The organism is Yoonia sp. (assembly GCF_017854415.1).
Taxonomy (GTDB): domain Bacteria; phylum Pseudomonadota; class Alphaproteobacteria; order Rhodobacterales; family Rhodobacteraceae; genus Yoonia.
On record NZ_JAFMHR010000001.1, the window covers coordinates 1 to 55468 of the forward strand.

Annotated in this window: 59 protein-coding genes (1 of these 59 cut by a window edge); 32 read left to right on the forward strand and 27 right to left on the reverse strand. The window is 56.3% G+C overall.

Annotation, left to right across the window (positions count from 1 at the left end; translation table 11 throughout):
* Positions 1-22: 22 nt before the first annotated feature.
* Positions 23-1105, reverse strand: coding sequence for an isocitrate/isopropylmalate family dehydrogenase (locus tag QZ197_RS00005; protein WP_296429153.1), 1083 nt, complete (start codon positions 1103-1105; stop codon positions 23-25).
* A 150-nt stretch (positions 1106-1255) separates the two neighbouring features.
* Here QZ197_RS00005 and QZ197_RS00010 point away from each other — a divergent pair, with 150 nt between their 5' ends.
* Genes QZ197_RS00010 through otnC form a run of 4 tightly spaced genes read left to right on the forward strand, consistent with a single transcriptional unit; the run spans position 1256 to position 4186 of the window.
* A complete protein-coding gene (locus tag QZ197_RS00010; RefSeq protein WP_296429154.1) occupies positions 1256-1546 on the forward strand; it encodes a putative quinol monooxygenase in 291 nt (96 codons plus the stop codon).
* Entirely contained in the window at positions 1543-2328 is a 786-nt protein-coding gene (locus QZ197_RS00015; protein WP_296429155.1) for an N-acyl homoserine lactonase family protein, read from the forward strand. The genes QZ197_RS00010 and QZ197_RS00015 overlap by 4 nt, the downstream gene beginning before the upstream one ends.
* Positions 2325-3542, forward strand: a complete 1218-nt coding sequence (gene otnK / locus QZ197_RS00020) for a 3-oxo-tetronate kinase (protein WP_296429156.1) — start codon at positions 2325-2327, stop codon at positions 3540-3542. Before QZ197_RS00015 ends, otnK begins: the two co-directional genes overlap by 4 nt.
* Positions 3539-4186, forward strand: a complete 648-nt coding sequence (gene otnC / locus QZ197_RS00025; protein WP_296429157.1) for a 3-oxo-tetronate 4-phosphate decarboxylase — start codon at positions 3539-3541, stop codon at positions 4184-4186. Before otnK ends, otnC begins: the two co-directional genes overlap by 4 nt.
* Here the strand turns inward: otnC and QZ197_RS00030 are convergent, their stop codons facing one another.
* Positions 4187-4867, reverse strand: coding sequence for an OmpA family protein (locus tag QZ197_RS00030; RefSeq protein WP_296429158.1), 681 nt, complete (start codon positions 4865-4867; stop codon positions 4187-4189).
* 201 nt (positions 4868-5068) lie between these two features.
* Between QZ197_RS00030 and QZ197_RS00035 the strand changes: the two genes are divergently transcribed.
* Genes QZ197_RS00035 through QZ197_RS00050 form a run of 4 tightly spaced genes read left to right on the forward strand, consistent with a single transcriptional unit; the run spans position 5069 to position 8260 of the window.
* Entirely contained in the window at positions 5069-5803 is a 735-nt protein-coding gene (locus QZ197_RS00035) for a carboxyltransferase domain-containing protein (RefSeq protein ID WP_296429159.1), read from the forward strand.
* Positions 5803-6822 carry a biotin-dependent carboxyltransferase family protein gene (locus QZ197_RS00040; RefSeq protein ID WP_296429160.1) on the forward strand — a complete coding sequence of 340 codons (1020 nt, stop codon included), beginning with the start codon at positions 5803-5805 and terminating at the stop codon, positions 6820-6822. The genes QZ197_RS00035 and QZ197_RS00040 overlap by 1 nt, the downstream gene beginning before the upstream one ends.
* Before the next feature lies 1 nt (position 6823).
* Complete coding sequence (locus tag QZ197_RS00045; protein WP_296429161.1) at positions 6824-7582, forward strand: 5-oxoprolinase subunit PxpA; 759 nt, start codon at positions 6824-6826, stop codon at positions 7580-7582.
* Positions 7583-7591: 9 nt separating this feature from the next.
* Positions 7592-8260 (forward strand): cupin domain-containing protein, encoded by a 669-nt coding sequence (locus tag QZ197_RS00050; RefSeq protein ID WP_296429162.1) that lies wholly within the window; start codon positions 7592-7594, stop codon positions 8258-8260.
* Positions 8261-8278: 18 nt separating this feature from the next.
* On the opposite strand, the gene QZ197_RS00055 is transcribed toward QZ197_RS00050, so the two are convergent.
* Positions 8279-9283 carry an FAD-dependent oxidoreductase gene (locus tag QZ197_RS00055; RefSeq protein WP_296429163.1) on the reverse strand — a complete coding sequence of 335 codons (1005 nt, stop codon included), beginning with the start codon at positions 9281-9283 and terminating at the stop codon, positions 8279-8281.
* 47 nt (positions 9284-9330) lie between these two features.
* Here QZ197_RS00055 and mnmD point away from each other — a divergent pair, with 47 nt between their 5' ends.
* Together mnmD and QZ197_RS00065 are read left to right on the forward strand one after the other, a co-directional pair.
* A complete protein-coding gene (gene mnmD, locus QZ197_RS00060) occupies positions 9331-10011 on the forward strand; it encodes a tRNA (5-methylaminomethyl-2-thiouridine)(34)-methyltransferase MnmD (protein ID WP_296429164.1) in 681 nt (226 codons plus the stop codon).
* A complete protein-coding gene (locus tag QZ197_RS00065; RefSeq protein WP_296429165.1) occupies positions 10001-10864 on the forward strand; it encodes a DMT family transporter in 864 nt (287 codons plus the stop codon). Before mnmD ends, QZ197_RS00065 begins: the two co-directional genes overlap by 11 nt.
* Here the strand turns inward: QZ197_RS00065 and QZ197_RS00070 are convergent.
* Positions 10861-12864 carry a lytic transglycosylase domain-containing protein gene (locus QZ197_RS00070; RefSeq protein WP_296429166.1) on the reverse strand — a complete coding sequence of 668 codons (2004 nt, stop codon included), beginning with the start codon at positions 12862-12864 and terminating at the stop codon, positions 10861-10863. The genes QZ197_RS00065 and QZ197_RS00070 overlap by 4 nt on opposite strands.
* A 194-nt stretch (positions 12865-13058) precedes the next feature.
* Here QZ197_RS00070 and dapA point away from each other — a divergent pair, with 194 nt between their 5' ends.
* Positions 13059-13931: a 4-hydroxy-tetrahydrodipicolinate synthase gene (gene dapA, locus QZ197_RS00075; RefSeq protein WP_296429167.1), complete on the forward strand. Its 873-nt coding sequence runs from the start codon at positions 13059-13061 to the stop codon at positions 13929-13931.
* 23 nt (positions 13932-13954) lie between these two features.
* On the opposite strand, the gene QZ197_RS00080 is transcribed toward dapA, so the two are convergent.
* Together QZ197_RS00080 and QZ197_RS00085 are read right to left on the reverse strand one after the other, a co-directional pair.
* Positions 13955-15142 carry a crosslink repair DNA glycosylase YcaQ family protein gene (locus QZ197_RS00080; protein ID WP_296429168.1) on the reverse strand — a complete coding sequence of 396 codons (1188 nt, stop codon included), beginning with the start codon at positions 15140-15142 and terminating at the stop codon, positions 13955-13957.
* The gene (locus QZ197_RS00085; RefSeq protein WP_296429169.1) at positions 15139-15582 is read right to left on the reverse strand and encodes an ion channel; all 444 of its coding nucleotides are present in this window, start codon (positions 15580-15582) and stop codon (positions 15139-15141) included. The genes QZ197_RS00080 and QZ197_RS00085 overlap by 4 nt, the downstream gene beginning before the upstream one ends.
* Before the next feature lie 72 nt (positions 15583-15654).
* Here QZ197_RS00085 and smpB point away from each other — a divergent pair, with 72 nt between their 5' ends.
* From smpB to QZ197_RS00120, 7 genes are all read left to right on the forward strand, one after another.
* Positions 15655-16128: an SsrA-binding protein SmpB gene (smpB, locus tag QZ197_RS00090; protein WP_296429170.1), complete on the forward strand. Its 474-nt coding sequence runs from the start codon at positions 15655-15657 to the stop codon at positions 16126-16128.
* Positions 16129-16286: 158 nt separating this feature from the next.
* Positions 16287-16565 (forward strand): hypothetical protein, encoded by a 279-nt coding sequence (locus QZ197_RS00095; RefSeq protein ID WP_296429171.1) that lies wholly within the window; start codon positions 16287-16289, stop codon positions 16563-16565.
* A 143-nt stretch (positions 16566-16708) separates the two neighbouring features.
* Positions 16709-17572 carry a 3-mercaptopyruvate sulfurtransferase gene (sseA, locus tag QZ197_RS00100; RefSeq protein ID WP_296429172.1) on the forward strand — a complete coding sequence of 288 codons (864 nt, stop codon included), beginning with the start codon at positions 16709-16711 and terminating at the stop codon, positions 17570-17572.
* 3 nt (positions 17573-17575) lie between these two features.
* Positions 17576-18760 (forward strand): amino acid aminotransferase, encoded by a 1185-nt coding sequence (locus QZ197_RS00105; RefSeq protein WP_296429173.1) that lies wholly within the window; start codon positions 17576-17578, stop codon positions 18758-18760.
* Between the two features lie 137 nt (positions 18761-18897).
* Entirely contained in the window at positions 18898-19854 is a 957-nt protein-coding gene (locus QZ197_RS00110) for an L-malyl-CoA/beta-methylmalyl-CoA lyase (RefSeq protein WP_296429174.1), read from the forward strand.
* An 80-nt stretch (positions 19855-19934) separates the two neighbouring features.
* Positions 19935-20897, forward strand: coding sequence for an acetyl-CoA carboxylase carboxyltransferase subunit alpha (locus tag QZ197_RS00115; protein WP_296429175.1), 963 nt, complete (start codon positions 19935-19937; stop codon positions 20895-20897).
* Positions 20898-20899: 2 nt separating this feature from the next.
* Positions 20900-21571, forward strand: a complete 672-nt coding sequence (locus QZ197_RS00120; protein WP_296429176.1) for a M50 family metallopeptidase — start codon at positions 20900-20902, stop codon at positions 21569-21571.
* On the opposite strand, the gene QZ197_RS00125 is transcribed toward QZ197_RS00120, so the two are convergent.
* Genes QZ197_RS00125 through QZ197_RS00140 form a run of 4 tightly spaced genes read right to left on the reverse strand, consistent with a single transcriptional unit; the run spans position 21572 to position 24462 of the window.
* On the reverse strand, positions 21572-22180 hold the full coding sequence (locus QZ197_RS00125; protein WP_296429177.1) for a pyridoxamine 5'-phosphate oxidase family protein: 609 nt from the start codon (positions 22178-22180) through the stop codon (positions 21572-21574).
* Positions 22173-22901 carry a lysophospholipid acyltransferase family protein gene (locus QZ197_RS00130; RefSeq protein ID WP_296429178.1) on the reverse strand — a complete coding sequence of 243 codons (729 nt, stop codon included), beginning with the start codon at positions 22899-22901 and terminating at the stop codon, positions 22173-22175. The genes QZ197_RS00125 and QZ197_RS00130 overlap by 8 nt, the downstream gene beginning before the upstream one ends.
* A complete protein-coding gene (locus QZ197_RS00135) occupies positions 22898-23791 on the reverse strand; it encodes an FtsX-like permease family protein (protein WP_296429179.1) in 894 nt (297 codons plus the stop codon). The genes QZ197_RS00130 and QZ197_RS00135 overlap by 4 nt, the downstream gene beginning before the upstream one ends.
* Entirely contained in the window at positions 23788-24462 is a 675-nt protein-coding gene (locus QZ197_RS00140) for an ATP-binding cassette domain-containing protein (protein WP_296429180.1), read from the reverse strand. Before QZ197_RS00140 ends, QZ197_RS00135 begins: the two co-directional genes overlap by 4 nt.
* Before the next feature lie 162 nt (positions 24463-24624).
* On the opposite strand from QZ197_RS00140, the gene QZ197_RS00145 reads away from it, so the two are divergent.
* The gene (locus QZ197_RS00145) at positions 24625-25431 is read left to right on the forward strand and encodes a zinc-ribbon domain-containing protein (protein ID WP_296429181.1); all 807 of its coding nucleotides are present in this window, start codon (positions 24625-24627) and stop codon (positions 25429-25431) included.
* Positions 25432-25446: 15 nt separating this feature from the next.
* Here QZ197_RS00145 and QZ197_RS00150 read toward each other — a convergent pair whose 3' ends face one another.
* From QZ197_RS00150 to argH, 5 genes are all read right to left on the reverse strand, one after another.
* Positions 25447-28065 (reverse strand): TIGR02302 family protein, encoded by a 2619-nt coding sequence (locus tag QZ197_RS00150; protein WP_296429182.1) that lies wholly within the window; start codon positions 28063-28065, stop codon positions 25447-25449.
* A 61-nt stretch (positions 28066-28126) separates the two neighbouring features.
* Positions 28127-29395, reverse strand: a complete 1269-nt coding sequence (lysA, locus tag QZ197_RS00155; protein WP_296429183.1) for a diaminopimelate decarboxylase — start codon at positions 29393-29395, stop codon at positions 28127-28129.
* Positions 29396-29471: 76 nt separating this feature from the next.
* Positions 29472-29810 (reverse strand): DUF2834 domain-containing protein, encoded by a 339-nt coding sequence (locus QZ197_RS00160; protein WP_296429184.1) that lies wholly within the window; start codon positions 29808-29810, stop codon positions 29472-29474.
* Positions 29810-29983 carry a hypothetical protein gene (locus tag QZ197_RS00165; RefSeq protein ID WP_296429185.1) on the reverse strand — a complete coding sequence of 58 codons (174 nt, stop codon included), beginning with the start codon at positions 29981-29983 and terminating at the stop codon, positions 29810-29812. Before QZ197_RS00165 ends, QZ197_RS00160 begins: the two co-directional genes overlap by 1 nt.
* Positions 29980-31368: an argininosuccinate lyase gene (gene argH, locus QZ197_RS00170; protein WP_296429186.1), complete on the reverse strand. Its 1389-nt coding sequence runs from the start codon at positions 31366-31368 to the stop codon at positions 29980-29982. Before argH ends, QZ197_RS00165 begins: the two co-directional genes overlap by 4 nt.
* A 14-nt stretch (positions 31369-31382) precedes the next feature.
* Here argH and QZ197_RS00175 point away from each other — a divergent pair, with 14 nt between their 5' ends.
* On the forward strand, positions 31383-31943 hold the full coding sequence (locus QZ197_RS00175; RefSeq protein WP_296429187.1) for a TlpA disulfide reductase family protein: 561 nt from the start codon (positions 31383-31385) through the stop codon (positions 31941-31943).
* On the opposite strand, the gene QZ197_RS00180 is transcribed toward QZ197_RS00175, so the two are convergent.
* Positions 31940-32509, reverse strand: a complete 570-nt coding sequence (locus tag QZ197_RS00180) for a YqgE/AlgH family protein (protein ID WP_296429188.1) — start codon at positions 32507-32509, stop codon at positions 31940-31942. The genes QZ197_RS00175 and QZ197_RS00180 overlap by 4 nt on opposite strands.
* Before the next feature lie 103 nt (positions 32510-32612).
* Here QZ197_RS00180 and QZ197_RS00185 point away from each other — a divergent pair, with 103 nt between their 5' ends.
* Positions 32613-33413 (forward strand): protein-disulfide reductase DsbD domain-containing protein, encoded by an 801-nt coding sequence (locus QZ197_RS00185; protein WP_296429189.1) that lies wholly within the window; start codon positions 32613-32615, stop codon positions 33411-33413.
* On the opposite strand, the gene QZ197_RS00190 is transcribed toward QZ197_RS00185, so the two are convergent.
* The 5 genes from QZ197_RS00190 to QZ197_RS00210 form a co-directional block, all read right to left on the reverse strand.
* Positions 33410-36805 carry an efflux RND transporter permease subunit gene (locus QZ197_RS00190; RefSeq protein ID WP_296429190.1) on the reverse strand — a complete coding sequence of 1132 codons (3396 nt, stop codon included), beginning with the start codon at positions 36803-36805 and terminating at the stop codon, positions 33410-33412. The genes QZ197_RS00185 and QZ197_RS00190 overlap by 4 nt on opposite strands.
* Positions 36805-38259, reverse strand: coding sequence for an HlyD family efflux transporter periplasmic adaptor subunit (locus QZ197_RS00195; RefSeq protein WP_296429191.1), 1455 nt, complete (start codon positions 38257-38259; stop codon positions 36805-36807). Before QZ197_RS00195 ends, QZ197_RS00190 begins: the two co-directional genes overlap by 1 nt.
* 73 nt (positions 38260-38332) lie before the next feature.
* Positions 38333-38875, reverse strand: coding sequence for a molybdenum cofactor biosynthesis protein B (moaB, locus tag QZ197_RS00200; protein WP_296429193.1), 543 nt, complete (start codon positions 38873-38875; stop codon positions 38333-38335).
* 7 nt (positions 38876-38882) lie between these two features.
* Positions 38883-39437 (reverse strand): hypothetical protein, encoded by a 555-nt coding sequence (locus QZ197_RS00205; protein ID WP_296429194.1) that lies wholly within the window; start codon positions 39435-39437, stop codon positions 38883-38885.
* Positions 39438-39441: 4 nt separating this feature from the next.
* A complete protein-coding gene (locus tag QZ197_RS00210; RefSeq protein WP_296429196.1) occupies positions 39442-40263 on the reverse strand; it encodes a uracil-DNA glycosylase in 822 nt (273 codons plus the stop codon).
* A 104-nt stretch (positions 40264-40367) separates the two neighbouring features.
* Between QZ197_RS00210 and QZ197_RS00215 the strand changes: the two genes are divergently transcribed.
* Genes QZ197_RS00215 through plsY form a run of 4 tightly spaced genes read left to right on the forward strand, consistent with a single transcriptional unit; the run spans position 40368 to position 43777 of the window.
* Complete coding sequence (locus QZ197_RS00215; protein WP_296429198.1) at positions 40368-41318, forward strand: aspartate carbamoyltransferase catalytic subunit; 951 nt, start codon at positions 40368-40370, stop codon at positions 41316-41318.
* Positions 41315-41839, forward strand: coding sequence for a hypothetical protein (locus tag QZ197_RS00220; protein ID WP_296429200.1), 525 nt, complete (start codon positions 41315-41317; stop codon positions 41837-41839). Before QZ197_RS00215 ends, QZ197_RS00220 begins: the two co-directional genes overlap by 4 nt.
* Positions 41840-41879: 40 nt before the next feature.
* Positions 41880-43163, forward strand: a complete 1284-nt coding sequence (gene pyrC / locus QZ197_RS00225) for a dihydroorotase (RefSeq protein ID WP_296429201.1) — start codon at positions 41880-41882, stop codon at positions 43161-43163.
* Positions 43148-43777: a glycerol-3-phosphate 1-O-acyltransferase PlsY gene (plsY, locus tag QZ197_RS00230; RefSeq protein ID WP_296429203.1), complete on the forward strand. Its 630-nt coding sequence runs from the start codon at positions 43148-43150 to the stop codon at positions 43775-43777. The genes pyrC and plsY overlap by 16 nt, the downstream gene beginning before the upstream one ends.
* Here plsY and QZ197_RS00235 read toward each other — a convergent pair.
* The 3 genes from QZ197_RS00235 to QZ197_RS00245 are packed head-to-tail and all read right to left on the reverse strand — an operon-like array spanning position 43774 to position 46447.
* Complete coding sequence (locus QZ197_RS00235) at positions 43774-45144, reverse strand: glutamate--cysteine ligase (RefSeq protein WP_296429205.1); 1371 nt, start codon at positions 45142-45144, stop codon at positions 43774-43776. The two genes, plsY and QZ197_RS00235, sit on opposite strands and share 4 nt — an antisense overlap.
* A gap of 60 nt (positions 45145-45204) precedes the next feature.
* Positions 45205-45723, reverse strand: a complete 519-nt coding sequence (locus tag QZ197_RS00240; protein WP_296429207.1) for a hypothetical protein — start codon at positions 45721-45723, stop codon at positions 45205-45207.
* A complete protein-coding gene (locus tag QZ197_RS00245) occupies positions 45716-46447 on the reverse strand; it encodes a 16S rRNA (uracil(1498)-N(3))-methyltransferase (protein ID WP_296429208.1) in 732 nt (243 codons plus the stop codon). The genes QZ197_RS00240 and QZ197_RS00245 overlap by 8 nt, the downstream gene beginning before the upstream one ends.
* Positions 46448-46459: 12 nt before the next feature.
* Between QZ197_RS00245 and ubiA the strand changes: the two genes are divergently transcribed.
* The 3 genes from ubiA to QZ197_RS00260 all read left to right on the forward strand — a co-directional run bounded on the left by ubiA (position 46460) and on the right by QZ197_RS00260 (position 49730).
* Entirely contained in the window at positions 46460-47425 is a 966-nt protein-coding gene (gene ubiA, locus QZ197_RS00250; RefSeq protein ID WP_296429209.1) for a 4-hydroxybenzoate octaprenyltransferase, read from the forward strand.
* 67 nt (positions 47426-47492) lie between these two features.
* Positions 47493-49394 (forward strand): OmpA family protein, encoded by a 1902-nt coding sequence (locus tag QZ197_RS00255; RefSeq protein ID WP_363157871.1) that lies wholly within the window; start codon positions 47493-47495, stop codon positions 49392-49394.
* A 9-nt stretch (positions 49395-49403) separates the two neighbouring features.
* A complete protein-coding gene (locus tag QZ197_RS00260) occupies positions 49404-49730 on the forward strand; it encodes a hypothetical protein (protein WP_296429211.1) in 327 nt (108 codons plus the stop codon).
* An 11-nt stretch (positions 49731-49741) separates the two neighbouring features.
* Here the strand turns inward: QZ197_RS00260 and QZ197_RS00265 are convergent, their stop codons facing one another.
* Complete coding sequence (locus QZ197_RS00265; protein WP_296429212.1) at positions 49742-50692, reverse strand: L-threonylcarbamoyladenylate synthase; 951 nt, start codon at positions 50690-50692, stop codon at positions 49742-49744.
* 114 nt (positions 50693-50806) lie between these two features.
* Here QZ197_RS00265 and QZ197_RS00270 point away from each other — a divergent pair, with 114 nt between their 5' ends.
* Together QZ197_RS00270 and QZ197_RS00275 are read left to right on the forward strand one after the other, a co-directional pair.
* Positions 50807-52510 (forward strand): acyl-CoA dehydrogenase, encoded by a 1704-nt coding sequence (locus QZ197_RS00270; protein ID WP_296429213.1) that lies wholly within the window; start codon positions 50807-50809, stop codon positions 52508-52510.
* Positions 52510-53547, forward strand: coding sequence for an MBL fold metallo-hydrolase (locus tag QZ197_RS00275; RefSeq protein WP_296429214.1), 1038 nt, complete (start codon positions 52510-52512; stop codon positions 53545-53547). The genes QZ197_RS00270 and QZ197_RS00275 overlap by 1 nt, the downstream gene beginning before the upstream one ends.
* On the opposite strand, the gene QZ197_RS00280 is transcribed toward QZ197_RS00275, so the two are convergent.
* Entirely contained in the window at positions 53544-54317 is a 774-nt protein-coding gene (locus QZ197_RS00280) for a class II glutamine amidotransferase (RefSeq protein WP_272146050.1), read from the reverse strand. The genes QZ197_RS00275 and QZ197_RS00280 overlap by 4 nt on opposite strands.
* 1 nt (position 54318) lies before the next feature.
* On the reverse strand, positions 54319-54558 hold the full coding sequence (locus QZ197_RS00285) for a DUF6356 family protein (RefSeq protein WP_272146052.1): 240 nt from the start codon (positions 54556-54558) through the stop codon (positions 54319-54321).
* A 105-nt stretch (positions 54559-54663) separates the two neighbouring features.
* Here QZ197_RS00285 and QZ197_RS00290 point away from each other — a divergent pair, with 105 nt between their 5' ends.
* Positions 54664-55125: an Lrp/AsnC family transcriptional regulator gene (locus QZ197_RS00290; protein ID WP_272146054.1), complete on the forward strand. Its 462-nt coding sequence runs from the start codon at positions 54664-54666 to the stop codon at positions 55123-55125.
* Positions 55122-55468, forward strand: partial view of a DUF6173 family protein gene (locus tag QZ197_RS00295; protein WP_272146056.1) — the 5' portion only. 133 nt of this gene lie beyond the right edge of the window; 347 of the gene's 480 nt are visible here — the first part of the coding sequence; it begins with the start codon at positions 55122-55124; the stop codon falls past the right edge of the window. Before QZ197_RS00290 ends, QZ197_RS00295 begins: the two co-directional genes overlap by 4 nt.

The following is a 55468-nucleotide window of genomic DNA, read 5'->3' on the forward strand; positions in this document are numbered from 1 at the left end:
CATGCGACCCGCAACCCCATGGTTAAAGTGCCGCCAGCACAGCGTCACCCGCTTGCTGGGTGCTTGCAGTACCGCCCAGATCAGCCGTCAGGATTTGGCCCGCATCAATGACGCTTTCAACTGCCGTGCGCAGCCTTTGACCATCGGCCGCAAGCGCCGCAATATCGTGCCGCAGCCCTAGCCATTCCAACATCATCGCACCGGACAAGATCATCGCCAAAGGGTTCGCCTTGCCCTGCCCTGCGATATCAGGTGCAGAACCATGACAGGGTTGGAATACAGCTTGATCCAGCCCGATGTCTGCCGAAGGTGCGACGCCCAAACCACCCATCAAGCCAGCGCCAAGGTCGGACAGGATATCGCCAAACATATTTTCGGTGACCATGACGTCAAAGTCCCATGGCTTTTGCACCATCCAAAGCGCTGTCGCATCCACATAGGCATGATCCGCGATCAAATCCGGAAATGCCTTGGCTTCTTCGTCGAAAATGCCGCGAAAATATGCAAATGCGCGAAACACATTGGCTTTGTCCACACAAGTCACGCGGCCTGGGCCGCGCCCTTGAGCCTTGCGATCTCTGGCCAATGCGAATGCAAAGCGGAACAGTTTCTCGCTGACTTCGCGCGTTATGCGCAGTGTCTCTTCGGCATAATCGTCCGTTACGGTGCCAGTCCCTTGGGTGTGAAACAACCCTTCGGTGCTTTCGCGGATTAACACGAAATCAATCTCGCGGCCTTGCGGGATTTTCAGTGGTGACAATGGCCCCGGCCCCACGCGCACAGGGCGTACTCCCGCAAATAAGTTGAATGCTTTGCGCAGGTCAATTTGCGGCGAAATTTCAGTTCCGTCGGCATAGCGCACGTCAGGCAGACCCATAGCGGATAGCAATATGGCATCAGCCGCACCAGCAGCATCTAACGAGGATTTGGGCAAGCTATCACCCGTCTTGGCATAGTGTGCGGCCCCCGCCGGATGTGCCGTAAATGTCAGGGTATAGTCCCCATTCGCCTCCGCGATTTTGCGCAAGATTGCCAATGTTGGCGCCATAATCTCTGGGCCAATACCATCACCTTCGAAGACAGCAATATCCAAGTTTCGTGTCATGTTACCCTCACCCGCCAAATCAATTCTTGACAACGTATACATTAATGTATGCATAAATCCAGTGTGAAATTGGGCGCGTAGTACCGCTAAGATCATTGCGCACCAAGCTTTGATCGGTCACGCTAAGCGCGGGAAAGCAGAGGTTCAGCTATGTATGCAGTCTGTGTGAAATTCGACCTCAAAGACGGGAAAACCGCCGGTTTTATGCCGCTGATGCGCGACAATGCGCAGGCGTCTTTGCGCACCGAAGAAGGTTGCTTGCAATTTGATGTGTTGTCTGACCCGTCCAAGCCGGACAGTGTTTTTCTATACGAGATTTATGCAGATCGCGCTGCGTTCGACTTTCATTTGGCGAGCGACCATTTCCAGAGCTTTGATGCGGCAACTGCGGATATGATTGCCGCCAAAGACATCCAAACATGGACCGAGGTTGCACAATGAACGCATGGGAAGTTCACGCCGTTAAATACGCAGATCGCAACGCCCGAACGCGCGCTGACAGCTTTCTGTTTGACGACAATCACGACGCACCACACGCGATGGATTACTTCATGTGGGTGCTGCGTCGCGGGGCCGAAGTTATCTTGGTGGACACGGGTTATGACGACGCAGAGGCGGCATCGCGCGACAGACCCATCCGCCTCAATCCGCACGAAGCACTCGCACCGCTCGGCCTGAAACCAGAAGATATCACGACGCTGATCGTCACCCATCTTCACTATGATCATGCAGGCGGGATGCATCTATTTCCCAATGCCACGCTTCATATGCAGGCGGCAGAAATGGCTTTTGCCACAGGGCCTTGTATGTGCCACGACGCGTTGCGGATGCCCTTCACGGCAGGCCATGTTTGCGAAGCCGTCAAGCGGCTCTATGCGGGCAAACTGGTATTCCATGATGGTGATGGTGAAATAGCAGAAGGCGTCACGGTGCACTGCATCGGTGGGCATTCGCGCGGTCTGCAATGCGTGCGCGTGCGGACGGCGGCGGGCTGGATGGTGTTGGCGTCAGATGCGGCGCATTACTATGAGAATTTCGAGGCACGCAAACCGTTTCCGATCGTGGTGGACTTGCAGAACATGCTTGATGGATACGACACGCTTTATCGGCTGGCATCGGCGCCTGACCTCATTATTCCGGGCCATGATCCACTTGTAACGCAGTATTTCCCCCAAGACATCGCACCACACATCACCCGATTGGATCAGGGGCGCAAAACATGAAAATTGGCGTGATCGCAGATGATTTCACGGGCGCATCCGACATTGCTCTGACACTTGCCGAAGGGGGCATGCGGACCGCGCAATTCGTCGGCATCCCAGAAGTATCCGTTGGTGTGGATGCAGGAATTGTCGCGCTTAAATCCCGCACAATCCCTGTTTCAGAGGCGATTTCCCAAAGCCTAGCTGCCTGTGATTGGCTCCTTGCCCAAGGCGCGGAGCAAATCATTTTCAAGGTATGTTCCACATTTGATAGCACCGATGCGGGCAATATTGGGCAGGTCGCCCAAGCGCTTGCCGAACATATGGGTACGACACATGTGATGGTTTGCCCCGCATTCCCCGCCAATGGGCGCAGCGTTTATATGGGGCATCTGTTTGTGGGTGATGTGTTGCTCAACGAAAGTGGTATGCAAGATCATCCACTGACGCCAATGAAAGACGCGGATTTAAGGCGTGTTTTAGGGCGGCAAACGACTTGGCCCGTTGGACATATTGACCGCGCGACAGTCGCTAAAGGGGCGGCCGACATCCTGTCCGCCTTGCCGACAGGCAACGCCATGATGATCGTCGATGCGATCACAGAAGATGATTTACACACCATCGGGGCGGCGGCAAAAGGCCAGAAACTACTGACAGGTGGGTCAGGCATCGCACTTGGCTTGCCTGCAAATTTCGGGGCCACACCCGCGACACCTGCTTGGGTTGGGATCACAGGGCCGGGGGTCGTGCTTTCGGGGTCATGCAGCCGCGCCACACGCGAGCAAGTTGCCAAATACAAAGCCACCACCCCGTCACGCGAAATCACTGCTGAGGCCGTCATGGTAGGCGACATAAACGCCGATGAATTGGCCGATTGGGTGATGGCCCAAAACACACCGCCGTTGGTTTATTCTTCGGCCGATCCCGCAATCGTGGCCAAGGCACAGACTGATTTCGGCGCTGGCGTAATCGCAGAAATGATTGAAAGCCTCTTTGCCGACCTAGCTGAAAAACTCGCCCAGCGCGGCGTGAAACGGATGGTTGTCGCGGGGGGTGAAACCTCTGGGGCTGTCGTGACCGGATTGCGTGCGCAAACGCTGTTGATCGGACCAAAGCTGGCCAATGGCGTGCCAGCTTTGCGGCATGGCGACATGGCGCTTGCGTTAAAATCCGGCAACTTTGGCGGGCCGGACTTCTTCACAACCGCCCTATGCGACATGGAACGCACTACATGAGTGAAGAAACCAAAGCCCGCGAGGATATCACCCGCTTTGCCAAATCGATCTTTGACCGTGGACTGACGTGTGGTTCATCCGGCAATATCTCGATGCGCCTGTCTGATGATACGCTTTTGGTCACGCCCACAGGCAGTTCGATGGGGTTTTTAGACCCTGCGCAGATCAGTCGGTTGGATGCGACAGGTCAGCTGTTATCAGGTGATGCGCCGACCAAAGAAGTCGCACTTCACACAGCTTTCTATGACACGCGCGCCGCAACAGGTGCCGTTGTGCATCTGCATCCGACCCACTCGGTCGCTTTGTCGATGCTGCCCGACGTTGACCCTGACAATGTGCTGCCACCGCTTACGCCCTATACGATCATGCGGTTGGGCAAGGTGAAACTACTGCCCTTTTTCATGCCCGGTGATCCGGCAATGGGCGAAGCTGTGCGCGGGCTTGCAGGCAAACGCAGTGCTGTTCTTTTGGCCAATCACGGCCCTGTCGTAGCGGGCAAAACACTCGACGCTGCAGTCTATGCGATGGAAGAGTTGGAAGAGACCGCAAAACTTGCCATTCTGACACGTAGCCTTGATGCAATCGGGTTGTCTGACGCCCAAGTTTCCCAGGTCGTCAGACGGTTCAATGTGGACTACGACTGACTAGCCTTCGTCAGGCAGTGTAAATTCCACACGGCGGTTTTGCGCGCGGCCTTCGGGATTGTCTGCACCGTCGTCGGTCAGGTTCGGGGCGATTGGATCGACTTCGCCCACACCACGTGCGGTTACGACGTCAGCGGCAAGGTCAGTGTTCGCCACAAGCCAATCACGGACAGCATCAGCGCGACGTTGACCAAGGGCTACGTTAAACGCTTCATCACCGATTGCGTCCGTATGTCCGGTGATTTCAATCGATGCTACACCGTCCAGCTTGTCTGCAACGCCGCGCAGCGTATCCAAGGCGGAGGCTTGCAATGATGCATCGCCAAAACCGAACAGAACGTCCGACAGCATTACCATCGCATCAACTTCGCCAGCTTCGTTGGTTGTGACTCCAAGGTTCGGGTCCGAAGCGGCGATATCCTCGAGGCTTGGTGCATCATCAGCCATCGCATCGTCTGTCATTGCATCATCAGCCATCGCATCGTCTGTCATTGCGTCGTCAGTCATCGCATCGTCTGTCATTGCGTCGTCGGTCATCGCATCGTCGGCCATCGCATCGTCTGCGATCTCTTCCATGACTTCTTCTGACATTGCCTCGGCGTTGGTCGTGTCTTCTTGGGCAATGGCCGGACCAGCGGTCGCTGCCATCAGGCACAAAAGGGTAAGGAACGGTGTGCGCATTTGGGGGTTCTCCGTGAAAAATTCTGCGTTGCATCCCTGCTATGTCAATGCGCCCTGCAAGGTAAAATAAACACTCATCATATCGGCGTCATGGATTGTTGCAGTCCAACTTGGGGTATTGCGCCACGCAAGATGCGCAAGATCGCAAACAAAGCTTTTGGCCCCATCGACAGGCCCGATCAGACTGCGTAAACCTGATCTATGATAGCGCCCCAATCACAACCAGAATTGCGCCCCCTCGGGATAGACGGTGTCTTGGTACGCTTTGCGCGCACCCTAACAGAAGCTGCCAACGCCCGCGCAATAGGGTTTTGCGAGCGTATAAAGGTCGCAGAGATAACGGGCGTGACCGAAGTTGCATCTTCGTTGGTGTCGGTACGGGTCGGATTTGATCCCCAATTGACGAACCGGACCACAATCGAAGATGCAATCGAACGGCTACTGACATCAGAGCAAGCAGCTGACAACGAACCCAAACGCTTGTGGCGCATTCCGGCGGCGTTTGGGCCAGACTTCGCCCCCCAACTACACGAAGTCGCGACCCTCGTTGGACTTACCCCCGCACAAGCGATCGCAGAAATCGAAGCCACAACCGTGCGCGTCATCGCGATTGGATTTGCGCCCGGCCAGCCTTATCTCGGCATGTTGCCCCCGGCGTGGGATGTGCCCCGCCAATCCACATTGACAGACAGCCTGCCGCGCGGCGCATTAATTTGTGCTGTGCGCCAATTGATTGTCTGGGCCGCCGATGCGCCGACAGGCTGGCGGCACATCGGACAGACCGCCTTTCGCGTGTACTTGCCAGACGCACCGACGCCATTTGCATTTGAGCCCGGGGATGCCGTGCAATTCAGCGCTGTTTCAGACAGTGAATTTCGCGACATCCAAGCCAATACCGACACCAATGGCGGCGCGACTTGCGAGGTGCTGCGGTAATGGCGGAACTTAGCATCATCAGCGCAGGGAATGGCCTGACCGTACAAGACCTTGGGCGGCCTGGATGGAAGGCTCAAGGTCTTTCAACTGGCGGTGCAGCTGACCCGCTCGCTTTACTTGAGGCAGCATCGCTATTAGGCATCGCGCCGACACAGGCTGTCATTGAGATGATGGGCTTTGGTGGGCGGTTTTCGGTGAGCGAAGGCACGCGGTTTGCGTTAACTGGTGCCGCGATGGAGGCCGATGTCGATGGCGTCCGGATCTTACCGAACACCACATCATTTTTGCCCGCAGGTGCAACACTGACCATAGGTGCGGCAAAAGCAGGCGTTTATGGCTACGTCGCGTTTGCGGGTGGGGTCACAACGCCAAAGATCATGGATAGCCGCGCCGCCCATCTGACCGCCGGGATAGGCAAACGCTTGCAGGCCGGCGACACACTTCCCCTTGGTGCTGACCCTGACCGCATGCGCGCACCACAAAGACTGCGCGCCGAGGATCGCTTTGGCGGTGGCGTGGTCCGGATTATGCCAGGTCCCCAAACGGATTTCTTTGATCAAAACGCGCGAGACGCATTTACTGGAACAACATTTCACCGCAGCCCCCGTGGTAACAGGCAAGGTATCCGGCTGGATCAAACTGGCGCAGAATTTGGTGCCAAAGATGGTCTTAACCACGTCTCTGACCTGATCGTTCTCGGTGATATTCAGATCACGGGTGCGGGCGTGCCGTATGTCCTGCTTGCGGAATGCCAGACAATTGGCGGCTACCCACGCATCGGCAGTGTGATACCCGCAGACCTGCCCAAGATCGCCCAAGCCGCCCCCGGAACACCGCTTCAGTTCCAGTTCTTGACGCTGGAAGAAGCGGACGCGACGACCCAATCCCAAGCTGCAAAACTGCGTCAGCTAACGCAGTTGTGCCAGCCAATGGTGCGTGATCCGCATGACATCGCAGATTTGCTACGCTACCAATTGATCAGCGGTGCAACCCGCGGCGACGATCTGGAAGGGTCTTGATATGACGCGCAAGGTTGATCTGAATGCGGACATGGGCGAAGGATTTGGCCCTTGGCGGATGGGTGATGATGCAGCCTTGTTGGACATCGTCTCATCGGCCAATGTCGCTTGTGGTTTTCACGCAGGCGATCCGAATGTGATGCATGATACTATGCGTTTGGCTGTTGAGAATGGCGTGGGCATTGGTGCCCATCCGGGGTTTGCCGATCTGAAAGGTTTTGGGCGGCGTAAACTGCCACTGCCGCATAATGAGATCGCCAATGATGTGGCCTACCAGTTGGGTGCGGCGCAGGCTGTAGCTTCCCGTGTTGGTGGCAAGATCAGGCATTTGAAACTGCATGGTGCTTTGTCCAACATGGCCTCGGTTGATCATACACTTGCGCGGGCCTGCTATCAGGCCGCCCTTGATGTGGACCCAAACATCGTGATCATGGTTCTTGCCGCGACCGCAATGGAAGAAGTGGTGCGCGAACTTGGCTGCAATTGGGCGGGCGAAATTTTCGCAGATCGCGCTTACAATGACGATGCGACGCTCGTAGATCGGGCCTTGCCCAATGCCGTCCTGCACGATGCCGAAATAGCAGCCCCGCGCATCCTGAAAATGTTAGAGGCTGGCGCGATCATCGCCGAAAGCGGCAAGCATATCCCTTGCCAGATCGACACGATTTGCTTGCACGGTGACACACCGGGGGCTGTCGCCATGGCGCGCGGTATGCGCGACCACCTGACCAACGCGGGCATTACGATTACACCGCTTTAAGGATTAGACATGGAACTCAACGCTGACTTCACGCAACGCGTCCTATTGCATTCACAAGATATCCCGTGGAAGGCATCGCCCATGGCTGGCGTTGACCGTCGCATGCTGGACCGTATCGGGGACGAGGTCGCGCGCGCCACATCTATTGTCCGCTATGCACCGGGTAGCCAGTTTTCCGCCCATACACATACCGGCGGCGAAGAATTCATCGTGCTGGACAGCGTATTCCAAGACGAGCATGGCGACTATCCAGCGGGCACATACGTCCGCAACCCGCCCACAACATCACACACCCCCGGGGCCGCCGAAGGATGCGTGATATTCGTCAAGCTTTGGCAATTCGACGCCGATGACCGCAATCAATTTAGATCAGAAATGGATGCTGATCTGGTGGCTGGCGGTTCAGGCATGCATGTAAACATTCTGCATAAAGATGCGCGTGAAACGGTCCGCTTTGTCGCCTTGGACGCGGGCAGCACGCTGACCGAAACCCCGCTTGGCGGCGCAGAGCTTTTGATGATCTCTGGCAGTACCACAGAAAACGGCGATGACTTGACTGAAGGGTCGTGGCTTCGTTTGCCCCAAGATATGCAGCTAAAGGTCACTGCAGGAGCCCAAGGTGCTAAATTCTGGATCAAAACAGGGCATCTACCCTTTGCCGCCGCACCATTAGCCTGAATTTCCAAAGATGATGCGCTAAGCGCGAAAGCCTTCGGGGATTGCATCGTGGCCGTCTAAAATGAAATCGGCCATGACTTCGCCCACCTTCGGGGCCATGCCAAACCCGATCTTGAAGCCACCGTTCGCGATATATTCGCCTGTGCGGATCGGGTGCAGCCCCAAGACAGGTGCGCGGCTTTTGCTGCGCGGACGCACACCGGCCCAACGTTCGACCACCTCTGCACCAGACAGAACCGGAAAGGCCGCATATGCCCGCGCAAGCACATCGTCCAGTGCAGCGTCGGTTTGAAATGGCGCATCAAATTCACGCTCTGACGTCGACCCGACAGCAACCGTTCCGTCACCGTGCGGGATGATGTGTAGGGCATCAGCGAATAACTGTGGCTGTCCAATTGCATCATAGCGCAACAGGGCCGCCTGCCCTTTGACGCCGTTGCCCCCGATCTCTTTCATGCCTGCCCAGCCTGTAGCCCATACGATTTTACCGACCGTGGCACCTTCGCGAACCACTTCACCACCAAGTGCCACAACCGCATCCGCAAGCGCGCGGGTTGCACGGCGCGGATGGATCAGCCCAGACAAAGTATCTTGAACAACAAGGCCGGATGGTGAAGGCGGCATCCAAGTGGAACCTCCGGCAGCCTCGACCGTCCACACCGCTTTGCCTTGCCACAGATTTTGCGCAGAAAGCGCGCGCGCACGTGCCAATTCAACAGCGCGGTCGTCCACCAACGGCTGCAAACGGCCAGAGCGGAAATAGCCTACATCTGCCCCTGCCAATTCGCTAACTTTGCGCCAGAACGCGTCGGCCATGATCAGACTATCGAATTGAAACGCTTTTTTGTCGTTCCAGTTTTCAGGCACATGCGGGGCCAAAGCGCCGATCAGCCCGCCGCTAGAACCTGAAGCGATACCATGCGGATCGATCACGCGCACGGACGCCCCGCGCACGGCGCACGCAAAGGCCACAGACAGGCCAAAGACGCCTGCACCCATTACTGTGACATCTATCGTTGCCATTCCGCGTCCTTCCGACCAAAGATGGGTCAGGCTTAAGGCACAGACCCATGACAAACCAGACAGCAAAACTCGACTGGCGCGACGGCGTGCCGATCGCGACCGCCTTTGATGATCCCTATTATTCGTTGGACAATGGTTTGGCCGAAACACGCCATGTGTTTTTGGGCGGTAACGGCCTGCCTGCCCGGTTTGGCGGTGACTTCCATATTGCAGAGCTTGGCTTTGGCACTGGATTGAATTTCTTGGTAACTTGGGCTGCATGGGAAAACGCAGGGCGTCCCGGCCAACTGCAATTTACGTCCTTTGAGGCCTACCCGATGGCACCTGACGACATGCAACAAGCGCTGACGCATTTTCCGCAACTCGAAGTATATGCGCAAAAGCTGCTGTCGATGTGGCATCCTGACCAAGGTCCAACACGGCTTGATGACGGTCCCGTCTTGCATGTCGTCACCGGCGACGCGCGACAAACCCTGCCTGCTTGGGAAAACCAAGCTGACGCGTGGTATCTGGACGGCTTTTCTCCCGCCAAGAACCCGCAAATGTGGGAACCTGCTTTGCTATTGGCCGTTGGCACACACACAAAATCCGGTGGGACCGCCGCGACCTACAGTGCAGCTGGTCATATTAGACGCGGCCTGCAAGACGCTGGTTTCGAAGTTACCCGCACCACCGGATATGGTCGCAAGCGACACATGACCTGCGCAAGGATGCCTGATGCAGAATAACCAACGCCTTGGCATTATGCTGATGATTGCGACAACCTTTGTGTTTGCGATCCAAGACGGCATTTCGCGACATCTGGCTGGAAACTACAACGTCATCATGATTGTGATGATCCGCTATTGGTTCTTTGCGGCCTTTGTCATCACCATTGCTACGCGGCAGTCAGGATCAATTCGGGTAGCAGCAGCCACGAAACAACCTATCCTGCAAATCACACGCGGCACGCTGCTCGCGTTAGAAATCTGCATCATGGTTAGCGCGTTTGTACTGCTCGGACTTGTCGAAAGCCATGCGGTTTTCGCCTGTTATCCCCTGCTGATCGCGGCCCTTTCAGGTCCGGTTTTGGGCGAACAAGTCGGCTGGCGCAGATGGGCTGCGATTGGCATTGGCTTCATCGGTGTGTTGGTCATCCTTCAGCCAGGCTATGCGGTCTTTGCGCCTGCCGCAGTTGTGCCTCTTATCGCGGCATTGATGTTCGCACTTTACGGTTTGCTGACCCGCTATGCGGCGCGCAAAGACACAACTGCGACATCGTTCTTTTGGACAGGGACATCCGGTGCCGTTGTTATGACAATCGCGGGCGTCTGGTTTTGGGAGCCAATGACCGCCGTCGATTGGTGGTGGATGGCGGTCCTTTGCGTGACCGGCGCGGGCGGGCATTGGTTGCTTATCAAAACATATGAAGTGGCCGAGGCCAGTTCTGTTCAGCCTTTCGCATACCTGCAACTGGTCTTTGCCAGCGCAATCGGCATTTTCCTGCTGGGCGAAACACTGCGCCCTAACGTGGCGTTGGGCGCAGCTATCGTTGTCGCGGCAGGGTTATTTACGTTGTGGCGCGCAAAGAAAGCGGCCTAGGGCCGCGCGACTGGGCGTGTGACCTGTGACGCAGGACTGGGTCGCGGCGCTGGTCTTGCCAGCGGGCGGAGCAGCGGTTTTGATCCCAGCAATAGCTCTGTGAAACGTACAGGGCCTGCAACACCTGACAGGCGTGCCTCGTAGATGGGGATGCTTTCGGTTACGCGCATCACGTAGTTGCGGGTTTCACGAAAAGGTATGTGTTCGATCCAATCCACAACATCCATTTCCAACAACCGCGGATCGCCGCGTTCGTCTATCCAGCGTTTCGGGCGGCTTGGCCCTGCGTTATATCCGGCAGCTATCATCACAGGTGTCGGCCCGAATTCTTCGGTCAAATAAGCCAGATAGGCTGCGCCTATGGTCGCGTTATACTCCCAATCACTGGTCAGGCGTGGCTTTGAATATGGCAGGCCCAGATCGCCAGCGACTTCCTCGGCAGTGGCGGGCATTACCTGCATCAAGCCAAGCGCGCCCAAAGGGCTGCCGATCCCGATGTTGAACTCGCTTTCGCGGCGCGCAATCGATAAGGCCAAAGACGCATCAACTGGTAGGTCCATCTGCGCAAGATCATGTAGCGGAAAATAGATCGTCGGGATCACGATTCCGCGTGTCACTGCTGTTTTGGCCAAAAGAAGTGTATAATATTCCTCGTCTATCTCGCTGAGGTATTGCCCCAATGCGGCTAGACTGTCTTCAGCAAGGGTCTGGCCAAGTTGCGCAAAGAAAGTCACCGCTGCGCCCCGCTCTCCACCCGCAAGCAACATCAAAGCCGCGCGCGTCAAGTCATCGTCAAACACGGCTGCCCCCTGCCAAGCAATCGTCGCGCCTTCCAGTGCAGGGTCAAGCGGGCGACCCAGCTTTTCTGATGCCAGCAATCCATAAAAACTCGTTTGATGGTCCGCCGCAGCACCATAGGCAGTGGCAGCCAGATCAATCTCGCCTTTCACGGCATAGGTGCGGCCAATCCAGTATTGCATCCGTCCAACGGAAATCGGACTGCCAGAGACCCGCAGTGCATTCTCAAAATGCCCCAAGGCTTGCGTCGGATCGCCCAAATAGGTCAGCGACAAATACCCAGCCAACCATTCAAGATCAGCGTAAGATTCGCCGTCGGTCAGATAGTGGCGGGATGCCAATTCATAGGCCTGTTCGGCGCGGCCTTCGCGCATTTCCCAACGTGCCAGCACGCGGCGCCAGCCCGACCAACGAAACGGTTCTCCTAGTGCGGCGGAACTGGTGGAGCGGTCCAACAAAAGCGCAACGGCATCTGTCCGCTCGCCGCGCCCAGCAAGCCAAGAATAGCGGTCATATGCAAGACCCGCGTCTTGGCTTAAATCGGCAGGAACTGCTGCAATCCGCAAAAGCAAGTCGCTCGCGCGTGACAGATACCCAAGGCGGGCATTTACCAATGCGCGCGGTCCTTCGGGCAGCAAAGGCAGCATGCGTTCGGCATCCGTCCGGCGCGAACGCCACAACAATTCATCGGTACGCGCAACATGATATCGCGCTAGCTGATCACCAAATTCGGCGATCATCGCGTCATGGCCCTCTTGGGTCAGGCGCAGATTGATCCACGCCTCGCGCAATACGGCATCAGCCGTGTCCCCTTGGCCAGCGGCAGTCAGGGCCTTGGCCAAAATCACGGCGCCTTCGCCTGTTTGCGGTGGATTATCGGTGAACCATGCGATGATCATTGCTGGGTCGTCACTTGCGACGATCGCCAACTCTGATGCTGCGCGCAAATTATCCAGACCGGGCCAAGTGGGGTTCTCTGTCACAAATGCTTGATATTCGGCGAATGTTGCATCACCGGCCCGCAACCGCAGCCAAGTAAGGACATCAGCAGTTAAAGGGTCCCCGCCTGCGGCAATCGCATAAGCGTCGGTCCAATCGATGTCCGCTGCCACAATCGCCGCAACGCTTTGAGGGGCCACTGACTGCGCGCGCAATGGCAATGCGGCCAGCGCTAGCGCGATCGAAATCATAATAATTCGCATGAAGGCCACCCAACTGTTCGGATCAATATACAAGGTAACGGCGGTCGGGCCGAAAACAACTCACAAACGCGGGAACCGGCGGAAACTTGTGCACCCAAGCTGCAACGAAGGGCTTGTAGGATTTGCGTTCTGCGCCTAGGGTCCGCGCGATTTTGACGTCGGCTGATCAGCCACCAACAAGAAGGAAGCGTGCCATGTTTAAGGGATCACTCCCCGCCCTCGTCACGCCGTTTGCGAACGGCCAAGTTGACGTGGACGCGCTGAAAAAACTTGTGAATTGGCATGTTGATCAAGGCAGTCATGGGCTTGTTCCCGTTGGTACTACAGGCGAAAGCCCGACTTTGACCCATGCAGAACACGACATGGTTGTTGAAATCGTGGTGACCGAGGCCGCAGGCCGTATTCCGGTAATCGCTGGTGCGGGATCAAACAACACCGCTGAAACGGTGCGTTTGGTGCAAGCAGCCAAGGCGGCTGGCGCTGATGCGGCACTGGTCGTCACGCCTTATTATAACAAGCCTACGCAAGCAGGCCTGATCGCGCATTTCACAGCTGCGGCTGACTGTGGTCTGCCTATTATCATCTACAACATCCCACCACGTTCGGTTGTTGATATGTCCCCAGATACGATGGCGACACTGGCCAAGCATGACATGATCGTGGGTGTCAAAGATGCCACCGCTGATCTGTCGCGGGTGCCTGCAACGCGCATGCGGTGTGGTGCGGATTTCATCCAGCTTTCCGGCGAAGATGCGACCGCGTTGGGTTTCAACGCGCATGGTGGGGTAGGCTGTATCTCGGTCACCGCGAATATCGCGCCAAAGCTGATTGCCCAATTCCAAGAGACCACCTTGGCAGGTGACTATGCCACTGCTTTGACGCTACTTGATCGTTTGATGCCGCTGCACGAAGCGGTCTTTACCGAGCCGGGTCTTGTCGGCGCAAAATACGGCATGTCATTGCTGGGCATGTGCCGCGAAGACGTGCGTCTGCCACTGGTCGGTTTGACCGATGGCACAAAAGAGAAAATCCGTGCGGCTATGGTACACGCCGGTTTGTTGAACTGACGTATGGTGGATTTCAATCCACCTTACCTGACCCATCCGTCATCGTAACTTACCGCGCTGCAACCCCCAAAGGCTGCGGCGCGTTCCAATTCAGCCTGTAGCGCTTTCAGCCGACCTACACCCATTTTGACCCCACTTTCCGGCCAAAATGCACGCACGACCAATGCCCCATCTGTGCGCCGCATATCGATGCGGCCAATCATGTGATCGCCCTCGATCACGGGGAAAACATAGTAACCGTACTTGCGTTTTGGCTCGGGCACGAAAATCTCTATTCGGTAGTTGAAACCAAACAGTCGCTCTGCCCTTTTACGGTCGCGCAGTGCCGGATCAAATGGCGACAGCACTCTGATACGCGGCGCAGGAGCGGCCACATTCACGTCCATGATATCAGGTCGTGCAAACGAACGGCGCAGTGCTCCATCAACACCTTCGATATCAACTTCAATGATTTGACCGTCGGACAAGGCTGCCGCACACCAATCCTTTGCTTCGGCTGATGTGACATGGTCCCAAAACGCGGCCAGTTCACGGCTTGTCGCAAACCCGAGACGGTCCATTGCGCCGTTGCAGCACCAATCAATTGTTTCTTGCGGGTGATGCCGACGGTTAAGGTGTTCAGGCGGAATAACCCGCTCTGTCAGATCATAAACCTTGGTGAACCCATCACGGCGCAGGACCGACAGTTGGCCGGACCGCCACAAGAACTCCAATGCCGTCTTTGAGGGATGCCAGTCCCACCAACCACTCGATCCGCGACTTTCGCCCTCGCCAACCTGCCCCGAAGTGCAAGCCCCATGATCTGAAATTCGCTTCAGAACCTCGTCGATTTTGGCATGAAGATCACCACGCCGCGCGTCTTTCCAATGCGATGCAAGCCGCGTCGCGTCGCGGTCAAACCGCAAACGCCAATGGGCAAAACTATTCATCGGGATGATCGCTGCATCGTGGGTCCAATGTTCGAAAACCTGCCTGTCGCGGTGCAAAAGGTGCTGCAAAGCATCGGGGCGGTATTGTTGCTTGCGTGACCATAAAATCAAATCGTGTGCGCGGGCGAATGTGTTCACACTGTCAAGTTGGACAAATCCAAGCTCGTCCAAAACGCCCTTCAGGTCGGCACCCTTACCAGTTCCTGACGGGCGACAAGACAGGCGATGCTTTTCCAAAAAGAGATGCCGTGCTTTGGCGTTACTCAGAACAGGGACACTCATGTATCGGCGTCCATCAATGCAATCTGCTGCAATCGCACCTGCCGGAGGCCCTCGACCAACATGGCCGTTACAAATCCGATATTCAGCAGGCCGTTGATTGCCGCCATCCCGCCTAATAAGCGCCATTCGATTGGCAATAAGATGTCGCCAAACCCCAGCGTGGTGAACGCCACCAGCGCAAAATAGACCGCCGTTTCCACCGTCTGGAAAATCCCGAGGGCGATCATCGTCAGTGCCCATGCCCATACGCCAATGGCCATCTGCAACAGGATGCCCACAGCCGACACACACATGACCAGCATCAATTTGGGCCTATGTGGCGGCACAATCAGCCAAGGTCGCAGTCGCATAAGCCAATATTCCATGATCCAAAAAACGCTGCCCGCGACAACAATCGAAAACACCAAAAGCGCGGAACCCAACATAATCTGAATAAGCACTGCATTTCTCCTCGCTTCTTGCGTTGTGCGCACCTTGTACCACAGCGCCCCTTCGCATATCTCAACCTGACTATGGCCAAGAACCCTGAAAACAAAAACTACAAAGTTGTCTCTGAAAACCGCCGCGCGCGGTATGATTACGCTATTGAGGACGATCTTGAGGTCGGGATCATCCTGACTGGTTCAGAAGTGAAATCTTTGCGCGTCGGTCAATCCAATATTGCAGACAGCTATGCCAGCGTCGATGACGGTGAGCTTTGGCTGACCAACGCCTACATTGCGCCCTATGACCGCGCAATGTTTGGCCACGAAGAACGCCGCAAGCGCAAGCTTTTGGTCAAGAACCGTGAACTTGCCCGGCTGTGGAATGCGACCAAACGCGACGGAATGACCCTTGTCCCGCTGGTGATGTATTTCAACGACCGCGGGTTGGTGAAACTCAAGATCGCGACGGCCAAAGGCAAAAAGAACCACGACAAACGCGCAACCGAGGCCAAGCGCGACTGGGGTCGCCAGCAGCAGCGCTTGCTGCGCCACGGGGATTAACACCCGCTTTTTCCCCTTTCCGACAAAGTTCTAAACCACGACATTCGATTTGTTGAATTGATGCAGTGATCACTTGCATCGGCTTCTCTGGTGGTGCGCAGCTATAGGCCCGGCTGACGCAGTTGTTAATAATGGGTCTGAATTGAAGGGACAATAATATGGAACAACTGATTATTCAGCTGATCTCTGGTGCGGTTGGCGGCAATGTCGCTGGTGGCGTGATGAAGAACCTGTCGTTGGGTACATTGGGCAACTCGATTGCTGGTATCGTTGGTGGCGGTGTTGGTGGCCAAATTCTAGCTGCAGTCATGGGTGGCGGCGCAGCTGCTGGCGGTCTGGATATCGCAAGCATCATAACGCAGGTTGCAGGCGGTGGTATCGGTGGCGCTGGTGCATTGGCGATCGTTGGCATGATCAAGAACATGATGGCCAAGTAAACCAACCATTGAGTTCCACGCCGACGCCCGTGCGAGAACGTGGACGTCGGCGTTTCCATCAAAGCGTTTGCGCAGCGGTTTCCCTTGTCATAGCACGCCGCGCGAGTTACCCGTGACGCGATAACTGGGAACCGGAGTGCGCAATGTCCGCATCAACACCTGATGATCCAAAAACGCTTGTCAGCACCGATTGGCTGGCGGCTAACCTCAAAGACCCCGATCTACGTATCTTTGATGCGACGTGGTTTTTGCCCGACATGGCGCGCGACGCCAAAGCTGAATATGCGGCAGCTCACATACCGGGTGCGCGCTATTTTGATATTGATGACATCAGCGATGCGCGCTCTGAACTGCCCCATATGGCCCCTCCTGTTGAGAAATTCATGTCCCGCATGCGTGCGATGGGCGTCGGCGACGGGCATCAAGTCGTGGCCTACGATGGCGCTGGCCTATTTTCGGCGGCAAGGGTCTGGTGGCTGTTCCGGTTGATGGGTCAAAAGAATATCGCTGTCCTCGACGGTGGTTTGCCAAAATGGCTAGCCGAGGGGCGTCCCACCACTGCCAGCCTTCCGGTCATTCGTGACCGCCACATGACCGTCAAATACCAAGCCCAACGGGTGCGCGATGTCACCGACGTCGCACGTGCCGCCAAACTGGGCGATCACAACGTCATTGACGCCCGCGCCCCCGCCCGTTTTCGCGGCGAAGCGGCGGAACCGCGTCCAGGCATGCGTTCCGGCCACATCCCCGGCTCGGTCAACGTGTTTTATAAAGATCTGCTAGCTGCAAACGGTACGATGAAGTCACCCGCTGCCCTGCGCACCATATTCGAGACAGCAGGCGTCGACCTGCAAAAGCCAGCCATTACAACCTGCGGATCAGGCGTCACTGCCGCGATCCTATCCCTTGCCCTTGAGCGGATCGGCAAAACCGATCACTCGCTTTATGATGGCTCATGGTCCGAATGGGGCATGTACGCCGACCTTCCAATTGCCACCGGAGCCTAAGACATGCTTGAGAATCTATCCGCCCAACCCGCCGACAAAATACTCACACTCATTACCAAGTTCAAAGCGGACCCGCGCACGGACAAGGTTGATCTTGGCGTCGGCGTCTACAAAGACGCGACAGGCAACACCCCCGTCATGCGCGCCGTCAAAGAAGCAGAGCGCCGGATTTTGGCCGACCAGTCCACCAAAGCCTACACTGGCCTTGCGGGTGATCCTGCCTTCAGCGCGGTGATGAAGGATCTCGTGCTAGGCGACAGCGTTCCAAATGAACGCGTCGCGGCGGTTGCCACCCCCGGCGGCACCGGTGCCATTCGCCAAGCGCTGGAATTGATCAAGCTGGCAACCCCGAAAGCCACCGTTTGGCTATCCAACCCCACATGGCCGAACCACCCGTCAATCATCCGGTATCTTGGCATGAAAATGGCCGAATATCGCTATTTTGACAATGAAACACGTGGTGTGGATTTCGCTGGCCTGATGGCTGACTTGGAAAACGTGGCTGAGGGCGATGTCATTCTTTTGCACGGCTGCTGCCACAACCCGACCGGCGCAAACCTGACATATAGCCAGATGGAACAGGTCATCAGCCTGATGCAACAAAAGCGCGCGGTGCCTTTCGTGGATATCGCCTACCAAGGCTTTGGCGACGGTCTAGCCGATGACGCCAAGACCACACGACAGATTGCCAGCAGTTTTGAAAACTGCCTGATTGCGGCAAGCTGTTCCAAAAACTTTGGAATTTACCGCGAGCGGACAGGCATTCTTATGGCCGTGGCCAAGGACACCGACCAACAGGCGCTCGCGCAGCAAAACCTCGCGTTCCTGAACCGTCAGAACTATTCCTTTCCGCCGGATCACGGTGCACGCGTTGTTACGACAATCCTGCAAGACCCAGCATTACGCGCCGATTGGGAAGCCGAGCTCGAAGAAACCCGCAACGGCATGCTTGCCCTGCGACAGCAACTGGCAGACGAGTTGAAGCGGCTGACCAATAGTGACCGTTTCGGCTTTCTAGCCCATCACCGCGGCATGTTCAGCCTGCTTGGTACAACACCCGAAATGGTCGAAAAGCTGCGGGTAGACAACGGCATCTACATGGTCGGTGACAGCCGCATGAACATTGCGGGCCTGAACGCGCAAACAGTACCCATCTTGGCCAAAGCGATTGTCGAAGCAGGCATCTAGGCCCACCGCGTCACGTTGATGTTGCGCCGCGGCATTGTAAAATGCTGCGGTTGCAAATTTTGCCTTGTGACAGGGCGCGCAATAATATACCCGTTTTACCAATCAAGACGCAATTTTACTTCGCCAAGGATCCGCTGATGTCATTCCGTTTGCAACCCACGCCACCTGCCCGCCCAAACCGCTGCCAGCTTTTCGGTCCGGGCTCGAACACCAAGCTGTTCGCGAAGATGGCAGCAAGTGCGGCAGACGTCATCAACCTTGACCTCGAAGACAGCGTATCACCCTCTGACAAAGACAGCGCGCGCGCCAACGTGATAAAAGCAATCAACGAGGTTGATTGGAACACCAAATACCTTTCCGTGCGCATTAACGGATTGGACACGCCTTACTGGTACAAAGACGTTGTCGACCTGATGGAACAGGCAGGCGACCGTATTGACCAGATCATGATCCCCAAGGTCGGCTGTGCAGCAGATGTTTATGCCGTCGACGCGCTTGTTACTGCAATCGAAACCGCCAAAGGCCGCAAAAAACGCATCAGTTTTGAAGTTATCATCGAATCTGCAGCTGGCATCGCCCATGTCGAAGAAATCGCAGCAAGTTCGCCACGCATGGCCGCGATGAGCCTTGGTGCTGCTGATTTCGCAGCCTCTATGGGGATGCAGACAACTGGCATCGGCGGTACGCAAGAAAACTACTACATGCTGCACGGCGACACGCGGCACTATTCCGATCCTTGGCATTGGGCACAAACCGCAATTGTTGCTGCTTGCCGGACGCATGGTGTTTTGCCTGTTGATGGACCTTTCGGTGATTTCAGCGATGACGAAGGCTACCGCGCACAGGCGAAACGCTCTGCCGCGCTTGGCATGGTCGGCAAGTGGGCAATCCATCCCAAGCAAATCGCGCTCGCCAACGAGGTGTTCACACCATCCGAAGAAGCTGTCGCTGAGGCGCGTGAAATCCTTGCCGCGATGGAAGCCGCTAAAGCACGCGGCGAAGGTGCAACGGTCTTCAAGGGTCGATTGGTCGATATCGCCTCAATCAAACAAGCCGAGGTCATCGTGCGCCAGTCAGAGATGATCGCAAGCTAAGGACGCATCGCCTGCCGCCTGTTGCTATTGACGAAACCCAACGCCATATAGGGACGTGTTGACGCAAAAGGCCGCAGTTCATGACCCAATACCTCGACTTTGAAAAACCGCTCGCTGAAATCGAAGGCAAAGCTGAAGAGCTGCGCGCGATGGCTCGTGAAAATCCTGAAATGGATGTGTCCAAAGAAGCGAAAGCACTGGATAAAAAAGCCAATGACCTGCTGACATCGCTTTATGCGGGACTGACCCCTTGGCGTAAATGCCAAGTAGCGCGTCATCCGCAGCGGCCGCATTGCAAAGACTACATCGAGGCTTTGTTTACCGAATATACCCCGCTGGCCGGCGACCGGAACTTTGCCGATGACCATGCAGTCATGGGCGGCATTGCCCGACTTGAAGGCACCCCCGTTATGGTGATCGGCCACGAAAAAGGCGACGATACGAAATCCCGGATTGAACGTAATTTTGGCATGGCCCGCCCCGAAGGATACCGCAAGGCGATCCGCCTGATGGAGCTTGCTAACCGCTTTGGCCTACCTGTCATCACGCTTGTCGACACCCCCGGTGCCTACCCCGGCAAGGGCGCCGAAGAGCGCGGCCAATCTGAAGCAATCGCCCGTTCGACAGAAAAGTGCCTCGAATTGAAAGTGCCGCTGATCAGCGTTGTGATCGGCGAAGGTGGATCAGGTGGTGCTGTTGCATTCGCTTCGGCCAACCGCGTGGCGATGTTGCAGCATTCTGTCTATTCCGTCATCAGCCCCGAGGGTTGCGCCTCAATCCTTTGGAAAGACGCAGAAAAGATGCGCGAATCTGCCGAAGCTCTGCGTCTGACTTCTAAGGACCTGCTAGAGCTGGGCGTCTGCGACAAGATCATTCCAGAACCGCGCGGCGGTGCGCACCGCAACCGCGACGCTGCAATCAAATCGGTCGGCGAAGCTTTGGTGAGCATGCTCAGTGAATTGCGTGATCTGTCCGGAGACAAACTACGCCAGGACCGTCGGAGCAAGTATCTTGCTCTCGGCTCAAAAGGACTCGCGGCCTAAACTTGCGAGTTCTGCAAGGGCATTGGCAGCTGTTTCTGCTGACAACGTTTGTGTTTGCTCTGTGGCAGACACCTGCGGTCGTCCCGCTCAAAATTCTGATCGTGTTCTTCCACGAGGCGTCCCATGCCATCGCCACCTTTGTAACTGGCGGCGAAGTCGTCAGCCTGTCTGTTTCCCCTAACCAAGGCGGGCTGGTCGTCAGCCGCGGCGGCAGCCGTTTCTGGACATTGACCGCAGGCTATCTTGGGTCGTTATTAATCGGGGTCAGCCTTTTGATCGGGGCGACGCGCAGTAGGGCAGATCGAAAAATCATGGCCGTTTGTGGCGTGATGATGTTGGTGATTGCAGGGCTATATGTACGTGAAATTTTTGCGTTGGTATTTGTAATCGGCACCGGCATCGCAATGCTACTAAGCGCGCGTTTCTTGGGACATAACGTCAATGATCTGATGCTGCGCGTGATCGGCCTGACGAGCATGATATACGTGCCCTACGATATTTTCAGCGATACAATTGCGCGCTCACATCTGCCTTCTGATGCACGGATGCTGGCGCAAGAATTTGGCGGCACGCCACAAGTCTGGGGCGTTCTTTGGATCGCAATCAGCCTGATTGTGATCGGCTTTTGCATGCGGTCAGTCCTTGGCCGCAGCAGCAACCTGAAACTGCGCTAGCTACCACATCGTTTTGGCAGCACGCGCGCCCCAATCGGCGTCATATTTTTCCGCATCAAAGCCTGCTTCCTGCTCAGCCAGCATATCGCCAACGCTTGGCAGATCGACGCTTATGTCAGAGGCGTCCCAAATTCCTGCACGCATCAAAGCGCGCGCGCATTGGCTGTAAACCTCGGCGATTTTAATAACAACGACGCTGCGCGGCTGTCGGTCATTTTGATCGAAACGGGCAAGTAAATCGGGCGCGAGTGATACAACTGCTTGCCCGTTCACGCGCACAACATTGTTTGAGCCGGGAACAAAAAACATCAGGCTGATCCGCCCGTCCGCCACGATATTGCGCAGCGTGTCCATCCGGTTGTTCCCGCGCCAATCAGGCAAAAGCAACGTCTTGGCGTCAAGGTCTTGCACAACAGTGCCGTCATCCCCGCGCGGACTGCCGTCGGTGCCATCTGGCCCAACCGTTGACACAACGCAAAGACGCGATGCCATAATCCATTTGCGGCAAAGCGGCGTCAGTTGCGTTGCCACCTTAATCATCGAGGCCTTGCCAGGTTTGCCGTAAATCGCCTCTAGCTGCCCCACATCAGTGATTTGGTGGTCAGCCATCAAAACCCGCCTCTTTGTTCAAGCGGTCAGAGGCCGTCTCAATGTCATTTTCGATGCGGGCCATGAAATCAGCGACCGCAAGCCCGGGTTCAATCCGTGGTAGAAATTCAAACACTGCCGTGCCTTGCTTGCGGTAAATGCCGCGTTTGGGCCAAAATACTCCGACATTGGTGGCGACTGGCACAACAGGCTGACCCAGTTCACGGTAAAGCGCGCCCGTTCCAACTTTGTAGGGTGCCTTGACCCCCGGTGCGATACGCGTGCCCTGCGGATAAATGATAAGCTGACCGGGCGTTGCACGGCCGGCCTGCACATCAGCCAACATCTTTTTAATCGCTTGCCCACGCTTACCGCGATCAACCGGAATGCAACCGATCCGCAAACCAAACTGCCCAACAACAGGCGCGTATTTCAAGATCGACTTGAAAATGAACTTACCACGCGGGATCGAACCAAAGATGATCAGAACATCCAAGAATGATTGATGCTTTGGGGCGACCATGACTTCGTCCGTGGGCGGAGTGCCGCGAACTTCTGTTTTCAGCCCGATCATCCAAGACGCGGACCACTTAATATAGCGGCAATATGCGTGGCATCCTGCCAGTGCCCCATTGGCCGAAATAATCGCAGCCGGCGTATAAAGGATGCCAACGACCAATAAGGCCACATACATCTGCGCGTTAAATATCAGCGAGCGAACCCATTGAATTGCATAGCTCATGTTTGTTCCCTTAGCCTACGAAATGCGGCGGCGCGTGTGGCGAAAAAGGCTGTCACAGCCGACAGTATGGGGATCATCACCAACAATAGCCACTCTGCCCCCACAAACCCGACACCAATTAGAATACTGTCACCGCTGCCGCCTTGTGGCATCAATACCGTCGCGCCTATACCGACGACCACACCAACCAAAGCCCCTAGACCGGCGCGCGATGTATAGCGCCGCACGAATGCGCGAGCTATATACGTGTCGCGCGCGCCCACAAGGCGCAGAACACGGATCACTTGTGCATTGGCGGACAAAGACGCTTGCGCCGCCAAAGTAATCATCGCGGCGATTGTAGCTCCGATCAAGATAATCACTGACCAACTGATAAGACGCACACGGCTTGCGGCCTCCAAAAGCGGCGCGCGCCAACTTGTGTGATCATCAAGGACGGCCCCCGGTACTTGCGCAGACAATCGCGCGCGCAGGCCGTCAGCGTCATAGTCGTCACCGCCTGTTATAATCTCAATCAATTGCGGGATTGGTAAGCTCTCGAGCGGTAAATCAGGGCCGAACCACGGTTCAAGCAATGCTTGTTGCTCTGTTTCCGACAAAGCGCGAACCGAGGTCACACCAGGCGTTGTCTCAAGCACGTCGAGTGCGGAAAGAAGCAAAGCATCCGACGTCTGCGGGTCAACCGGCAACCGCAAGGTTGCGGATTGGGCAAGCTCTTGCGCCCAAGCTTCGGCAACGCGACCTGTCGTTAACGAAATAGCTAACGTAATCACCGCAAGAAATGCCATCACGGCAGCCACGAAGACAGTCAAGCGTGCTGTCATACCAGTAGGCGGCACAGCGCGGTCAGCCTGCGGATCGCCCAAAATCAGTTCAAGCAGCGCCTTCATAGGTCGGCCCCCGCTTGCAATAACTGCCCATCGCGCAAACGCAAAACCCGCGCACTGACGTCGGTTTTCATAGCGCGGATCATATGCAGATCATGCGTCGCGATCAGAATTGTTTTGCCCATCTTGTTCAACTCGGCCAACAGCCGCATCAACCGCTGTGACATTTCCCAATCGACGTTGCCGGTTGGTTCATCTGCGATAATGACATCCGGCGACATAATCACTGCGCGCGCCAAGGCTGCGCGTTGCCTTTCGCCGCCCGACAACTCCGGAGGGAGCTGATTTGCCTGTGCGCCAAGCCCAACCCAATTTAGCAGTTCCTGCAAATTCTGCGCCGCTTCGCCGCCACGATCAGAGACCGTCAATGGCAAAGCAATGTTTTCCGCAATCGTCAGGTGATCAAGAAATTCACAATTCTGGTGAACAACGCCAATGCGCCGGCGCGCTAGTGCGACTGCATCGCGATCAAGCGTAGCAGCATCTTGCCCAAACAACCGGACTTTGCCGCTCCGTGCGCGCAAATCTGCGTAGCAAAGACGCAAAAGCGTCGTCTTACCGGCCCCCGAAGGTCCCGTCAGAAAATGGAACGATCCAGCCGTCAGGTTCAAAGATAACTGCGAAAACAACGCCGTACCGCCAAATCCATAGGACACTTTGTCGAGTTCAATCACGGCATTTCCTTTGCGACATGCTGCACTTCTGCCCAAATCTGCAACAGGTTTCAATCTCTTGAGAGGCAAGGCAACGCAAATCCTTTGCGTTTAGCGCTGGCATCGCTAAATTGAATCCGGCAAGACTAACAACTGACCCGAGACGGGACAGAAGGAATAATGATGCGGCTTATTTGTCCAAAGTGTAACGCGCAGTACAACGTGGCCGACAATGCGATTCCGCAAGGCGGACGTGATGTGCAGTGCTCAAGCTGTGGGAACACATGGTTCCAGACCGAAAAGCCCAAAGAGCTGAGCCGCGAAGTTTCGCGCATTCTGTCGACCCCATTGCCGTCCGTCGTAAAGACAAAATCACGCGATGTATCCGGCTACGACATGCCCCAAAGCGGCAGAGGTCAATCTCAGGGCCCAAAGCATGAACCTGTTGGTGACGGCCCACGGCACCGCCCAGTCGACCCCGGTGTTGCAAATATTCTGCGCGAAGAAGCCAAGCGCACACAGGGTGTCAGCGACTATTCTGCGGGCGCTCCAGCTGCGAAGCGTGAAAGTAGCCTTGCAGATGTGGCAGAAACCCGCAAACGCATTGCGCAATTGACCGCCACTGCGGATGATTTGTCTGCCGGAAATAGTGGCACAGCAGGTGCACCAAACCCGCGTGCAGTGCCTGACATCAATGAAATCAACGCCGCTTTGCGCACCCGATCCGAGGCCAAGGATGGGTCGGGTTTAACTGAACTTGAAAAACACGAGGCTATACGCAGGCGCGGCTTCCGGCGCGGTTTCTTTATCGTCTTAATTTTGATTGCGCTTATTTTGTTGCCGTATGTATTTGCTGATGACATCACGCAAAACGTGCCAGAACTGCGCGGTTACATGGCGACTTATGTCGCAATCATTGACCAGCTTCGCTTGTCACTTGATGCAATTTTTCAGTCGGTATCTGCGGGCATTGCAAACCTGACTGGCTAAGCCGAAACCGGTTCTCTAGAACTGATCGAGCAATCGACGCAGGTAATCGCGTTCGATCTCGGGGCGGTTTTGCTCTGCGGAACGTCTGCGGATTTCGTCAAGCAGCTCTTCGGCGCGGCGGTTAATATCGACGCCACCCAGCAGTTCCTGATCTGTACCCAATTGTCCGGTGTTGCCCATTTCACGGCCCAGCGGATCACGCTGGCCCTGCTCCGGCCTGCCGGATGCCTCGCCTTGCTCTGTACCTTGCCCTGGTTCGGAATTCTGGTTTTCGGCCAAAGCTTGACCTAATTCGCGCATCCCGTTGCGCAATGCATCCAACGCTTCGGCCTGCTGATCTATCGCTTCGGCAAGATCACCGTCGCGCAATGCGTCTTCGGCACCTTCCATGGCTCCCTCTGCCCGCTCGAGCGACCGACGTGCAATATCGCCCGATTCGCCGGGCAAACCGGGGAGGCCGTCGCGTTGGCGTCGCAGTTCTTCACGCAAAGCCTCTTGGCGCTGTGCAAGGCTGCGTTCGTCTGCCTCACCGCCTGCCCCGTCTCCACGTTGCTGGCCGCTTTGCGCATCTTCTCCGACACCTTGGCCTTGCCCTTGCTGGCCCTCTTGGCCTTGCTGACTACCGTTTTGACCCTGCTGGCCTTCTGACCCATCGGGGCTTTGACCTTGGTCACCTTCTTGGCCCTGCTGCCCCGGTTGCGGCTGTTGCCCGGGCTCACCAGGGTTGAACTGCTCCTGCAATTCACTGAAGGAATCATCCGAAAGTTCTTCTTGCTCGCGCAGCGTATCAGACAGGTCTTGCATCGACTGCTCGCCCGGGGATGGCGGGCCATCGCCGCCTTCGCCTTGGGTAACGCGCATGTTTTCCATCATCTGGTTTAGCTGTTCCATCAGCTCTTGCGCTTCGGCCATCCGACCTTCTTGCATCAACTCTTCGATGCGGTCCATCAAAGCCTGCAGTTCGTCCATCGACATCGGCTCACCATCTTGACCGTTGTCTGCTTGGTCGGTGCCGTCGTTCGGTTCAGCCTCTTGCGCCAGCATCCGCAGGTAGTCATCGGTCGCTTCACGCAATTCTTGCATCAGCTCTGCGATTTCCTCGTCTGATGCGCCATTGCGCATCGCTTCTGACAAACGTTCTTGTGCACGGCGCAGACGCTCGCGGGCATCTGCCAAACGGCCGTCTTCAAGTTGAATAGCCAGATCCCAAAGTGCCTTAACGATCTCGGCCTGTCCGTCGTCCGTCATACCGAATTCAGCCATATTATCGAGCCGGCGAATGATAGTGCGCAGGCGCAAATAGGTCGTTTCGTTTGAAAAAAGACCCTCGGGGCGGTTAGAAACTGCACGCAATATCTGGTTCACCCGGACAACATTGGCCTTGGACCACATCAGATCACGGCGTTGTTCAATCACAGCGCGCGCAAACGGCTGGAAAAAGCGGCGGCCAGGTAAAATCATCGGTTCGGCCTGCGAAACACCCGTTTGTTCAGCGTCATCAGTCACGCTCAGTTGCAGTGTCACGGGCAAATTGGCGAGGGGATGTTCGCTTAAGTTATCGATCAAAAAGTCGTCAAAATCCGCGCGGTTGCCCCGAAAAGGCATCGGCAAATCCAAGACAAGCGATGCAATCGGATCAGGGTCAATCGTCAAGCCGTGCCGCCGGTCAACCGCCGCCAAATCCAAGGTGATTGTCGCTGCGCCAAAAGTGACGCCATAGTCATCAAATGCCGCGAAAGGTTGTGACAATTCGCCCATCGCGTCGGACTCGATCGGGCCGGTCAAATCAACAATCGGTGGTTCATCCGCGATTGCTGTGACTTCCCAAGTTGTCGGAGTGGGGCCTGCAATTGTTAGTGTGCCCGATTGGGTAATGACAAACTGTTGCTGCGCATCAGAGGCTGCACCCACGTCATCAACCCTACCCGAAACGGTTTCGGCAACGGTCAGTGCGCCCACTTCACCGTAAAGACGCAGAGTGACCTCACTGCCAGTTGGGACACGCAATGGCCCCGCAGGAATATCATTGAGGTAGATTGATGGCTTGCCCGTATAGGCGGGCGGTTCTACCCATGCTTCCCAAACCGGACCGGTCACAAGCGATGGATCAGACCCCGCAACAATTCCCCCAACAGAGCTGATGCGGAACAAGGACCCAAACAACAGCGCTGCAACAAAGAACAGCAACGCAATGAACCGCAAGCCGTAGGGATCGCGGTTGGAAATACGCAGATCAGGCTCAACGGCGCGCGCCAGTTTGGTGCGATCAGCCATGCGCGCCATGTGGGCCTGCCAGACTGCTTCGGATGCAGCGTCACCACTACCAATCGCTTGGGTGTCTGCCACCGCCGCAATCGGACGGCCCGGAAGGGCAGCATCAACGCGGTCGACGGCTTGGTCCGTTGTCGGAAGGCGGAACTGGCGGATACCCCAGATCAGTGTAGCGACAAGAGCAACCACACTAATGACTGCGCCGCCCCAAAACACCTCAAGCGGGGCAAGGTCCTGCCAGCCCATCATCAACGGAGCAAGGACAAGGAAAATCGCGGTCCAGAACGGCCAGAATGCGCGCACAACTTGTTCGGCCACCATACCCAAGCGGGTTGCAGCAACGGGCAGACGCAAATGGCGCATTTGGTCGTGCGGTGCGTTCAGCGGGCCTCTCCCTTGGTTGTGCGACGCGGGGCCGGTCAGGTTAGCTTAACCACTCTGGCATTGTATCGCGTGCGATCATCTCTTCATAGGTAGGGCGTGCGCGGATAACTGCAAATTGATCACCATCAACCAAAACCTCTGGGATCAGCGGGCGCGAGTTATATTCCGACGACATTACCGCACCGTAAGCCCCAGCAGAGCGGAACGCGACCAGATCATCCACGCCCACAGGCGGCATTTCGCGCGCTTTGGCAAAAGTGTCGCCACTTTCGCAGATCGGGCCAACAATATCGTATTTTGCAGGCTCGACACCCGGTGCGGGTTCGATCACCGGCACGATATCGTGCCACGCCTCGTACATCGCCGGACGAATCAGATCGTTCATCGCGCCATCAAGGATCAAGAACTCGCGGTCCTCGCCGGATTTGACGTAGATGACCTTTGAGACCATCAAACCCGCGTTGCCAGAGATCAAACGCCCCGGTTCAATCTCGATCTCGCAGCCTAAATGACCAACCGTGCGCTGGATCAGCGCGCCATAATCTGACGGCAATGGCGGAGCCTCGTTTGACCGCGCATATGGAATACCCAAGCCACCGCCCAGATCAAGGCGTGTGATCTCATGGCCATCCGCACGTAGTTGTTCAGTCAGTTCGGCTACTTTGTTATAAGCTGCCTCAAACGGGGCAAGATCGGTCAGTTGCGATCCGATATGTACGTCAACACCCACAACCTTAAGGCCAGCCATTTTACCGGCCATTGCGTAAACTTCGCGGGCACGGCTGATCGGGATGCCGAATTTGTTTTCGGATTTGCCTGTCGCGATCTTAGCATGGGTCTTCGCATCAACATCAGGGTTCACGCGGATCGTGACTGGCACCACAGCACCCAATGACTGGGCAACTTGATCCAGCACGATCATTTCAGGTTCGCTTTCGATATTGAACTGGCGAATCCCGCCCGTGATCGCAAGGCGCATTTCCTCGGCGGTTTTACCGACACCGGAAAAGACAATCTTTTCACCGGGAATACCTGCGGCCTTTGCGCGCAAGTATTCACCCGCAGACACAACATCCATGCCAGCGCCCGCATCACCCAAAACCTTGATGACCGCTTGGTTCGACAGCGATTTCATCGCAAAGCACACCAAATGGTCGCCCCACGCCAATGCATCGTCAAACAAGGCAAAGTGACGTTTCAGCGTCGCAGTAGAATAGACATAAAACGGCGTGCCAACTGCAGCTGCGATTTCAGCAACAGGAACGTCCTCGGCGAAAAGTGCGCCGTCACGATAAAGAAAATGATCCAAGCGGGGTGATCCTTGTCCAAAGCCAGCTTTGGGACATATCAGATCACAGGCAAAGACCAACCCTGATTTGCAGGCCCTAAAGTGCGCGCACCGTATGGGGATCGCGGGCATAACTTATGCGTCCGCGCAGATACAGATACAGCGGCAACCCACAGCTGACACCGATACAAAACGTTGCCGGAATCGCAATCAGGCTTAACCAGTTCTTGTTCCGGAATGCTTCAACAATGACCCACAAGGTCAACGTGATCGCTGCAATCGTCAAATCCCAAACCAGCCCGCTTGTGGCGGCATTCACATGCCAAGCATCGACCATTGCCATGATGTCCCAACCCTCGGATTGGAACCAGCTGACGAAGTAATACATCGGATGGATGGCGCCCCAGATCGCCAGCGCCAGAAAGACGCGGCCCATTAAAAACCGACCCCGACCGAAACTGTGCCGTTAGACGCGCCGACGCTAGCGCCTGTAGTCACGCCGTTCGTGCCTACACCCACACCGACACTGGCGCTCGGCGTAAAGGGCGCGCCGTCAGCACCACACGCCGCCAAAGCGACAACAGACAAGATCAATGCAATTCGCTTCATTTCAAAACCTCTTTCCAATGCGCCACTTGGGCGCGCACGCCCGATGGCGCTGTCCCGCCAAAACTGGTCCGCGACGCCACCGAATTTTCTACGCCAAGCACATCAAATACATCCGTGCGGATGCCGTCGTGTACGCTGCGCATGTCGTCCAATGTCAAGTCAGGCAGGTCGCAACCCTTGCCCTCTGCCATGGCGACCAACGATCCCGTCACGTGATGTGCTTCGCGGAAAGGTAGCCCAAGTTCGCGCACCAGCCAATCGGCCAGATCGGTCGCTGTCGAAAATCCGCCTGCCGCCGCAGCTTTGAGGTTGTCACGCTGGGCTGTCATATCCGTGACCATGCCCGTCATTGCGGCCAAGGCCAGCATCAGGTTATCGGCGGCATCAAAGGTTTGCTCTTTGTCTTCTTGCATGTCTTTGGAATAGGTCAGCGGCAACCCTTTCATCACCGTCATCAAGGCGACATTGGCCCCGAAAATCCGACCAATCTTGGCGCGGATCAGCTCTGCGGCATCTGGATTACGCTTTTGCGGCATGATCGACGATCCGGTAGACCATTTGTCCGACATCTTCACAAAGCGGAACTGGGCAGAGGACCAGATCACCAATTCTTCGGCCAAACGGCTAAGATGCATGGCGCAAATGCTGGCAGACGCCAGATAATCCAAAGCAAAGTCACGATCTGCGACCGCATCCAGTGAATTGGACATCGGGCGATCAAAGCCTAACGCATCCGCAGTCATCTGCCGATCAATCGGGAACGAAGTGCCAGCCAGCGCCGCAGCACCCAAAGGTGATGTATTCATGCGCTTGCGTGCATCCGCAAAGCGCGAACGGTCGCGGGCAATCATTTCTACATATGCCAACATATGATGGCCCCACGTCACAGGTTGCGCTGTCTGCAAATGGGTAAAGCCGGGCATAACCCAATCAGCACCAGCCTCTGCCTGTCCCAACAAGGCAGACTGCAATGCAGCCAAAGCAGCATCCGCTTGATCGCATTGATCACGCACCCAAAGGCGGAAATCGACGGCAACCTGATCATTGCGCGACCGCGCAGTGTGCAAACGGCCCGCAGGTTCGCCAATTAGGTCACGCAAGCGTGCCTCGACGTTCATGTGGATATCTTCCAACGCAGTCGAGAACGGGAAATCGCCCGTTTCAATCTCTGACAATACAGTGAGCAGGCCTTCCCGAATGGCGGCCGCATCGCTATCTGTGATGATGCCACAGGCGGCCAACATGGCAGCGTGTGCGCGTGAACCTGCGATGTCTTGAGGTGCAAGGCGTCGGTCATACCCGATCGAGGCGTTAATCGCCTGCATGATCGCGTCTGGTCCGGCGGCAAAACGCCCGCCCCACATGGTGTTTGCAGATTTAGTCATGAAGGAAATCGCCTATGCGCAAGTTAATGTCAGCACTGCTTTATACGGCCCTTCTTGGTCTTGCAAATATCAGTCACGCTGATGTGGCCGCAGCAAATGCGATGCGCGAAGGTGATATGCGCAAATTGAACTTTCATGGCACCCCGCTGACGACCACCGATGTGGCGTTTACCAGCGAAGACGGGCAAGAAATGACCCTTGCCGATTTCGAAGGCAAATACATCGTGCTGAATTTCTGGGCCACGTGGTGTGCCCCGTGCCGCAAGGAAATGCCGCATTTGTCGGCGCTACAAGACTTGATGGGCGGCGATGATTTTGAGGTCGTGACGATTGCCACCGGCCGTAACCCTTTGCCTGCAATGCAGCGTTTCTTGGCAGAGATCGAAGTCGATAACCTGCCGCTGCACACTGATCCGCGTCAGGCTTTGGCACGCAATCTGGGCGTCTTGGGCCTACCTGCGACGCTTGTCATCAACCCGGAAGGCCAAGAGATTGGCCGCATGCAAGGCGAGGCCGATTGGTCTAGCGAAAACGCAATCGCGATCCTACGGACCCTGATGGCACCCGAAAGCTAGGCGTGCCCTGCGGTTGCCGACAGCAGCAACGGATCAATCCCCATCAATCCAAGCGCTGCAGTCCATTTATCATTGTTATCCGTGCCAAAGACGACCTTTTCTGAGGGCTGACAGGTCAACCAGCCATTCTGGCCAATCTCGTATTCCAGCTGCCCCGGACCCCACCCCGAATAGCCCAACGCTAACATTGAAACCGACGGACCTTCGCCCTTGGCGATATCCTCGAGTACCTCAAGCGTCGCGGTCATTCGAAAGGTATCATCGACCTCTAGCGTTCCAGTCGCGGCCTTATAATCATTGCCGTGCAGGACAAAGCCGCGCTGCCGTTCAACCGGACCGCCGAAATGCACCTGCGCATCGCGCGCGCCTTGCACCTTGGGAATATCCAACTGCTCAAGCAGTTGCGCAAAAGACACCTTGGGCTGTGGTTTGTTGATGATCAAACCCATGCCGCCCTCGTCTGAATGAGAGCACATATAGATCACAGTGTTTGCAAACCGCGGGTCCGACATATCGGGCATCGCAATCAGAAGTTTTCCGGCCAAGTTTGAATCTGCAGTTTTCATCGGCTTAAGATGTAAAACCTATCGCCCCGACGCAAGCGCCAAGATTGCAAAGTCTGGCGGAAACGTGACTTCCCATTGCAGCCGCTTTGGATAAAGAAGGGCTATGCGCCAGAACCCGCTTATCCTTATCGCCCTCGCGGCCTTGCCAAGCTTTGCCCTTGGTCAGCCTTTTGACGACCTCGCGCAGGTCGACGTGCTGGACGGTTGGCGCAGCGACGACGGCACGCATATGGCCGCCGTCAGAATAACGCTGGCACCCGGCTGGGTGACATATTGGCGTGCGCCGGGTGATGCAGGTATCCCGCCGCAGTTCAAATTTTCCAGCAACGCATCCATCCAAAGCATCACACCCCACTGGCCAACCCCCGAAGTCTTTGGCGAAAACGGAATGCGGTCCATCGGCTACTACGACAGCGTTGTAGTGCCACTATCGCTTGATATTGAGGCTGATGGGCAAGATGTTGCCATCCAAGGCGAGATGACGATCGGCGTCTGCGAAGAGATCTGCATTCCGGTTACGTTGAACTTTGACGCGCTCTTGCCGGCGATTGGTGCGCCTGACGGGGCAATTAGTGCTGCAATGGCGGACCGCCCAACCACACAAGCCGCCGCAAACGTCGGGGCTGTGACCTGCAAAATCGATCCGATCGCAGACGGGCTTCGCATGACCACTGCGATTGATGTTGCCAGTACTGGCGCGTCAGAACATGTGGTGATTGAAACCAGTAACCCCCGCGTTTGGGTGTCCGAGGCAACGTCTGTGCGGATCGGCAACACTCTGCAATCCACTGTCGATATGGTGCATCCCAGCGGGCAGCCATTTGCGATGGATCGGTCCGGTGTCCGGATAACCGTTCTTGGAACAGATCAAGCTATCGATATTCGCGGCTGCTCTGCGGGTTAACTCCGCGCGCGGCGCAAGCCCTGCGACAAGGCGGCGACCAAATAGATCGCCAAAAGCAACACCATCAAGCCTGCGATAAAGACCGCCAATGCGGCACCAAACCCGCCTTGCAACATTGGCAAGGCCGCTGCGACCGCAGGCAACGGACCGCCTGTCACTAACAATGGCGCCAAAGTTATCCCAAACAGCACAAGCGCACCCAGCGCGCCCAAGCCCGCAGGTGCGAACATTGCCAACCGTCGCCCACGCAGTGCGCGTTTAGCTGATTGCACTTGGCGGTATACGTCCGCTTGCATGGCCATCACAGACGGCACAACCAACAACACCAGCACCATCCCGAATGCCAAACCAAAGACCAGCGTGACGACTGTCGGTTTCAGGAATTCGGCTTGGTTAGAGCCTTCATAAAGCAACGGCGTCAGGCCCAGCACTGTCGTCAGTGTCGTCAACATCACTGGCCGTAGCCGGTCAACTGTGCCGTCAATAATCGCAGGCACCAGCCCGCGATCTTGAGCGTATTCATCAACTGTTGTCACCAAAACAATACTGTCGTTGATGATGATGCCCACCATTCCGATCAAACCGACGACTGTGAACATGCTCATCGGGATGCCCCAGATGTAATGACCATAGATCGTGCCGACCAAGGCAAACGGAATAATCGACATCACAACGACAGGCCGCGTCCAACTGCTGAATATCCATGCCAGCGTCAGATAGATGCCTAGCAACACAAGGATCAGTCCTGTGCGGGCATCATTCAAGAACCGTTGCTCTTGCTCGCTTTGGCCCGACAACATGGTTTCAATCGCAAAGTTACTCTCAACGCGCGGCAGGATATCGTCGTTGATAATCTGTTGGATTTCGGTCGCACGCGCGGCATCATCATCGTCCAGATCACCAATGACCGAGATCAGCTGAATGCCGTTTTCACGCCGCACCGTCGAAAATCCTGTCCGGCTTTGGACCGTCACCACATCGGCAAGCGGCACATAGATCCCGTCTGGTGTGCGGATTTGGGTGCGATCCAGGAAATCAGCCGATAATTCGCTGTCCGGCAACTCAACCCTGATCGTGCCCGACCGCGCGCCGTCAGGAAAACTTGCGGCCTCAATTCCGCCAAGACGGTTGCGCAGAATACGTCCTAGCCCGTCAATGCTCAGGCCCAGCGCGTCACCTTGCGGGGTCAATTCTAGGATCAGTTCTTCTTTGTCGTAGGCCAGTGTGTCTTCAAGTCCCGAAATCTCGGCAAATTGGCCCAACTCGGTTTTCAACGCCTCGGCTGCGGCTTTCAGCGTATCGCTGTTTGCGCCAAACATCTGAATATCCAGACTGTCGCCACCCGGCCCTGATCCCCAACTGCGGAAACTGACGGTTTCAGCCATCGGATGCTGCACAATGCTATCTTGCAACGCGCTAACAAAAGCAAAACTGGTGTAAGGACGGCTATCGGCATCGATGAGTTCGATTGTAATAGAGCCCAATTGATCGGCATCTTTAGTATCTGATCCAGCAATCGCGCGGCCAGAATTGCCACCCACTTCGGCCACAACGAACTGCAGCGGGTTGGCGCCATGTTCTGCTTCGTATTCAGCGCCCAGCGCATCGGTTGCCCGCTGCATTTCGCGCATCATTTCCAGCGTATCTTGGCGGGTCGCACCTGGAAGCATCGCAAAATTGCCAGTGACTTGGCTTTGTTCGGGCGCATTGAAGAAACGCCAGTTCACATCACCGCGAATAAACAGTGTGATCTGGCTGGCAAGCAGTACCAAAGCCATCGCAACAACCGGATACCGCGCCTTGATCACCAATCCCATGAAGGGACGAAACAGCGTCTCGCGGAACCAATCAAAGCCACGGTTCACTGTGCGCGACGGCCAATCATACCAGTGATCCTTGGCCGAATGAGCCATTGAATGCGCAAGGTGATTAGGCAGGATCAAAAAGCATTCGATCAAACTCGCGGCCAACACGACGATAACCGTGAACGGAATATCAGAGATCAGATCACCAAAGCGGCCCCCGATAATCACCAATCCAAAGAAGGCGATAATCGTGGTCAGCGTGGCAGAAAAAACCGGACTGAACATGCGTTTGGCGGCACGTTCTGCGGCAACCATCGGGTCCTCGCCCAAATGCCGAACGCGGTAATCCGCGTGTTCGCCCACGACAATCGCATCGTCCACCACGATCCCGAGCGTAATTATCAACGCAAAAAGCGAGATCATATTGATCGTAATGCCGACGATATACATCAGCGCAATCGCGGCCAACATCGCGACAGGGATACCAAACGCGACCCAGAATGCAGTCCGCGCGTTCAAGAACAAGAACAGCAGGCCAACGACCAGCATCAAACCAGTCAGCGCGTTATCTAGCAGGATATCCAAACGCGCTGAAATCAGCTCTGCCCGCCCGTTCGTCAGTTGAATGGTAACGCCTTGCGGCAGCGACGCTGTCAACTCTTGTGCGACCTGTTCAACAGTTTTCTGCATGCCGATGGCATCGCCTTGGGCAGATCGCTGTACGCGCACCTTGATTGCAGGATCATCCCCCACAAAATACGCGCGATTGCGGTCAGTCCCTTCGACCGTCACCGTCGCTACATCGTCAATCGTCAGCTTTGACCCATCAGGGTTAGAGCGTAGAACAATTGCGCCAATATCTTCGGCAGAGCGTTTCGCGACACCTGTACGGACCCGCGCATTGCCGGACACATCGCCTGCAGGATCGGCTTCGGCCTCTTCTGCGATGCGGGCGGCGATGTCGGACAGGCCGATGTCATACTGGATCAACGACAATGACGGGACTTCGACAACCGTAGAAGGCGCAGCAACACCTTGGACAATCACCTGTGTGACGCCTTGGGCAAACAAACGGCTCGAGAATTCGTCAGCGAAACGACCCAATTGATCGACACCGACCGGACCCGTGATCACAACGTCGGTTACGCGGTCGGACCAACCGCCGCGCCTGACGCTGGGGTCTTCGGCATCAACAGGCAGGTTATTGGCACTATCGACCGCCAACTGCACATCTTCGGCAGCGCGGTCGATGTCATAGCCGGGATCGAATTCAATCCTGATCGAAGCACTGCCTTCGCGCGACGTCGACGACGATGATGTCACACCTTCGACGGCGAGCAAAACAGGCTCCAACACCTGCACGATTGCCGCGTCTACGTCTTCAGCACCCGCACCTTGCCACGCGACCGAAACCGTCAGGTCATCAACAACCACATCAGGGAAAAACTGCGCGCGCATGTTTGGAAAAGCGAACAACCCCGCCGTCAGCATCAGCACCAATAACAGGTTCGCTGCTGTCTTGTGACGCGTAAAGTACGACAGAATACCGCCCGCGCTTGCGTTTAGTTTTTCACCACCAGTGATCATTAGCTACCCATCCGCGCTTCAAGCCGCGTGACGGTCTGCGATGACACTTCGTCCGCTTCAAGTTCGCCGATGATCCGCGCTTTGGCGTCGTCCGGCATGCGGCCTTCGCTGACAAACGCGATAAGTTTTGCGCGGCGCTCCGCGTCCAGCGCAATCATCTCCGGCTCTGGTTCTGCCTCAACTACACCGGGAACAATTGGACGTACCTTTATCCCTGCCCCTAAGAGAGGAGAGCGTTCAGCGACAATCGTTGCACCCACATTTTCGCCAACAGCGATAATCACGTCATCCCCTTGCCTGCGCAAAAGCTGCACATCGGCACTGCGCAAACGGTCTTCATCGCCGACAATCAAAACGGTTTGATCAGCGGCCACAGCTGTTGCCGGTACAAGCACAACATCCGCAAGCGCGGGTTCAGCAATCCGTACCGTCACAAAATCACCGGGGCGAAAACCGGGGGCGGTATCAATCCGCGCAAACAAAAGCCGACCCGTTTGACCGGCGCCGACCGTTGCACCTTCGCGGGTGATCTGACCTGCCGCACGCAGGTTCACGCCAGATACGTCCAACGTCACATCGACAGGGGCTTTCATCAATTGACCGGCATCATCCAAGAGCCGCGCGTATTGCGAGGTAGAGACGCGAAAAGACACTTCAAGCTGCGACGGATCAACCAACTGCGCAAAGCGTTCGTTGGCTGTAACACGCCCACCGGGGCTTATCGTGACTTCTGCCAAAGTGCCGTTAAATGCGGCGTATACTTGCGTATCTGCAACAGCGCGTTCCGCTTGGGACACGGTGATCTGCGCGCGCGCCAGCCGCGTTGTGGCCTGATCGATGCGGGCTTGTGCAGATGCCAACCCCTGCCTGCGGGTTAAAACAGCGGCTTGGGCGGCAGACGCGGCCAATTCTGCAGTCTCAACCGCGGCGGCCGTACCAACACCGCGTGTTTCAAGATCCACGGCACGGGCCAATGCCTGATCGCGCAAACCTGCCTGCGCGCGCGCGGCAGTCAGTTCATCTTGGGCCAATATCAACGCACGATCAGCGTCGCGCAGTTCCGCCTGCGCGTCCTGCAAATCAGCGCGAATACTGGCGAGGGCTGCTTCGGCCTCGACTGGATCAATGCGTAGCAACAACTGGCCTGCGGTCACGGTTCCGCCTTCAACCAGTGCATCGCTCGCCTCAAGAACCGTGCCGCCAATTGCACTGCGCAGATCAAGTGTGCGCTGGCTGCGCAATTCACCAAACACAGTTAGCTCAGGCGTGATGGTCACGGGATCAAGGGTGATCACATTGACCGCCAAAATACGTTCACGCTGCGGGAAACTGCGCGGCTCTTCGTTCATGCGCGCCGAAACGGCGCCTTGCACCATTGCACCCGCCCACGCAGTCAGCGCTAGCGTGACCGCCAGTAGAAACACACCTGTCAGGCTACGACGTAGAAACCGCATTCAGAATATCCTTGGCCAGTGCACTATAAATTAGGCGGAAAGCCCGTGCTTTCCAGTTAAACGCACGATGTCGTTATTTCCGGCGCAAATGTTCGTCCAATCGCGGCATAATTTCAACAAAATTACAGGGGCGGTGACGGTAATCCAACTGGCGCTCAAGAATTTCGTCCCAAGCGTCTTTACAGGCACCTGGTGATCCGGGCAGCGCGAACAGATATGTGCCTTGGGCCACACCTGCGGTCGCACGACTTTGCACTGCGCTGGTGCCGATTTTTTTCATGCTGACGATCGTAAAGATCGTGCCGAAAGCATCAATTTCTTTCTCATAGACATCGCGGTGGGCTTCGACCGTGACATCGCGGCCCGTTAGCCCAGTTCCGCCTGTTGAGATCACAACGTCTATTGCATCGTCCGCACACCATGCGCGTAATTGATCCGCGATCTGGTCGCGCTCATCGGTGATAATCTCGCGAACGGCCACGCTATGTCCAGCCTTTTCAATGCGATCCACGAGCGTTTGGCCAGACTTGTCATCGGCCAATTGCCGCGTGTCGCTCACGGTCAGCACAGCGATGCGGACTGGAACAAAGTTCTTATTCTCGTCGATTGTGCTCATTTTGCCCTCACAAACACGGGTTCGAGACGGGCAGACGGGGCAAAGACATCATGCCATCAATTTCCGCGCGGCTCTCTATGGTGAATATCTGATCGGCCAAATTGGTAACAACGCTTAGGTTGGAACAGTACGGACGCGCGGCCACGATCTGCGACGCAACCAAACTGTCAAAACGCTCTTGCACGGTTTCGCGGGACGCAACGGGCACAGCATTTGCGGCATAGAACGACAATGCCTTGTCCAGATAGGTGGCCTGAATGGCTGCCTGATCCTCTGGCAGGCTCGCTTCGCAAGCCTGCAGTGCACTTTCGATAGTAGCTAGGATGCTAACGAAACAACCCACTGCCCCTTCGCCGCTTTCATCAAGGCCTGTGTACTGCCGTTCCTCATTGCTATCGTGCAGAATAGTAATATTTTCTAACTGCAAAATCTGGCGCGCGGGTGAAACCACCTGCACTTTGTCCGGATTGTCAACAAACAGCCCTGCATAATCAATCAGATCAAGCGGGTCTGCCAAAGCGGGTCCTGCACAAAGTGCTGCAATGATCGCCAGTCGTTTCATTCATTTATCCTTGTAAGCCGCGCAAATGCGCGTTCAGTTCAAGTAGATCGGCCCAAGCTTCGCGCTTGGCAATGGGATTACGCAGCAAATGATCGGGGTGCAGCATCGGCAAGCAGGGCTTGCCCAAAACCTCGGCCCATGTGCCACGCAGACGGGAAATGCCATTGCGCGCCATGAGTGCCGCACAAGGTGTGTTGCCCATCAAAATCAAAACATCAGGGTCAACCAAAGCGACATGACGTTCCAGAAATGGCAGCATCATAGCAATCTCTGATGCGTCCGGCGCGCGGTTTGAAGGGGGACGCCATGGTAAAACTGTTGTGACATAAAGACTGCGTGCTGCGTCAGCATGTGCGCGGCCCATCTGGATCGCGTCAAACATCCGGTCCAGCAATTGACCTGCCCGGCCAACAAAGGGCCGCCCAGCGCGGTCTTCTTCGCGGCTAGGCGCGTCACCAATGATCATAACGCGCGCAGCCAGGTTGCCATCGCCAAAGACAAACTTGCGCGCACCACGCTTCAATTCGCAGTGCTCAAACGCTTCCATGGCGGCCATTAGGGCGGGCAGATCACTGGCGGCAGCAGCTGCGGTTCGCGCCAATCCAACGGCATCTATTTCTGGCGCTTGCGGCAATGGGGGCGTTGGCGCGCGCTTTTCAGGACCGCCGGTTTGGGCCGCTGGTGTTGGGGCAATTTTCGGTTCCGGCTTTGCGGTTTCCAACGCATATCGGTCAATCGGCGCGTCCAAAATCGCGTCCGTCGCTCCCAACTCTACCTGCCATTCCAGCAAGGCGCGGTCGTTCCAATATTTGTTCACCGAATCCATGAGCCATACGATATGCTGGATCGCAACAGATGTGCAGTGCTTGCAGCATTGAAGCACACCGCACAGCCCCCTATAAGGGCACGAACTGCACGCATGAGGGCCTAATGACATTCCGCGCCAAGCATCTTCTGGGCATTGAACCGCTGCACCCCACCGAAATCACCACGCTTTTGGATTTGGCCGACAGCTATGCCGACCATAACCGACGCGGGGTGGCTCACCGAGATGTGTTGGCGGGGCTGACGCAAATCAACATGTTCTTTGAAAACTCGACCCGCACGCAGGCCAGTTTTGAGCTGGCGGGCAAACGCTTGGGCGCGGATGTGATGAACATGGGCATGCAGGCCTCGTCCATCAAAAAGGGCGAGACGCTGATTGATACCGCCCTGACGTTGAACGCGATGCGGCCAGATTTGCTGGTCGTCCGACATCCGCATTCGGGCGCGGTCGATCTGCTGGCCCAAAAAGTAAACTGCGCCGTGCTGAATGCGGGCGACGGCAAGCACGAACATCCGACCCAAGCCCTTCTGGATGCGCTGACCATCCGCCGGGCCAAGGGCCGTTTGCACCGCCTGTCCATCGCGATTTGCGGGGATATTGCGCATAGCCGTGTGGCCCGATCAAACATAATGCTGCTGGGCAAGATGGAAAACCGAATTCGCTTAATCGCGCCGCCGACCCTTATGCCCTCTGGCATGGCAGAATTCGGCGTCGAGGTCTTTGAAAGCATGGAGGAAGGCCTCAAGGACGTGGACGTCGTCATGATGCTTCGCCTTCAAAAAGAACGCATGGATGGCGGCTTTATCCCCTCCGAACGTGAATATTATCACCGCTACGGCCTTGATGCCGCCAAGCTGGCGCACGCAAAACCGGACGCGATCATTATGCACCCCGGCCCGATGAACCGCGGCGTTGAAATCGACGGAACATTGGCCGACGACATCAATCGGTCAGTCATCCAAGAACAGGTGGAAATGGGTGTTGCAGTCCGCATGGCCGCGATGGACTTGTTGGCCCAAAACCTGCGCGGTGACCGCAAGGCGGTGATGGTATGACACTTGAAATCGCCGCAAATGATCATGGCGCGATCTATGTGTTTGAAGTCATTGGTGTCCCGCCTGCTGATTTAGGCGACAAAACCGACGCGGCACTTATGGCAGTGTTCGGACCAGTCGTGCTCAACACTGACTATGTCGATGTGATCATGCCAGGTGTGTTGACCGATATGCCGCTGCCGCAGTTTATAACGCACGGCTATGATATGCCCGTCGCAGACGATGTAGCAGAAGAATTGCGCAGCTTGGTCGGTACCGCCGTGCTAGTCATGTCCGCTGCGTTTGGCGGGCAAGAAGTCGCTTTGGATTTGCCGGAAAATACGCGGCTTGTGGCGACATTGCGCGAAAAATCCACGATCAAGGTGATCGATCCGCTGAACTCTTCAAGTGCCGAAGGCACGCTAGATAGCAAACCGGCGAAGCCAGCCAAATCGAACGCTCGGATGAGCGGCATGGTCGCGACTTACGCGTTGCTTGCTATGTTCGCCCTTGTTGGCTTGATGATCTGGGTGGGCGGCTGATGCTTTTTGAAATGACACTTTGCGCGCAGGATACCGCACAATGACCGCAACATTCTTTGCCAACGCCCGCCTTATTGATCCGGTCGCCCTGACCGACAGCATTGGAGCGATCTTGATCGAAAACGGGATCATCAAGGCGGTTTTTGACGGCGATGCGACACCGCCCAAAGGCGCGGTTGTCATCGACTGCGGCGGCCACTGCATCGCCCCCGGGATCATCGATATCGGCGTGAAAGTGTCCGAACCAGGAGAGCGACACAAAGAATCCTTCCGCTCGGCTGGGCGTGCTGCGGCGGCAGGTGGCGTGACAACGATTGTGACCCGCCCCGATACGCTTCCTGCGATTGATACACCCGAAACGCTCGAATTTGTGGAACGCCGTGCGCAACAAGACGCGCCCGTTCATGTGCTGCCAATGGCCGCGCTGACCAAAGGTCGCGATGGGCGCGAAATGACCGAAATTGGCCTATTACAAGATGCAGGTGCGGTGGCTTTTACTGACTGCGACCGCGTCGTGATAAACACCAAAGTTTACAGCCGTGCGTTGACCTACGCGCGATCTCTGAATGCGCTGGTCATTGGCCATATCCAAGAACCCGTTTTGTCGGATGGGGCGGCAGTGACCTCTGGCAAGTTCGCGTCTTTGCGCGGCCTGCCCGGTGTCAGCCCGATGGCCGAACGCATGGGATTGGACCGCGATATCAGCCTTCTGGAAATGACTGGTGCGCGGTATCACGTCGACCAGATCACGACCGCCCGTGCGCTTCCCGCGCTGGAACGCGCCAAGCGTAATGGCGTGAAAATCACGGCAGGCGTTGGCGTACACCACCTGACGCTGAACGAATTGGACGTGGCCGACTACCGGACGTTCTTTAAGCTTAAACCGCCCTTGCGCAGTGAAGATGACCGCATTGCTGTGGTCCAAGCGGTCGCCGAAGGGCTCATCGATATCATCTGCTCGATGCACACCCCCCAAGACGAAGAAAGCAAACGCCTGCCCTATGAAGAAGCCGCAAGCGGCGCTGTCGGGCTAGAAACGTTGCTGCCAGCCGCGCTTCGGCTTTATCATGCCGAGATGATCGATCTGCCGCGCCTGTTCCGCGCATTGTCGCTAAACCCTGCCAATCTCCTTGGACTCGCGGCGGGGCGGCTTGCGATCGATGCACCGGCAGACCTCATTCTGTTTGACCCGCATGCGCCGTTCCAACTGGATCGCAACACTCTTTTATCGAAATCAAAGAACACACCGTTTGACGGCGCAATCATGCAAGGCCGCGTCCTTGGCACATGGGTCGACGGAAACCGCGTATGGGAGAAATCATAATGCCAACTGCCGAAATTGCATACGGGACGCTGATCCTTTGGGGCGTCGTCGGATATCTGTTTGGATCGATACCAAGTGGGATGATCCTTGCGCGGGTCATGCACCTTGGCAACCTGCGCGAAATTGGATCAGGCAACATCGGGGCGACGAATGTTTTGCGCACCGGCAATAAAAAGGCCGCAGCGCTAACGTTGGTTTTTGATGCAGCAAAAGGCGCGATTGTCGTGCTTTTGGCCCGCGCCCTCGCGTCAGAAGATGCAGCGCAGATCGGCGCGCTGATGGCGTTCATAGGGCACTGCTTTCCAGTTTGGCTGCGCTTTAAGGGCGGCAAAGGTGTTGCAACCTATCTGGGAATTTTATGGGCATTGGCATGGCCGATGGGGGCTGCGGCCTGCTTGATCTGGCTCGCGATTGCAGCGATCACACGCTATTCGTCGCTAGCGGCGTTGTTCGCCGCAGGTTGGACACCTGTCGTGATGGTTTCTACAGGCTACGGACAGTTCTTCACACTTGCCGCAATTCTTGGCCTGCTGATCTATGCGCGCCACTGGAGCAATATTCAGCGCCTGCGCAAAGGCACCGAAACCAAGATTGGCGGCAAAGCGAACGCTTAGTAGCTATACTCGGCATAGATACGTTTCAGATCACCGCCCCATTCGCCGTGGTACTTGCGTAGCAATTCGTCTGCTGGGGTTTCACCGCTTTCCAAGGTTTCTTTGAGAGCGTTCAGGAAATGCGTTTCATCAGGAACCAAGCCACCCGCACCGGGCATGGCACGCGCTTTCAAACCAGCCTCGGAAATCGCCACGACTTCGCGGGCAAGCGCGTACATGTCGATGCCGTCAACTTTCGCCTGCAAACCATCGACTGACGCTGCAACCCGCAATGCCTCGCGCTGTTCGGCAGTCCAATGCTTGCAAAGATCCCACGCCGCATCCAGTGCGGTTTGATCATACATCAAGCCAACCCAGAATGCAGGCAACGCGCAAAGGCGGCGCCACGGCCCACCATCCGCGCCGCGCATTTCGATATACTGCTTTACGCGGGCCTCTGGAAATACTGTGGTCAGGTGGTCGGCCCAATCCGACAGCAACGGCTTTTCACCGGGCAACGCGGGCAATTCGCCCTTCAGGAAATCGCGGAACGACATGCCCAGCGCGTCAATGTACTTGCCATCGCGGTAAACAAAATACATCGGCACATCGAGGACCCATTGCACCCAAGCCTCAAAGCCAAAGCCCTCTTCGAAAATGAACGGGATCATACCGGTACGGGCATCATCAAGGTCACGCCAGATGCGCGACCGCCATGATTTGTGACCGTTTACCTTGCCTTCAAAGAACGGCGAATTTGCAAAAAGGGCAGCCGCAACAGGCTGCAACGCAATCGCGACGCGCATTTTCTGGACCATGTCGGCCTCTGATCCGAAGTCCAGATTGACCTGTACGGTACAAGTGCGGCGCATCATGGATGTGCCCATGGTGCCGACCTTTTGCATGTAGTTGTTCATCAGCTTGTAACGCCCCTTGGGCATCAGCGGCATTTCGTCGTGCGTCCATTCAGGAGCAGCACCAAGCCCGATAAACTTCACACCAATTTCGTCTGAAACGGATTTCACTTCGGCCAAATGACTGTTCACTTCGTCACAGGTTTGGTGGATCGTCTCTAGCGGGGCGCCCGAAAGTTCCAAAGCACCACCCGGTTCCAAGCTGACGTTCGCGCCATCTTTGGTCAGGCCAATGATGTTGCCTTCTTCCTCGACACGGTCCCAGCCAAAGCGACCTTCCAGCCCTTCAAGCACGGCCTTGATCGATCGCGCGCCTTCATACGGCAACGGCTTGAGCGTATCCGCGCAATAGCCGAATTTCTCGTGCTCTGTACCGATACGCCAGTCTTCTTTGGGCTTGCAGCCTTTGGCCAACACCTCTGCCAGTTGGTCGTGGTGTTCAATGGTGCCGCCGCCGGATTGAGGGATAGACATGGGCGCAAGCCTTTCGAGAAAATGGTCAGTTGTTATCGGTGCATTGCCCGACCACTGCTGTCAATGCAAGAGCGGCTTAACCCGGCTCCATACGGTCACCCGCGCATCGGGTGTGCGCGAAAGCACATCCAGCACGGTGTTTGTTTTGATATCAGGAAGCGACGCAAACACGTCAAAAAGGTCTTCGGCCCCCTTAGCATTGATTGGAATAGACAGGCGTTGGCCGTCGATACCTGTCAAAAGCCAGCTAGGCGCAGGATGACTGCTGGGATCAATCTCAAGCTTGGCAAGGTCCACCACATCAATCACACCGCCATCAAGCGGGCCGAAATATGCCAAGCGACGTTCGCGGATCTGGACCACTCCGGGGCCACCCCCGTCTTGAGCAAAGCGCGCACGCTGCACGCCAGCGATCCCCCAACCAATGCCGATTAGGCAGAAAATATAACCCAGCCATTCGTTGATGCCGACACCTGTAAGTGCCCACCATAGGCCCATCGCAAAGACGACACCGGCCAAAAGCACCTCGCGCCAGCGCCAGAAAAAAGCACGTACTTCGGGGCGGAAAAAATCAGTCATCTGTTGTCCAATCACCCAAAGCCTGCTGCCAGACAGTCAAGGCCGCAACCGCCGCCGTGTCAGCGCGCAGTATACGCGGCCCAAGACTGACTGCATGTGCAAAAGGTAAGGCATGTAGTCGGTCACGTTCGGTCGGGGAAAATCCGCCTTCGGGTCCGATCAAAATTGCCCAAGGGCCACTGATATCGGGCAACCCAACAGGAACGCCGATCAAAACTTCGTCACAAAACATCAGTTGGCGATCCGCAGGCCAATCCGCCAGCAATCTGTCGAGCTTCTTCAATTCATCCACTGGCGGCACAAACGTCCCGCCGCATTGCTCGGCGGCTTCGACCGCATGCGCTTGCAGCTTGTCTTGGCGAATACGGTTCGCACTTTGGGTATAGTCTGTCTGTACCGGGCAGATACGCGCAGCACCCATTTCAACAGCCTTTTCAACAATAAAGGCCGTGCGTTCTTTGCGGATCGGGGCGAACAGCAGCCATAAATCAGGGGGTGTTTGCAAGGGCCGCGTCTGCGACTGACACAGCAAAATCCCACCCTTCTTGCCGGCCTTTTCAACCGTCGCATCCCATTCGCCATCGACGCCATTGATCAGCGATAAGACCACGCCTTCATCCATACGCATCACCCCAAATAGATAATGCGCCTGTTCGCGCGACAGCGGAACCGATTGCCCTTGCCCTAGGGGGTGATCTACATAAAGTCGAACCTTGGAAGCCATAGACCGGATTATATGACCCAGAACGTCCAGATGCCAGAGCCGAACGGGACCGTTGCCGATGCTGTGAAAGACAATTGGGTCGACCGCTTTGCGCCTGCGGTCACGCGACCCTATCTGCGACTTAGCCGCGCTGATCGGCCGATCGGGACATGGTTGCTGTACTTGCCCTGCCTTTGGGGGCTGTCACTGGCGATACTTGCGACCGATAGCTACAGCCAACATGACCTTTGGACGATTGCAGGCTGCGCGATCGGTGCATTCTTGATGCGTGGCGCAGGGTGCACATGGAATGACATCAGCGACCGCGATATTGATGGATCGGTCGCGCGAACCCGCTCTCGGCCTATTCCATCAGGGCAAGTGACCGTCAAAGGGGCAGCACTGTGGATGATTGTTCAGGCACTTCTGGCCTTTTTTATCCTGATCAGCTTCTACCCAACCGCAATTGTGCTGGGCATCATCGCCTTACTGCCCGTTGCGATCTATCCTTTTGCGAAACGTTTCACATGGTGGCCGCAAGCTTTCTTGGGGCTCGCGTTCAACTGGGGCGCTTTGCTGGCGTGGGCTGCGCACACCAACAGCATCGGGCCTGTGCCTATTGTCCTGTATATGGCGGGCATCGCGTGGACGTTGTTCTATGACACGATATATGCCCATCAAGACGCCGAAGATGACGCACTAATCGGTGTCAAATCTACAGCACGCCTGTTCGGGGATCAAACCCGTATGTGGCTGCGGCTGTTTTTGACGATCACGATTATTCTATTTGGCCTCGCTGTGGTTCTGGCAGCGCATGATCGCTCGATATTGTCGCTTGTGATCGCGATCGGCGGGCCTTGGGCGCTAGGCTGGCATTTAACGTGGCAAATCGGTCGGTTTAACCCGGATGATCCCCAAGGATTGCTACGCCTGTTCCGATCAAACCGTGATGCAGGCCTTATTCCTCTGCCATTTTTCGCCTTAGCCCTTTTGGTGTGATTGAACACACCCGCCCATGGCCCTATGCAGTGGGCGAAACAAGTACCGGACCGTTATGCGCCTCTCCATGATATTCACGCGTTTAGTCGTCTTTGCCGCTGCGGCGGCAGTGGCCTTGGTCGCAGCACAGGCGACCGTATCACAGGTCGAACAACGCTCGGTGCTTGCAGTGCAAGAAACGCTTTTAGATCAAGGGCATGAATGGGCATCAGTGCTTGGCGACGGGTTACAAGTGATCCTCGAAGGCGAAGCCCCGACCGAAGCGGTGCGGTTCCGCGCGATCTCTGCGGCGGGCGGACAGGTCGATGCAAGCCGCGTGATTGATAACCTGTCAGTGCGCGATTCGGCGAAGATCGTAGCGCCTGAATTTGCGATAGAAATCTTGCGCAACAATGCAGGCGTGTCACTGATCGGTTTGATCCCTGCATCAACTGATCGTGAAGTCCTCACAAACCGCATTCAAAACATCGCAGACGGCTTGCCGGTTACGGACCTGTTGGAATCAGGCGATTATCCGGAACCTGAAAATTGGCGTGCGGCGGTCAATTATTCATTGCGAGCCTTGGGATTGCTGAACAAATCCAAAATCTCGGTAAACGCGGACCGGGTCATCGTGAACGCTATCAGCGACAGCCCCGAAGAAAAGCGCCAGTTGGAAATCGAACTGGCGCGCAATACCCCGAACGGGGTGCGTTTGGCGGTAGACATCAGCGCGCCACGACCCGTCATCTCGCCCTTTACAACACGTTTCATTCTGGACGAGGAAGGGCCGCGCTTTGTCGCCTGCACCGCCGACACCGACGCAGCGCTAACCCAAATCCTGGTCGCAGCGTCGAAGGCAGGGTTTCAGGAACGTGCCACATGCGTTTTGGCGTTGGGTGCGCCATCACAAACTTGGGGCGAAGCTGTTGCGCTCGCGATTACTGCTGTGGGTGACCTCGAAGGCGGCACCGTCACCATTTCGGATACTGATGTGACGCTGATCGCCCCTATTGGCACCTCGCAGTCGCGCTTTGATGACATCGTGGGGCGCTTGGAAAACACACTGCCCGATGCATTTGCGATCTCGGCCGAGTTGCCGACACTACCAGATGAGACGACGCTGGCGCTGCCGCAGTTCACCGCAACGCGCAGCCCCGAAGGCCAAGTCCAGTTGCGCGGTCGCGTTCCGGACCAAATCACCAACTCCGTCGTCGAGAACTTTGCCAATGCCAAGTTCGGCCAACGCAATGTCACAATGGGTACGCGCGTGGCAGATGGCCTCCCGAACGGCTGGTCTGTTCGCGTGCTTGCAGGCCTAGAGGCCTTGTCAGAGCTGTCGAATGGTGCCGTGAATGTGGAACCCAATACGCTTTTGGTGAGGGGGAACACAGGCAATCTGGATGCGAGTGCGGCTATCGCACGCCTGTTGATCGACAAGCTTGGGCAAGCTGCCGATTTTGAAATTGATGTCACCTACGTTGAAGCATTGGACCCGATCGCGGGCATTCCGACACCACTAGAATGTATTGCACAGATCATCGCCGCGACCGAAGGGCGCAAGATCACGTTTGACCCTGGGTCGGCTGATTTGACCGCAGCAACCCAACCTGTCCTTGATGATATCGCCGAGATTTTGAAAATATGCGGCGATCTACCGATCCGCGTGTCCGGATTTACCGACAGCCAAGGCCGCGAAGTCATGAACCAACAACTCTCTCAAGAGCGTGCTGATGCAGTTCTGTCAGCGCTCGGGGCGCGCCGCGTTCCTGTCTCGACCTTCCAATCAATCGGGTTTGGTGAAGAAACCCCGATCGCTGACAACGCGACCGAAGACGGGCGCGAGGCAAACCGCCGGATCGAGTTTAGTCTAATTTTGCCTGAACCGGTTATCGAAGAGACCTCGACCCTTGACGAAATCGCGGAACCGGCGCCTTCAGAACCAACAGATGCAGGCACAGACGATGCGCCCCCAGCAGAAAGCGAATAGGCTAGGCCCATGAACAGAACCGAATTCATCATCGCCACGGCTGTAATCTTGTTCGTCGCCTTTTCTTTGGGGTGGTTTGCAAGCTGGTTGGTGAACCGCTTTACCCGCGTGACCAAGGCCGAAATCGGTGAATTGGACAAAATGGCCCAATCACTGCACGAAGCCGAAGAAACGCGCGATCAGGCGATCACCTATCTGCAACAGCGCGAGGCGGAAATCACCAATCAATTAAGCCAAACAGAGGCGGAATTGCGTGCTGCCATGGACGGATTGCGCGAAGCGCGCCGCGAAGCCGAAGAACTGCGTGGCTATATCGAAAAGCAAAACGCTGACTAGAAAGCCGTCCTTTATCCGCGTGGTGCCGCAGCACGGCGCAAGCGATCATTAATCGCGCGGCCCATTCCATGATCAGGGACGGGTGACACAGCGATAGCGTTCGCGCCCATTGCATCAAGCTGGTGCAAGCATGCGAACAGGTTCGCCGCGGCTTCGGTCAGGTCACCCGAAGATGACAGGTTCAGAGATGCATCCACGGGACCAAACCCAAGCAAAATTTCGCCCGGATTAGCGCAAGGTGCGTTCAAACGCACCTTCCCTTGCGGCGCGTAATGAGATGCCAATTGACCCGGGGCTGTGGGTAATTCTGGATCGGCACCTCGCAAAAGGGGGTGGCCTAAACATGCCTCTAACGCCTCGGCGGGAATACCGCCTTCCCGCAACAAGGCTGGAGCGCCAACGCAACTCACGATCGTCGATTCCACGCCAACCTTGCAGCTTCCACCATCAACGACCGCATCAATCACGCCTTCAAGACCAGCAATCACATGCGCCGCAGTGGTCGGACTGATCCGTCCTGACGGATTGGCAGAAGGGGCCGCTACTGGCCCGCCAAACGCGGCCAACAGGTCGCGCGCGAGCGGATGATCAGGCACGCGGACCGCGACTGTCTCAAGACCGGCTGTCACAAGTTTTGACACCCCACTCTTGGCCTTCAAAGGCAGAACCAAGGTCAATGCACCGGGCCAGAAGGCGTGTGCTAACTTGCGAGCGACCAAGCCAAATTCACAGTAATCTTCTGCCGCTTCAAGTGAGGCAACATGCACGATGAGCGGGTTGAAACTTGGGCGACCTTTGGCGGCATAAATCCCCGCCACTGCGGTATCGCTCCGCGCATCTGCGCCCAGCCCATAAACAGTCTCGGTCGGGAAAGATACCAAACCGCCAGCATGTAAAATTGCAGCAGCAGCCGCGATTCCATCGGCATCCGGCTTAAGCCTTAACATTTGTTCTTCTGACATGACGTGGCGTTCTGGTTGATGGGGGGGCCAGCTACGATACTCTCGCCCTCATTTAAGAACCTACCCCGCCCCCCTGCTTTTGCCAAGCATCGGGCAACTCGGAGATACATAACAATGCCTTATCGCGCGCCAGTCAGCGATTTCCGCTTCCTATTGGACCACATCGTAGCGTTCAGCCAAGTGACCGCGACAGAGCGTTTTGCGGATGCAACGCCAGATATGACACAAGCAATTCTGACCGAAGCGGCGAAAATGAGCGAAGAAGTATTGGCACCGCTTAATCGTACTGGCGACACGCATCCAGCGCGGTTGGAGAATGGCATTGTGCGCACGTCACCCGGATTTGACGACGGCTATAACGCTATTGCCGAAGGCGGCTGGATTGGCATGTCTGCATCGCCCGATGTCGGAGGTTTGGGATTACCCATGACTTTGACGAATGCGGTCAATGAAATGATAGCCAGTGCGTGCCTGTCGCTCCAGCTTAGCCCGCTGATGACCCAAGGTCAGATAGAAGCACTAGAGCATCACGCGTCCGATGAACTCAAAAAGCTCTATATTCCAAAGCTGATATCAGGCGAATGGAACGGCACGATGAACCTGACAGAACCGCAAGCTGGGTCAGACGTGGGGGCGTTGCGCACCAAGGCCGAACCCAACGGCGACGGCACATATGCGATCACTGGCCAAAAGATTTACATCAGCTGGGCCGACAATGACTTCACTGCAAATGTTTGCCACCTTGTGCTTGCCCGTTTGCCGGACGGCGTGGCAGGAACCAAAGGCATCAGCCTGTTTATGGTCCCCAAACTGATCCCCGACGCAGACGGCATACCGGGTTCGCAAAACGATCTGCGTGTTGTTAGCCTAGAGCATAAGATGGGCCTTCATGGCTCGCCAACTGCAGTGATGGAATATTCAGGTGCAACAGGTTGGCTTGTTGGTGAAGCACACGCCGGAATGGCTGCGATGTTTACGATGATGAACAACGCCCGTCTGGGTGTTGGCACCCAAGGCGTCGGCGTGGCCGAAGCCGCGTTACAGCATGCACTTGCCTATGCCCAAGACCGCAAACAAGGCAAAGCCGACGGCACAGGCGCGATCATCGAACACGCTGATGTGCGGCGCATGCTGACCACGATGAAGGCTGACACCTTTGTTGCGCGCGGCATTTCAATGATGAATGCCGTGGCAATCGACATGGCCGCCGCCACCGATGATCCGGCGTGGCAGGCGCGTGCTGCGTTCTTGACGCCAATTGGCAAAGCATTCGGGTCCGATGTAGGCTGCGAAGTATCCGCGATGGGTATCCAGGTGCACGGCGGCATGGGCTTTATCGAAGAAACAGGTGCGGCCCAATATGCCCGCGATGTGCGCGTAACAACGATCTACGAAGGCACCAACGGCATCCAAGCCATGGACCTTGTGGCCCGCAAGTTGATGGACGGGGGCGATGCGGCCTTCCGCCTGCTTGAAGAAATCGAGACAGGTGCAGAGGTTGCTAAACTCTCCCACCCTGATTTGGCCGAAGCCGTTTGGCAGTCCGCCGAAACTCTGCGCGAAACAACGGAATGGCTCGTCTCGCAAAAAGACGTCAACGACCGCTTCGCAGGTGCGGTGCCCTACTTGCGTGCATTTGCGCGCGTTTTGGGTGGGCACATCCATCTGGCAAGCGCTGTGGCTGGCGATGCGCGCCGTGCGCGGTTGGCGACATTCTACATCAAACGGATGTTGCCGGAACATACTGGATTACTGGCTCATGTCCGTGAAGGGGCTGCCGATCTGATGGCTATCTCTGCCGATGATCTTGCTGCCTGATGACTGACCTCAAAACCGGTATCCGTTACCCATTCCCGACCCCGCCTGCCGAGGGCGAAGCTGTGACCGTGGCCCTTGGTGTGTTGTGGATGCGATTGCCGCTGCCGATGGCGCTGGACCATGTGAACGTCTACGCACTGGATGACGGCGCTGGATGGACGATCATCGACACAGGTTTTGCATCCAAACGCAGCCGTGCGATTTGGGAAAAGTTGCTTGCCGGACCATTGCAAGGGCGGCCCGTTACCCGCGTTATTGTCACGCATCACCACCCCGATCATGTCGGGCTTGCGGGCTGGTTCATCCAAAATGGCGCAACGCTTTGCATGCCACGCACCGGATGGCTGATGGCGCGGATGCTGACGCTGGACGTGCAAGATGTTCCCAATGCCGAAAGCTTGGCCTTCTATAAACGTGCGGGGATGGACCCCGATGTGCTTGACGGCCGCCGCACAGAGCGGCCATTTAATTTCGCCGATTGCGTCACGCCTTTGCCACTTGGCTACACGCGTTTGATTGACGCGAACACAATCACGATTGGCGGACGGACTTGGGACATTCGCATGGGTGGCGGTCACGCCCCAGAACATGCCACATTCTGGAGCCGCGACGACAATCTGGTGATTGGTGGCGATCAACTGCTGCCTTCGATCAGCCCCAACCTTGGCGTCTATCCAACCGAACCTGACGCCGATCCAGTGACCGACTGGCTGCAATCCTGTGAGGCATTTCTGGCCTTTGCGAAAACCGATCAATTGGTATTGGGGGGGCACAAATTGCCCTTCACGGGCCTGCCGTTGCGCTTGCGCCAATTGATCGACAACCACCATGGCGCATTGGACAGGCTGCGTGCGCATCTTACAGAACCGCGCAGTGCTGGCGAATGTTTCATGCCGCTGTTCAAACGCCAGATCAAAGGCGGCGAATATGGGTTGGCCTTGGTCGAGGCAGTCGCCCACCTGAACCATCTGCACCAAGCGGGCCTAGCGACACGCGTTCTGCGTCCCGACGGCGCATGGGGTTTTCAGACAACTTAGGCCGCGATTACGCCGCTAAATCCCTCAAAGGTGAACCCTTCCGCAGTCACGCGGCAAAGGCTGTCTTGAGGGAGTTCCGTCCAGCGCTTTGCGACACCGCAAAGCGGTTCTGATGCGACGGACCGACCACCATTATCGAGCACACCAGAAACATACAAAGTGGGCGCATGTCCCACCGAAGAATGCCGGAAAGCGTAAAGCGTATGTCCGTCTGAAAAAACACAAGACAGCTTGATCGGGGCATGCGCAGGTGCACAACCAATCTGGTCCAAAGTTGCCTTGATCGCATGCTGCGGATCATTCCGCAGACCGTTCGCCAGCAACGTCAGAAAAATCATTTCGCTGTCTGTCGTGCCCCGCATGGCGTTGAACAGATCGTCCGGCAAAGCAGCAAGCATCCGGCGACGAATGTCGGCAAAATGCGGAATTTGGCCGTTATGACAGAATGACCATCCATCATGTGTAAAGGGATGGCAGTTCACGCGGCTTGTCTCGCCCACTGTCGAAGCGCGGATATGTGCGATAAAATGATGCGACCGCACCATCCGGCAAAGATTGGTCAGGTTGTCGTCGGCCCACGCTGGCAGAACATCGCGGTAAAGGCCAAGATCGCCCTCAGACCCATACCAACTGACGCCGAACCCGTCACCGTTCACCGCCAACTTTGCCTCGGTGGCATGCTGACTTTGCGCCAGCAGCGAATGCACCGGTCGTACAACGATGTTTTCCAGTGGAATGGGCGGGCCGGCATAAGCAGCGATCCGACACATGCTAGTGACGGGCCTCGATGCGGGCATGCAAACGCTTGAGGATACGGCTGGCCGTTGTCTCACACATCGCCGGGATGAAAGCGTGGAACAATGCGGCCATTGCCGCAGCACCCAGCCAGAATGCGAACCCGAAAGCAAACCGCATATGCTGAAGATAGGTTTCGTCCACTGTTGCGGGATGATCCAAAAACAACGCAGCAATCGGGTTTTTGCGAATTGGTGTGTGTGAGGCGTCGGACATATGCAGTCTCCTTAGGGTGCTTTTGGTAAATCTACACATCAACAGATCACATGTGGTCCCAAATATAATTGCATTTATCCATATATGCAGGATATTATCCCAAGCATGGCCCATTCATTAGATATAATAGACCGCGCAATCCTCAAGAACCTACAAACTGACGCCACAATGTCGGTCGATGACGTCAGCGAGGCGGTCAATCTGTCCCGCAACGCCTGCTGGCGGCGGATCAAAGCGTTAGAGCAGGCAGGCGTGATCAAAGGTCGCGTTGCCTTGGTTGATCCGGCAAGTGTCGGCGTTCCGCTTTCTGCCATGGTCTTGATCCGCACCAACGCACATGACGCCGCATGGATGAAACAGTTCCAAGCGACCCTGCACAGCTTACCCGAAATCGTCGGTGCGTACCGGATGACAGGCGATCTGGACTACGTGTTGCGGGTTCGGGTGGCGGACGTGCCTGCCTATGATGCATTCTACAAAAAGCTGACATCACGGATTTCTGTCTCGGACATTTCAGCAAGTTTCGTTATGGAAGAGATCAAGGAAACAACAGCGGTGCCCCTATGACCCAGACCACGATGCAAATCGATACATCCGCCGAGTTGATGGAAAATGACATTCTGCCCAAAAGCAGTGAAATCCACACCGATCCCAATGTACCGTGTGTATCGGATGGTATCTTGCCAAAGGCACTTGGGGAATCCGTCAAAAAGAAAAGCCCTGCGCAATGGGCCTACGAGCGGATCATCATGTACATCCAGAACTTTGAAAAGCAGCTGGATAACGATCACGAGGTCGGCTTGGGGCTTGCCGGCGGGAACACCGGCGTTATTCGCATCGAAGGGTTGGGCTATTACGATCCCGACATCGTCACCTACTACGGCGTAAACGAAGCAGGGGCCAAGACGCA

Coding starts and splice junctions, on each gene's coding strand:
- QZ197_RS00005 (WP_296429153.1), bottom strand. CDS start 1,105: ATGACACGAAACTTGGATATTGCTGTCTTCGAAGGTGATGGTATTGGC.
- QZ197_RS00010 (WP_296429154.1), top strand. CDS start 1,256: ATGTATGCAGTCTGTGTGAAATTCGACCTCAAAGACGGGAAAACCGCC.
- QZ197_RS00015 (WP_296429155.1), top strand. CDS start 1,543: ATGAACGCATGGGAAGTTCACGCCGTTAAATACGCAGATCGCAACGCC.
- otnK (WP_296429156.1), top strand. CDS start 2,325: ATGAAAATTGGCGTGATCGCAGATGATTTCACGGGCGCATCCGACATT.
- otnC (WP_296429157.1), top strand. CDS start 3,539: ATGAGTGAAGAAACCAAAGCCCGCGAGGATATCACCCGCTTTGCCAAA.
- QZ197_RS00030 (WP_296429158.1), bottom strand. CDS start 4,867: ATGCGCACACCGTTCCTTACCCTTTTGTGCCTGATGGCAGCGACCGCT.
- QZ197_RS00035 (WP_296429159.1), top strand. CDS start 5,069: ATGATAGCGCCCCAATCACAACCAGAATTGCGCCCCCTCGGGATAGAC.
- QZ197_RS00040 (WP_296429160.1), top strand. CDS start 5,803: ATGGCGGAACTTAGCATCATCAGCGCAGGGAATGGCCTGACCGTACAA.
- QZ197_RS00045 (WP_296429161.1), top strand. CDS start 6,824: ATGACGCGCAAGGTTGATCTGAATGCGGACATGGGCGAAGGATTTGGC.
- QZ197_RS00050 (WP_296429162.1), top strand. CDS start 7,592: ATGGAACTCAACGCTGACTTCACGCAACGCGTCCTATTGCATTCACAA.
- QZ197_RS00055 (WP_296429163.1), bottom strand. CDS start 9,283: ATGGCAACGATAGATGTCACAGTAATGGGTGCAGGCGTCTTTGGCCTG.
- mnmD (WP_296429164.1), top strand. CDS start 9,331: ATGACAAACCAGACAGCAAAACTCGACTGGCGCGACGGCGTGCCGATC.
- QZ197_RS00065 (WP_296429165.1), top strand. CDS start 10,001: ATGCAGAATAACCAACGCCTTGGCATTATGCTGATGATTGCGACAACC.
- QZ197_RS00070 (WP_296429166.1), bottom strand. CDS start 12,864: ATGCGAATTATTATGATTTCGATCGCGCTAGCGCTGGCCGCATTGCCA.
- dapA (WP_296429167.1), top strand. CDS start 13,059: ATGTTTAAGGGATCACTCCCCGCCCTCGTCACGCCGTTTGCGAACGGC.
- QZ197_RS00080 (WP_296429168.1), bottom strand. CDS start 15,142: ATGAGTGTCCCTGTTCTGAGTAACGCCAAAGCACGGCATCTCTTTTTG.
- smpB (WP_296429170.1), top strand. CDS start 15,655: ATGGCCAAGAACCCTGAAAACAAAAACTACAAAGTTGTCTCTGAAAAC.
- QZ197_RS00095 (WP_296429171.1), top strand. CDS start 16,287: ATGGAACAACTGATTATTCAGCTGATCTCTGGTGCGGTTGGCGGCAAT.
- sseA (WP_296429172.1), top strand. CDS start 16,709: ATGTCCGCATCAACACCTGATGATCCAAAAACGCTTGTCAGCACCGAT.
- QZ197_RS00105 (WP_296429173.1), top strand. CDS start 17,576: ATGCTTGAGAATCTATCCGCCCAACCCGCCGACAAAATACTCACACTC.
- QZ197_RS00110 (WP_296429174.1), top strand. CDS start 18,898: ATGTCATTCCGTTTGCAACCCACGCCACCTGCCCGCCCAAACCGCTGC.
- QZ197_RS00115 (WP_296429175.1), top strand. CDS start 19,935: ATGACCCAATACCTCGACTTTGAAAAACCGCTCGCTGAAATCGAAGGC.
- QZ197_RS00125 (WP_296429177.1), bottom strand. CDS start 22,180: ATGGCTGACCACCAAATCACTGATGTGGGGCAGCTAGAGGCGATTTAC.
- QZ197_RS00130 (WP_296429178.1), bottom strand. CDS start 22,901: ATGAGCTATGCAATTCAATGGGTTCGCTCGCTGATATTTAACGCGCAG.
- QZ197_RS00135 (WP_296429179.1), bottom strand. CDS start 23,791: ATGAAGGCGCTGCTTGAACTGATTTTGGGCGATCCGCAGGCTGACCGC.
- QZ197_RS00145 (WP_296429181.1), top strand. CDS start 24,625: ATGCGGCTTATTTGTCCAAAGTGTAACGCGCAGTACAACGTGGCCGAC.
- QZ197_RS00150 (WP_296429182.1), bottom strand. CDS start 28,065: ATGCGCCATTTGCGTCTGCCCGTTGCTGCAACCCGCTTGGGTATGGTG.
- QZ197_RS00160 (WP_296429184.1), bottom strand. CDS start 29,810: ATGGGCCGCGTCTTTCTGGCGCTGGCGATCTGGGGCGCCATCCATCCG.
- QZ197_RS00165 (WP_296429185.1), bottom strand. CDS start 29,983: ATGAAGCGAATTGCATTGATCTTGTCTGTTGTCGCTTTGGCGGCGTGT.
- argH (WP_296429186.1), bottom strand. CDS start 31,368: ATGACTAAATCTGCAAACACCATGTGGGGCGGGCGTTTTGCCGCCGGA.
- QZ197_RS00175 (WP_296429187.1), top strand. CDS start 31,383: ATGCGCAAGTTAATGTCAGCACTGCTTTATACGGCCCTTCTTGGTCTT.
- QZ197_RS00180 (WP_296429188.1), bottom strand. CDS start 32,509: ATGAAAACTGCAGATTCAAACTTGGCCGGAAAACTTCTGATTGCGATG.
- QZ197_RS00185 (WP_296429189.1), top strand. CDS start 32,613: ATGCGCCAGAACCCGCTTATCCTTATCGCCCTCGCGGCCTTGCCAAGC.
- QZ197_RS00190 (WP_296429190.1), bottom strand. CDS start 36,805: ATGATCACTGGTGGTGAAAAACTAAACGCAAGCGCGGGCGGTATTCTG.
- QZ197_RS00195 (WP_296429191.1), bottom strand. CDS start 38,259: ATGCGGTTTCTACGTCGTAGCCTGACAGGTGTGTTTCTACTGGCGGTC.
- moaB (WP_296429193.1), bottom strand. CDS start 38,875: ATGAGCACAATCGACGAGAATAAGAACTTTGTTCCAGTCCGCATCGCT.
- QZ197_RS00205 (WP_296429194.1), bottom strand. CDS start 39,437: ATGAAACGACTGGCGATCATTGCAGCACTTTGTGCAGGACCCGCTTTG.
- QZ197_RS00210 (WP_296429196.1), bottom strand. CDS start 40,263: ATGGATTCGGTGAACAAATATTGGAACGACCGCGCCTTGCTGGAATGG.
- QZ197_RS00215 (WP_296429198.1), top strand. CDS start 40,368: ATGACATTCCGCGCCAAGCATCTTCTGGGCATTGAACCGCTGCACCCC.
- QZ197_RS00220 (WP_296429200.1), top strand. CDS start 41,315: ATGACACTTGAAATCGCCGCAAATGATCATGGCGCGATCTATGTGTTT.
- pyrC (WP_296429201.1), top strand. CDS start 41,880: ATGACCGCAACATTCTTTGCCAACGCCCGCCTTATTGATCCGGTCGCC.
- plsY (WP_296429203.1), top strand. CDS start 43,148: ATGGGAGAAATCATAATGCCAACTGCCGAAATTGCATACGGGACGCTG.
- QZ197_RS00235 (WP_296429205.1), bottom strand. CDS start 45,144: ATGTCTATCCCTCAATCCGGCGGCGGCACCATTGAACACCACGACCAA.
- QZ197_RS00240 (WP_296429207.1), bottom strand. CDS start 45,723: ATGACTGATTTTTTCCGCCCCGAAGTACGTGCTTTTTTCTGGCGCTGG.
- QZ197_RS00245 (WP_296429208.1), bottom strand. CDS start 46,447: ATGGCTTCCAAGGTTCGACTTTATGTAGATCACCCCCTAGGGCAAGGG.
- ubiA (WP_296429209.1), top strand. CDS start 46,460: ATGACCCAGAACGTCCAGATGCCAGAGCCGAACGGGACCGTTGCCGAT.
- QZ197_RS00255 (WP_363157871.1), top strand. CDS start 47,493: ATGATATTCACGCGTTTAGTCGTCTTTGCCGCTGCGGCGGCAGTGGCC.
- QZ197_RS00260 (WP_296429211.1), top strand. CDS start 49,404: ATGAACAGAACCGAATTCATCATCGCCACGGCTGTAATCTTGTTCGTC.
- QZ197_RS00265 (WP_296429212.1), bottom strand. CDS start 50,692: ATGTCAGAAGAACAAATGTTAAGGCTTAAGCCGGATGCCGATGGAATC.
- QZ197_RS00270 (WP_296429213.1), top strand. CDS start 50,807: ATGCCTTATCGCGCGCCAGTCAGCGATTTCCGCTTCCTATTGGACCAC.
- QZ197_RS00275 (WP_296429214.1), top strand. CDS start 52,510: ATGACTGACCTCAAAACCGGTATCCGTTACCCATTCCCGACCCCGCCT.
- QZ197_RS00280 (WP_272146050.1), bottom strand. CDS start 54,317: ATGTGTCGGATCGCTGCTTATGCCGGCCCGCCCATTCCACTGGAAAAC.
- QZ197_RS00285 (WP_272146052.1), bottom strand. CDS start 54,558: ATGTCCGACGCCTCACACACACCAATTCGCAAAAACCCGATTGCTGCG.
- QZ197_RS00290 (WP_272146054.1), top strand. CDS start 54,664: ATGGCCCATTCATTAGATATAATAGACCGCGCAATCCTCAAGAACCTA.